The sequence below is a fragment of the Stenotrophomonas sp. 10N36 genome, from assembly GCF_056395005.1.
Window position 1 is genome coordinate 1 of sequence record NZ_JBFTIS010000007.1, and the last position, 56,544, is coordinate 56,544.

Sequence of the window (56,544 nt, forward strand, 5' to 3'; positions counted from 1 at the left end):
CACTTCTCCGGACACAGGCCGTCCGATAGAAGACAAATTCGGTTTAACGCGTCCCCATCGTCTAGAGGCCTAGGACATCACCCTTTCACGGTGGCGACCGGGGTTCGAATCCCCGTGGGGACGCCAGCTACAAACAACAGCCCCCGGCATTGCCGGGGGTTTTTGTTTGTGTGCCCTCAACACGCGCACCGACCCACGGTCGGCATCCACGCCCTTTCGTACCGACCAACGGTCGGTACCTACCGCACCACCTTGGCCATGCCCACCGATCGCGGCGCGGTCAACGCAAAGCCGAACTGCGCATACAAGCTGTGCGCGTCGCCATCGGCGATCAGGCTCACGTACGCGCCCACCGCATTGGCCTGCAGCCACGCGTCCAGTTCGCGCATCACCGCCTTGCCCAGCCCCTGGCCCTGCCGCTCGGGCACCACCGCGATATCCACCACCTGCAGGAAGCAGCCGCGGTCGCCCACCAGCCGGCCCATCGCCAGCAGCTGTTCGCCCTCGCGGATGCTGACCCCGAACACCGTATGGGGCAGACCCAGCGTGGCCGCCTCCCGTGTTTTCGGGCTGAGCCCGGCGCGCACCCGCAGGTCGCAGTACTCGGCCACGCTGGGCGGATGGGGAATGCACTTCAGACCAGCAGGCAGGGTCATGGAACGGCTCGCACACGTGAACAGGTTGCCAGCATGCCGCATCGGTTTCTCATCCGTTGATACCAACCGGCCTATGCTGTCCCCTGCCCCTTTCGCCCGTCCCTGCCCCATGTGTTATTCCGCCCAGATCCGCGCCGATTACACCAAGCTGGTGCGGGAATACGGCGCCATGATGTCGCTGGACGAATTCGCCCAGCTCTACGCCCACGATGCCGGCAAGCAGCGCCCGAAAACGCCCAAAGCAATGGACGACGGCTTTGCCGGCGCGCGCACCGCGCAGGGCCAGGACATCGTGGCAAAGATCCAGCAGTGGCATGCCGAGGAAATGCAGGCATTGGACGCGGAGATCCGCGTGCAGGGCGAACGCCGCGACGCCGCTCACGCCAGCCTGGCCGCGCGCCCCACGCAGAAGGCACGCAATGAGGCGCGCATCGCCACCAACCGGGTCGAACGCGCGCAGGCGCGGCTGGACGACCTGCGTCGCACCGGGCTGCTGCCGCGCGACAGCCGCATCTTTCCCGGCGTGTATGCACCGGTGATCGTGTCCGAGCGCGGCCAGCGCGTGATCAAGCCGATGCGCTATCAGTGCCGCCTGCCGGACACGCCGGCACGCCACGACACGCTGTACCCCGGCACGTACAACGCGCGCCGCGACAGCCTGGGCGGATACTGGAAGCCCGCGTTCGGGCATTGCCATGGCGTGGTGGTGGTGCAGTCGTTCTACGAACACGTGCCGCGGCATGCGCTGGAGCAACGCACCCTCGCACCCGGCGAGAAGGCCAGCAACGTGGTGTTGGAGTTCCATCCGCAGCCACCGCGTGACCTGCTCATTGCCTGCCTGTGGTCGGAATGGGACGGCCCGGAGGGGCGGCTGCTGTCCTTTGCGGCCATCACCGACGAACCGCCACGCGATATCGCCGCGGCTGGCCATGACCGCTGCATCATTCCGATCCGGCCGGACAACCTGGATGCCTGGCTGAACCCGGATCCCAGCGATCTGGATGCGCTGTATCGCATCCTGGACGACCGTGAGCCGGTCAGCTACGCCCACACCGAAGCGGCGTGAGCAAAGGCGTCAGCTGGCGACCGATGCGGCCTGCAGCGCGCGTTCCAATGCCGCGTTGAGTTCCGCGGTGAGGTATGGCTTGGTCAGCATCACGCCGGCGCGGAATACCGCTGGCAGGTGGTCCGGCGCCATGCCGGTGGCCAGCACGAACGGAATGCCACGGGCGCTCAAGGCGGCCGCGACCGGTTCACTGGTTTCGTTGTTGGCCAGCCGGTAATCCAGCAGGGCCACCTGGGGTTCGGAGTCGCCCAGCAGGCGCAGCGCGTCGGCAACCGACGCCGCCGGGCCGACGACGACCGCGCCGGCCTGGACCAGCTGCATCTGCAGCAGGGCCGCACTCATTTCGTCGTTCTCGACCACGAGTACCCGAAGATCCTGCAATGCGCTCATCCCGGCTCTCTGTATGGTTCAGCCCGGTGAGTATAGCGTCCCGCCCCGATGAAGATCGACCCTCAGATGAAGCGTTCAGGGCTGCACAGATCTCCACAATTTGTATACACTACGCGGCCAGCCAGCCGAAGTGGCGGAATCGGTAGACGCAGCGGACTCAAAATCCGCCGCCCTTAAAAGCGTGTGGGTTCGAGTCCCACCTTCGGCACCATGGAATTGCACAGGCCAGATCTTCGGATCTGGCCTTTTGCATTTCAGGGGCTGCCGAAAGGCAGCCCCTTCCGTGAACTCACTCGGTGGATTTCGAGGCAGCAGCTGCTTTGGCAGCGGCTTCGGCAGCAGCATTGGCCGCAGCCTCCGCCGCGGCGGCAGACGCAGCCCGTTGCTGCAGCACGGCGACGTGCGCCGGCACGTCCGTCGTCGGCGGCGGGGTCTCGCGCCACACCAGCGCCAGAACGCAATCCTGGGCCTTGCGCCGGCACATCGCTTCGGCCTTGCGCTGGGCAGCACCATCCTCTTTTTCAGACAGCGCAAAGCCCAGGGCGCGGGTGCCGGTGTACACCGCGGAGAATCCCGGCGCGGCGGTACTGACATGGCTCGCACAGTTCGGTGAACGCTGCACGCAGTAGCTCAACGCCTGCTGCACTGCCGCGCTGACGGTGCGCTGGTTCATCGAATAACCGTAAACACCGGTAGTGGTGTCGTAAAACACGGCCGACGCCGCGTTGGCGGCGCCCGCCGCGGCTAGTGCGACGAGAAGTACTGCGCTGCGTCCTGCTGTCATTGACATGGGGGTGGTCTCGACCTTCCGTTGGAAGGCCGAGTATCCCAAAGCCCACTACCAATGGCACGCAGGTAGCGCTCCGATACGGTGTCAGGCAAAGGCGACGTTCACACCAGCCGCAGCGCCGGTTGGCCATGTCCCGCTGCTGCGATGGCCTGCCGCGCGATGCCCGCACTGGCCTCCACCCGGAACGCCGCCACTGTGTGCAGCAACTGGGTGGCCTGCTCTTCCATGCTGCGCGCGGCGGCGGACGCCTCTTCCACCAGCGCGGCATTCTGCTGGGTGCCTTCGTCGATGTGGTCGACCGCCTGGTGAATCTGCCCGATGCTTTCGCTCTGCTGCTGGGCCACCGCACTGATCTCGCTGATCAACGCACTGACCCGCTTCACGTTGACCACGATCTCATCCATGGTGCGGCCGGCACTCTCGACCTGGCCGGTGCCAGCGCCGACTTTCTCCACCGAATCGGCGATCAACTGCTTGATCTCCTTGGCCGCGCCCGCCGAGCGCTGCGACAGCGACCGGATCTCCGAGGCGACCACCGCAAAGCCGCGGCCATGCTCGCCGGCGCGCGCGGCTTCCACCGCCGCGTTGAGCGCCAGAATGTTGGTCTGGAAGGCGATGCCGTCGATGACACCGATGATGTCGACGATCCGACGCGACGATTCGTTGATCAGTGCCATCGTGTGCACCACTTCATGCACGACATGGCCGCCCTGCGCAGCCACGTCGACCGCGCCGCTGGCCAGCTCGCTGGCCTGGCGGGCGTTGGTGGCGGTCTGCTGCACGGTGGCGGTGAGGCCCTTCATCGAGACCGCGGTTTCCTCCAGCGATGCGGCCTGCTGTTCGGTACGCACCGACAGGTCGCTGTTGCCTTCGGCGATCTCGCTGGCACCCACCGCGATGGTGTCGGCGGCGAACTTGATCTGCGCGATGATCGAGGCCATCGCCTCCACCAGCGCATTGATGCCTTCGCACAGCTCGGCGATCGGGCCGTTCTTGTCTTCGGTGGCGATATGCCCGGTAAGGTCACCGCCCTTGGCCGCAGCCACCACCTCGCGGGTCTGCGCCACGGCGTGCTGCATGGCCAGGCTGTCGCGCACCTGGGCGGTGATGTCGGTGGCGTACTTGACCACCTTGAACGGGCGGCCGTTCATGTCCAGGATCGGGTTGTACGACGCCTGGATCCACACCTCGCGGCCGCCCTTGCCGAAGCGCCGGTACTGGCCGGCGTCGTACTCGCCCCGGCCCAGTTTTTCCCAGAACCGGGCGTAGTCCGGGCTCTGCCGGTGCTCGGGTTCGACAAACATGGCGTGGTGCTGGCCGCGCACTTCCTCCAGCGTGTAGCCGGTGGTGGCCAGGAAGTTCTCGTTGGCCGACAGGATGCGGCCGTCCAGGCCGAATTCGATGACCGCCTGCGACTTGTTGATCGCCGCCAGCTGACCGGACACATCGGCGGCCTGCTGCATCTGCGCGGTGATGTCGGTGGCGAATTTGACCACCTTGTAGGGACGCCCGTTGCCATCCAGCACCGGGTTGTAGGAGGCCTGGATCCAGATCTCGCGGCCGCCCTTGCCCAGCCGCCGGTACTGCCCGGCGTCGAATTCCCCGCGCCCGAGCCGCGCCCAGAAGTCGCGGTACTCCTGGCTCTGCGCCAGGGCCGGTTCGACGAACATGGCGTGGTGCCGGCCCTGGATTTCATCCAGCCCATAGCCCACGGCCTGCAGGAAGTTGTCGTTGGCCTGCAGGATGGTGCCGTCCAGATCGAATTCGATCACCGCCTGCACCCGGTGCAATGCGGCCACCTGGGCTTCCAGCTCGCACTGGCGGCGCTGCGCGGCCACGTTGGCGGCCTGGCGTGCGTGGCCCATGGCGGTGACGCTGGCTTTCAGGGCCTGCCACAACGAGTGGCTGGCAGCGGCGTCGGTACGTCCTTGCACATGCGCGTGCATACCTGAAGTAAGCATCATCTGATCCTCGGTCCCTGGCGTGCTGGAATCCGACGGGCACCATGCCCGTCGGCACTTCGTCTGGCGTGGGAGGTGCGGCGACGTCATGGCTCACGTCGCTTCTGCGGCTTTGTACAACTGCAGTACTGCATCCGGCAGACAGCCTGTTGCAAAGTCACGCGAGCCCGGGCCGACGAGAGGTGGCGGGGCACCAGCGCGGAGCGACGGAGGCTCCAGATTAAATATCGACTGCCGTGCAGGAAGCTTTAGGGTGGGTTCAGAAAAAAGTTCACCCGGTGTCAGCAGAGCTCCGGGGCCACCCGTCAGCCTTCCCCGCCCTCGGTGGTCTCGACGTCCAGGGGGTCCAGCCCCTCCATGGTCGGCGTCTCCACCTGCACGTTGTTCTTGCCCGCCGCCTTGGCCAAGTAGCACTGCGCATCGGCCGCGGCCACCGCGTCGTCCACGCTCATGCTGCCGCCGATCGCGGCGATGCCGATGCTGGCACCGACGCTGAGCCGCTGCAGGTCCCAGGGAATGGTCAGCGTACGAACCCCGTCCAGCAGGTCGCTGGCGATGCGCCGGGCACGCTTGAGCGAGCAACCGGCCAGGATCACCGCGAACTCGTCGCCGCCCAGCCGCGCCACGATGTCCGAATCGCGCACGCCGTGGCGCAGCACGTTGGCCACCGCCCAGAGCATGGCATCGCCGGCCAGGTGGCCATGGCTGTCGTTGACCGGCTTGAAGTTGTCCAGGTCGATGAACATCAGCGAGGCCGACTGCCCGGTCCGGGCGACCCGGGTGATGGCCTGCTGCAGATGGGCTTCGAACCCGCGGCGGTTGCTCAGCTCGGTCAGCGGGTCGACCTCGGCCAGGTGGCGCGCTTCGCGCTGGCGGGCACGTTGCTGGGTCACATCGCGGATCACCCAGACCGCGCCACTGACCTGGCCGTCCTCGGCGCGCAGCCAGGCACGGGTGAGATCCACCGGCAGCAGCTGCGCGCCCACCGACAGCAGCAGGTCCGAATGCAGGTCCACCGCGTTGCTCTCCGGGTCGAGCAGCACGGCGATGTCCAGCGGCGAGCGCGGCGCGTATTCGGTGGTCAGCTCCATCACGTCCTGGATCTGGCCGCCGGTAAGGGGCGCGGCGCCCTCCCCGGCCAGCGCGCGGGTGGCCGCGGCGTTGGCGTACTGGATCAGCCCGTGCAGGTCGAGGGTGAGCACCATGTCGGCCACCGCATCCAGGGTGACGCGGGTGCGCTGCTCGGATTCGCGCAGTTGCAGGCTGCTCTGGCGCTGGGCGGTGACGTCCTGGATCTGCGACACGAAGTGCAGCGGCTCGCCGTGTTCGGAACGCACCAGCGACACCGACAGCCGGCCCCACACGATGTTGCCGCGCTTGCCCAGGTAGCGTTTGTCCATGTGGTAGTGGTCGCGCCGCCCGTTGAGCAGGTCGGCGACCAGGGCCAGGTCGGTATTGAGATCGTCTGCATGGGTGACGGTCTGGAAGTCGACTGCGAGTAGTTCGGCGCGGGTGTAGCCCAGGATGCCGCACAGCGCATCGTTGACGTCTAGCCAGCGCCCTTCCAGCGAGACCAGGGCCATGCCGAGCGCGGCCGAGGAAAACGCGCCGGCGAATTTCTCGGCCGCCAGATACGCCTGCTCGCGGACTTCCAGCAGCGGGGTGATGTCCACCGCCATGCCGACGTAGCCGATCCGATGGCCGTCGTTGCCATCCAGCGGGCTGATCGACAGCCGCACCTGGCGGCGCTCGCCGTCCTTGCGCACGTACGTCCACTGGTGCGACCAGGTGCCCTGTGTGGCGTGCGCGGTGAGCGCTTCGAACACGGTCGGCACGCGCCCATCGGCATCGGCCTGCGGGCGCAGGTACTCCATCATTTCGTCCGGGTCATGGAACAGGCCCGGGTTGACCCGCCCGATCACCTCGGCGGGCGTGTAGCCCAGCAGTTTCTGCGCACCGGTGTTGAACAGGTTGACGACGCCATCGATGTCGGTGGCGATCACCGCCACTTCGTCGGACGCATCCACCACCGCCTGCAGGCGCTGGCGCATGTTGGCCGCGTCCTGCCGCGCAGTCTGCAGGTCGGTGACGTCGGCGTGTGCCCCGGCCATCCACTGCGGCTGGCCGTGCGCGTCCCATTCGTAGACGCGGCCGCGGTCCTGCACCCAGATCCAGTGGCCGTCCTTGTGACGCATGCGGCACAGGCTGTCGTAGTGCGGCGAGCGCCCTTCTAGGTGTTCGCGCAGCCGCGCGTTGGACTGGGCCAGGTCGTCGGGGTGGACCAGCCGGAAAAACGTGTCGGGGGTGATTGGCGCCAGTTCGTCGCGGGTGTAGCCCACGATCTGCGCCCAGCGTTCGTTGACCCACATCCGGCCGTCCTGGACATTCCATTCCCAGGTGCCGGCACCGGTGCCGTCGATGATCATCTGCAGGCGCCGGTGGCGCTCGGTGATGTCACGCAACGCCGCGCCGGTGCCGTGCGCGTTGCCGGCCGGATCGTGGCTCATGCGCACGGCCACGCGCGCGGACGGACGCCGTGCCGTACGGCATCTGGCCCCGCCCGACCTTCCGGCCCTGCCTGGTGCGTTGTCATATGGCCTCCCCGGCGCCTGCCCAGCCTACGGGCATTTGAGGGGAAGTGTGACCAACACGGAGTGAAACCAGAAGTGCCGTGCCCGCCAGAGACGCCAAGGGCCGCACGCGGCGGCCCCTGGCGGGTGGATCCAGGCCGGTTCAGCCGCCGCGTTTGGCGCGGGCGAAGGCGTCGGCCAGGGCGTTGTTGGCCGGCGGCGCCGCACTGCCCGGGCGCGGGCCGGGAGCGGCGCCACGGCCACCATTGCGCTGCCCCCCGCCGCCGCCATCACGGCGACCGCCACCGGCAGGCCGGGCATCGCGCTCGCCCGGGGCCTTGGCCGGCGCCGGGGTGTCGTCCAGGCGCCGGGTCAGGGCGATGCGCTTGCGCGCCACGTCCACCTCCAGCACCTTCACCTTGACGATGTCGCCGGCCTTGACCACATCACGCGGGTCTTTGACGTAGGTGTCCGACAGCGCCGAGATGTGGATCAGGCCATCCTGGTGCACACCGATGTCCACGAAGGCACCGAACGCGGCCACGTTGCTGACCACGCCCTCCAGGATCATGCCCGGCTGCAGGTGCTTGAGTTCTTCCACGCCCTCAGCGAAACGCGCTGCCTTGAACTCCGGGCGCGGGTCGCGGCCGGGCTTTTCCAGTTCCTTCAGGATGTCGCGCACGGTCGGCACACCGAAGGTGGCGTCGGTGAACTGTTCGGCCTTGAGCCCGCGCAGGAAGCTGCCATCGCCGATCAACGCCTTGATCGGGCGTGCGGTGGCGGCCACGATGCGCTCCACCACCGGATAGGCTTCCGGGTGCACCGAGGAGGCATCCAGCGGCTGGTCGCCATCGGCGATGCGCAGGAAGCCGGCGCACTGTTCGAAGGTCTTGTCGCCCAGGCGCGGCACCTTGAGCAGGTCCTTGCGGCGCTTGAACGGACCGTTGTCGTCGCGGTGGCGCACGATGTTCTCGGCCACCGTGGCCGACAGCCCGGACACGCGCGACAGCAGCGCTGCCGAGGCGGTGTTGACCTCCACGCCAACCGCGTTGACGCAGTCTTCGACACGCGCATCCAGCGCACGCGCCAAGCGGTACTGGTCCACGTCGTGCTGGTACTGGCCCACGCCGATCGCCTTGGGTTCGATCTTGACCAGCTCGGCCAGCGGATCCTGCAGGCGACGGGCAATGGAAACTGCGCCGCGGATCGACACGTCCAGGTCCGGGAACTCCTTGGCGGCGAATTCGGAGGCCGAGTACACCGACGCGCCGGCTTCGCTGACCACGATCTTCTGCAGCTTGCCGTCGCCCAGTGCCTTGATGACCTCGCCGGCCAGCTTGTCGGTTTCGCGGCTGGCCGTGCCGTTGCCGATCGCGATCAGTTCCACGTTGTGCTTGAGGCACAGCTGCTTGATCGTCTGCAGCGACTGGTCCCACTGCCGGCGCGGTTCGTGCGGGTAGATGGTGTCGGTGGCCACCAGCTTGCCGGTGGCATCGACCACGGCGATCTTGCAGCCGGTGCGGATGCCCGGGTCCAGCCCGAGCACGCTCTTGGGGCCGGCCGGGGCGGCCAGCAGCAGATCCTTGAGGTTGTCGCCGAACACGGCGATCGCCTCGGCTTCGGCCTTCTCGCGGGCCTGGTTGAACAGGTCCAGCAGCAGGTGCATGTGCAGCTTGGCGCGCCAGGTCAGGCGGCACGCGTCGAGCAGCCAGCGGTCGCCGGGGCGGCCGGCGTCGGCGATGCCGGCCTTGTAGGCCACCCGGCCTTCGGCATACACATGGCCGGCTTCGGCCTCGGTGCCCGGGTCCAGTTCCAGGAACAGGATTTCCTCGCGGCGCGCGCGGAACAGCGCCAGCAGCCGGTGCGAGGGAATCTTCGCCAGCGATTCGGCGTGTTCGAAGTAGTCGCGGTACTTGGCGCCCTGCTCTTCCTTGCCTTCGGCGACACGCGCACGGATGACCCCGTTTTCGCCAAGCCAGCTGCGCAGCTCGCCGACCAGCGCGGCGTCTTCACCCCAACGCTCCATCAGGATCGCGCGCGCGCCTTCCAGCGCGGCCTTGGTGTCGGCCACGCCCTTGTCGGCATCGACGAAGGTGGCACCGAACACCTGCGGGTCCAGGCTTGGATCGGCGAGCAGGCCATCGGCGAGCGGTTCCAGCCCGGCTTCGCGCGCGATCTGGGCGCGGGTGCGGCGCTTGGGCTTGTACGGCAGGTACAGATCTTCCAGGCGCGACTTGGTATCGGCGCCGAGGATCTCGTTGCGGAGTTCGTCGGTGAGCTTGCCCTGTTCGTCGATGCTGGACAGCACGGAGGCGCGGCGGTCTTCCAGCTCGCGCAGGTAGGTCAGGCGGGTTTCCAGGTTGCGCAGCTGGGTGTCGTCCAGGCCGCCGGTGACTTCCTTGCGGTAGCGGGCAATGAACGGGACGCTGGCGCCTTCGTCCAACAGGGCGATGGCGGCACGCGCCTGGGCAGGCTGGGCACCGATTTCATCGGCGATGGTCTGGGCGATCTGCTGGGCGAGCTTGATGTCAGGCATTGCTTCCGGCCGGAGCCGCAGTACGGAAAGTCCCGATTGTGGCAACGCACGGCGGCGGGGGGAAGGCGTTGACAGCGGGGGGCGAACCTGTCGCCCGCGGGTGTCCTGCGTAGAGCCGGGCTCTGCCGGGCTTCTCACGACAATCGACTCGCCCACCGTAGAGCCGGGCTCTGCCCGGCTGCTCATGACGATCGAATCGCCCACGGTAGTGCCGGCCGCTGGCCGGCTCCTCGTTACGGTCGGGGTAGACGGACAGCCGGGCAGAGCCCGGCTCTACATCGGGGAGGCTGGAAGTGCAGCCGGGCAGAGCCCGGCTCTACGGGGTTCGGGTGTGCGTGGAGCCGGCCAGCGGCCGGCACTACCCTGCGTTGGGGAGCCGGCCAGCGGCCGGCACTACGGTTCGGGAGCCGGGCAGAGGCCGGCGCTACGGCCGCGTCAGCGGTAATGCTGGGCGGTGCGCTGGTGGACGATTTCGTCGCGCAGGGATTCCAGCGCCATTACCCGGATCTTGCCGATGCCCGGCAGTTCCATGAAACGCTCGGTGTAGATCTCCGGCCCGGCGTCAGTATCGGCCCGGGACTTGCTGAAACCGTGGGGTACTACGCCTTTGTCGCCATCCTTGCTACCACCGACATAAAGAACGATTGCCATGTGATGTGTTCCTCCTGTGACGCATCATGCAATTACAACAGGCGCCAGTTTAACGTGCCGAACCTGACTGATCCGTCATGCAGGCTAATAACCTTTGTTTGCATGCAGATGACGTCGCGTTGCGCGACGTTTTATTTACACCGATTTAACGCCGCACTAACGCCAGGCGCAGCGGGTCACGGCACACCCGGCCACCAGCCGCGGCCGGTCATGGCGTACACATCGGCGGCGCGTTCGAACGGGTTGCGCGCGCTTACCCCGCCACACACCAGGTACACCGGCAGGTACAGCGGGCCCAGCACCAGATACTGGTACACGTGCGCGCGCTCGTGGTCGTGCAGGCCGATCACCGGCTCGGTGCAGTGCCCGGCCTGGTGGGCATAAGTGCGGCAGGCCACGTCCAGCACCGGGCCGGTGTGCAGGATGACGTTGCCCAGCGTGATCGCCCCGCCCGGCCCCCACGGCCAGTCACGGAACACGATGGCCAGATCGCGGCGGTTCCAGGACGGGCGCGCGCCGGCCACCATCCCGGCCAGGCCGCCGATCAGACCGATCAGGGTGTTGGGCGCGGTCCACAGCGCGCCCAGCCCCTGCAGGACGCGCAGCGCCAGCGGTGGCAGGCTCAATCGGCCTCGTTGGGGATCAGCAGCCACAGGATCAGGTAGACCAGGATGCCCGGGAAGGCCGCCGACAGCACCGAGACCAGCACGAACAGCACCCGCACCAGCGTGGAACCCCAGCCGAAGCGGTGCGCGATGCCGCCCATCACCCCGGCGATCATGCGGTCGTTGAGCGAGCGCGACAGCGTGCGCGGCGTGGCGTTCATGACAGCGGTCTCCGGGACGGGAGGGCGGACTGTACCGCGGGCGATGTCTACAAGGTGCGTTGGCGCAAGGCCTTCAGGCGCGCACCGAACCACACCGCGGCGGTCTGTTCGGGCTGGCCCGGGCAGGCAATGCGGTAAGGCTTGCCGCTCATGCTGCTCTGGCTGGCGGCCCGCTCGATGAACTGCTCGGCGGTGTCCACCTTGTCCTTCTTGAGCAGGTAGTCGTACTTGCGCTGCAGGTGAGCACGCGCCTCGGCGGCGTCATGCCAGCTGCCATTGCGCTGGAAGCGGCAGCTGGAACCATCCAGCGCGCCGATCAGGCCGGCGATCTCGCGGCGGGCGGTGTCGCTCGGGGCGGCCAGCGCCACGCCGGGGGCGATGAGGGCCAGTGCAAGCACTGCGCGGAGGCGATGGGTCATGCGGAACGTTCCTTCAACCAATCGGTGATCGTACCGGGCACCTCGCGCTGGGCGCGGCCGGACACGTAGATGCCGATATGGCCGCCACGGAAACTGCTTTCGGTGTAGTCGCTGCTGCCGATCCGGCCGCGCATCGCGCGTGACGCATCCGGCGGTACCAGGTGGTCCTGCTCGGCATAGATGTTCAGCACCGGCAGGGTGACCTGCGACAGCTGGACCATGTCTTCGCCGATCTTGATGCCGTCGTGCATCAGGCCGTTGCCCTGGTAGAACTGCTTGATGAAATCACGGAAGGTCTCGCCGGCAAGGTCGGGCGAATCGAAGATCCACTTTTCCATGCGCAGGAAATCCTGCAGCGCGGCCTTGTCGTCCAGGATGTCGAGCAGGCCGACGTATTTCTGCACGTTGAGCCGGAACGGCTTGAGCATCAGGTAGCTGGCATTCATCAGGTCGGCCGGGATGTTGCCCAGCGTGTCCACCAGCAGGTCCACGTCCACCTGCCGCGCCCAGTGCGACAGCATGTTGTCGGGGGTCTGGAAGTCGACCGGGGTGACCATCGTGATCAGGTTGGCCAGCTTGTGCTGGCGCAGCGCGGCGTAGCACAGCGCGAACACCCCGCCCTGGCAGATGCCGAGCATGTTGATCGGGGCGCCCGACTGCGCCCGCAGGTGGTCCACCGCGCCGTCCACGAAGCGCAGCAGGTAGTCCTCGAGCGTCTGGTAGCGCTCGGAGCGGTCCGGGTAACCCCAGTCCAGCACGTACACATCGTGGCCGAGCGCGAGCAGGCGCTGGACCAGCGAGCGGTCGGCCTGCAGGTCCACCATGTACGGGCGGTTGACCAGCGCGTAGACGATCAGCAGCGGGGTGCGCTGGACCGGGGCATCGTCGCCGACGAAGCGGTACAGCACGACCTTGCCGTCGCGCCACACTTCCTCGCGCGCGGTGGCGCCGTAGTCCACGTCCTCCACCGACGGCAGTAGGGTCAACCCGTCCAGCAGCTTGCGCTGCATGGCCAGGGTCTCCTGCAGCAGGTCCTCGGCGTTGAAGCCCAACGGCCCTTTCATGGCGTGCGCTTCCGCGGCTTGGCGGCGGCCGGTTTCGCCGACGCCTGGGGGGCGGTCTTTTTCACGCGGGCCGACGACGCCTTTTTCGCAGCGGGCTTGGCCGCCTTGGCCGCCTTCTTGACCGGGCCGGGCGTGGGCGCTGCGTCGCGGCGGGCCGCGCGCGGGCGCGACGCAGCTTTTGGTGCTTCAGCCGCTGCCGGCTGGGGCGCGACGCCGGCCGCCATGCGCCGTACCAGCCGCTCCAGGTCGGTGATGCGACGGTGCGCGGCATCCATTTCGGTGCGGGTGGGCATGCCGATCGCCTCGCACACCCGTTCGATCTCGTGCTGGGTGGCCGCGCGCAGGCGCATCTGCGCGTTGCCCAGTTCGGCATACACCTGCTGGAACGGCTCGGACATCGCCACCTTGGCGTACGCCTCCTCGGCCGCCTCGATCCACAGGTCGAACATCGCCCGCGCGCTGGTCAGCTGGTTGCCCGGCTGCTCGTGCTCGGCCAGGCGCTGCTCGAACAGTTTGAACGCATCGTCCAGCGCCTGCTTGATCTGGTCCACGTAGTCGCGCGAGTGCGCCTGGTAGTCCTGCTGGGCGCGCAGCAGCGCCTGCCAGCGGGCCTGGTGCTCACGACCGGGGCCGAACGCCGGGGTCTGCAGCCACGGGCCCAGGTCGCGCTGCAGGGTTTCCAGCAGCTTCAACAGGTCCGGGCCGCCGGCCTGGGTGTGGCCTCGCGCGCCCTGCAACATCCACTGCAGCAGCCCGTCGCCCTGGCCCTCGACGGCCTGTTTCCAAGCCTGGGCCACATCGGCGCTGCTGGCATCGCGGCCGGCGAACTGCGCGGCCACCTGCTGCATCGTGCCGTACCAGCCACCGGCCTGTTCGCGGAAACGGTGCACCGCGTCGTCGGCAGGGCTGCTGCTGGCGTTGGGCATCATCTGCGCCCACCAGTCGATGGCCTGCTGCCAACTGCCCTGCCCCGCGCCTAGTGCGCCGGGCGCGCCGGGAGGCACGGCAGCATGCCGCAGGGCATCGCCCCAGGCGCTGAAATACTGGCGTGCCAGGGCTTCGATGTCGCCCGCGTTGCCACCGCTGCCGGCCGTGCTCATCGGCGCGCTCCAGGCTGCAGGACGGTCAGGATCGGGGGCAATGACAGGGGCAGGTTCATGGCTTGGGAATACGCAGGGTCTTGCTGATCATCAGCGAGCCGGACAACGCGAACAACAGCACCATCGGGTGCAGCTGCCACGGACCCAGCTGCCACTGGCCCAACCACAGGTTGTGGCCGATGGCGCCCATGCTGGCGGCCACCGCCAGCACCACCACCAGCGCCAGGCTGGTGGGAATCGGCGTGCCTTCGAAGTACGGCACCTTGTCGCCCTCGCCCGCCAATGCCTCGGCCGTCACGTTGTAGCGCGCCAGGCGGCTGACCCCGCAGCACACGAAATAGCTCAGCACCAACCAGTCCCAGCCGCCCTGCATGCCGCAGGCGTAGGCCAGCGCGGCCGGGGCCACGCCAAAGGAGATGATGTCCGACAGCGAATCCAGCTCCCGGCCCAGCGTCGAGCTGGACTTGCGCCAGCGCGCGATGCGCCCGTCGAGCGCATCGAAGATGAAGGCCAGCGGGATCAATGCCATGCCGAACAACAGGTAGCTGCGCTGCCCGTCCTGCAGGAAGCGCATGGCGGCAAACACCGCGCCGGTGCCGCAGAACGCGTTGGCCAGGGTGAACCAGTCCGCCAGGTGGAACTCGCGCAGCATCGAGAAGTGACGTTTCATGGGTGATCTGTAGACGGCAATCGCAAGAGAGTACCGCGAGCAGCCCAAACCGTGACAGAGCGGCTCGGCCGACGCCTTGGCGACGCCTTCACGGGACAACGACATGCGGTGAATTTTTGGCCACCCATCTTGACAGCGAGAACTGGCGGGGGCTGCCATGGCTTATCCACAAACTTGCGCACCAGTCATCCACACCCCCTGTGGACAACTCCGTCTCAGCCGCCGCGACGCTGGTTATTTATTGATCACCGATGGCCGGTTGACAGCTGCCGCCCGTTCCAGGGCCGGCGCCGGGCAGTGTCCCAAGCGCTCCGTCCACGGGTATGCTGGTGGGTGGACACGCCGCCGCTACGTCCTGCCCGCCCCTTGCGACAGGAGTTGCCTGCGTGCTTTCACCCGAACATCTTGCCGCCCAGTTGCGGCACCCGCATGGGGACCATGCGCTGGCCGTGGCCGAGTCCATGAACCGCAGCAACGGCGCGCTGAACCAGGCGGCCATCGCCCTGCTGGCCGTCGCCGCGCGCGAACAGGTACTGGAGATCGGCCCGGGCAACGCGGCCTTCGCCGCTGACCTGCTGCGCGCGCCCGGCAGCCGCTATCTGGGCGTTGAGGTGTCGGCGGACATGGTCGATGCCGCGCAGGACCGCCTGACCGCCGCCGACCTGCACGACCGCGCCGCCGTCCGCCTGGGCGATGTGCATGCGCTGGAGCTGGAGGACGCCTGCATCGATGCGGCGTTGGCGGTCAACACCGTGTACTTCTGGGAACAGCCCGCGCTGGCGCTGGCCGAACTGGCCCGCGTCCTGCGCCCCGGCGGCCGGCTGTGCCTGGCCTTCGGCGATGCGGCGTTCATGCGCACCCTGCCCTTTACCGCGCATGGGTTCCACCTGCATGAGCTGGCCGAGGTGGAGCTGGCCATGCGCAGCAGTGGGCTGCGGGTCTGCGGCTGGCGGGCGCACCGGGAAACCGGCACCAGCAATGACGGGCGCCAGGTGGAAAAGCACTTCCATCTGTTGCTGGCGCGGCGGTGATGCCGGGCGGTGTTGGGTTGGTTGGTTGGGTTGCCGGCCAGCGGCCGGCACTACCCGGTTACAGGCGGGTGTAGGTCCAGGACTGCATGGCGCCGTCGCGGTACGGCATCACCCCGTGGAAGGCGCGCGGGTCGTCGCCGAACACCAGCGGCAGGAAGCTGCGGTCCCCTTCCCACAGCGGCAGGGTGTCCAGCTTGTCCAGGTCCACCCACTCCAGGGTGCCCTCGGGGTTGGAGGTGAGCGGCGTGCCGGTGAAATCGTCGATCACGAACACGAACCCGAACCAGTCTTCGCCGTGCTTGCCGAAGCCCGGCCAGCTGATGGTGCCGCGCAGGCGCATGGTGCCGCATTCGATCCCGGCTTCCTCGCGGATCTCGCGGCGCATGCAGGCCGCAGCGTCTTCGTCGCGCTCCATCTTGCCGCCCAGGCCGTTGTACTTGCCCAGGTGCAGATCGCCCGGGCGGGCGTTGCGGTGGATCATCAGGGCTTGCTTGCCGTCGGGCGAAATCACGTAGCCGAGGGTGGCCATGATCGGGGTATAGGGCATGAGGCAGGGGCTCAACAGGCACAAACCCCGATTATGCGCGATCGGCGCGGCGCGGTTGGCTCAGCTGGCCACGCGGCTGCGCTGGGTGTCGGCCGGGGCCGGCAGCGCATCGCCATCACGGCGCAGGGTGGCCACGCCGTGACCGCGCTCGGCCAGGTATTCCAGCCATTTGCCAAGGAAGGTGTTCATGCGCATGCGGTGGCTGATCAACTCGGCCGGCGGCGGGTACATGCCCACCACGTCCTGCCAGCGCCGCCCCACGTAACAGTGGGTGGTCTCGGCCTGGCGCGCGTCACGGTACAGCCGCACATAGGCCGACGGATCCGGCTGCCCGGTGACCGGGTCGGCGAAGTCGTAGGTCAGGCGCAGTTCGACCGTGTAGCGGTGGCACTCGATGACGTCCAGGCGGACGTCCAGCCCATCGCCCACCGACGACACGTAGCTGCCGGCCACCAGTTCGGCCGGTGCGAACAGCCGCACCAGGTGCTGGTAGTTTTCCGCGTACAGGCCCATCAGCCAGCTCAGACGGCTGAGCCTGGGGATGCGTTCGATGCGGGGCGTTGCCTGGGCCATGGGGTCGATCCTACACGTTGATCCTTCAACGTGGGGGCGGCCAGGCCCCGGCCAAAGGGGTCAATACAACTCGCGCTGCAGCCCCAGGGTGGTCAGCACCTTGCTGGAAATCTCCTCGATCGAGGTGTGCGTGGTGCTCAGGGTCGGGATGCGCTCCATGCGGAACATGGTCTCGGCCGCGGCCACCTCGCGCTTGCAGGTCTCCAGGTTGGCGTAGCGCGAGTTCGGGCGGCGCTCCTGGCGGATCTGCTGCAGGCGGTCCGGGTCGATGGTCAGGCCGAACAGCTTCTTGCGGTACGGGCGCAGCCGGGGCGGCAGGCGATCCTGCTCCAGGTCTTCGTCGGTGAGCGGGTAATTGGCCGCGCGCACCCCGTAATGCAGGGCCAGGTAGATGCAGGTGGGGGTCTTGCCGGCCCGCGACACCGCCACCAGGATCACGTCGGCGTCGTCGTAGTTGATGGCAATGCCGTCATCGTGGGTCAGCGCGAAGTTCATCGCGTTGATGCGCCGGTGGTAGGTCTCGAAGTCCACCATGCCGTGCGCCTGGCCCACCCGGGAGTGGCGGTTGACCGCCAGTTCGCGCTCCAGGGGCTCGATGAAGGGGGCGAATACGTCCAGCATCAACCCGCCGCTTTCGGCCAGGATGATGCTCAGCCCGCTGTCCACGCAGGAACTGACCACGATCGGCCGGACCTGGTAGCGCTCCCCGGCTGCACGGATCCTTTCACACGCTTCGCGGGCCTTTTCCGGATCATCGATGAACGACATCCGGTCGGTAATGAAGCTGAACCCGGAGAACTGGGTCAACAGGCTATGCCCAATGGTTTCAGCGGTGATACCGGTTCCATCGGACACGTAGAACACCGGACGGATCGTCGACATACGGCTTTTACCCCCTACGAAGCTTAAAAAGGCTGTCGATACAAGCTTGTGCCGACAGCGGTCTGCCCGGCATCATATCGGCTTCTTCCTACGGACGTGGCCATCCAAGCCCGCCTCGGGCGATGGCCAAACGGAGCATCGCGCTTGAACGAGAATATCCTGTGGTTGCACGAACTGCGCTTGGCCGATCTGGCCCGCGTAGGCGGCAAGAATTCGTCGCTGGGCGAAATGATCGGCAATCTTGCCGGCCTGGGGGTTTCTGTCCCCGGCGGTTATGCAACCACCGCTGAAGCCTTCAAGGACTTCATCGCGCACAACGATCTGTCCAAGCGCATCTTCGACAAGCTGGCCACGCTGGACGTGGAAGATGTCGCCGCGCTCACCGTAGCGGGCAAGGAAATCCGCGGCTGGGTCATCGACGCCCCGCTGCAGCCGCAGCTGGACCAGGACATCCGCAGCGCCTACAAAAAGCTGTGCGACGAGAACGGCGGCGGTGACGTGGCCGTGGCAGTGCGCTCCTCGGCCACCGCCGAAGATCTGCCCGATGCGTCGTTTGCCGGCCAGCAGGAAACCTTCCTCAACGTCACCGGTGCCGACGATGTCGTGCTCAAGGTCAAGGAAGTGTTCGCCTCGCTGTACAACGACCGCGCCATCGCCTACCGCGTCCACCACGGTTTCAAGCACGAAGACGTGTTCCTGTCCTCGGGCGTGCAGCTGATGGTGCGTTCGGGCGTGGGTTCGTCCGGCGTGCTGTTCACCCTGGACACCGAGTCCGGCTTCCGCGACGTGGTGTTTGTCACCTCCTCGTTCGGCCTGGGCGAAATGGTCGTGCAGGGTGCGGTCAACCCCGACGAGTTCTACGTCTACAAGCCCACCCTGAGCGCCGGCAAGCCGGCGATCCTGCGCCGTTCGCTGGGCAGCAAGGCCATCCGCATGGTGTATTCGGATGTCCCCGGTGAGCGCGTGCGCATCGAAGACACCCCCGCCGAGCAGCGCAACGTCTTCTCGATCAGCGACGAGGACGTGCAGGAACTGTCCAAGCAGGCGCTGGTCATCGAGAAGCACTACGGCCGCCCGATGGATATCGAGTGGGCCAAGGACGGCGTAAGCGGCAAGCTGTTCATCGTGCAGGCGCGCCCGGAAACGGTGAAGTCGCGTGGCCATGCCACCCAGATCGAGCGCTTCGCGCTGAGCCAGAAGGACGGCAAGGTGCTGGCCGAAGGCCGCGCCGTCGGCGCCAAGATCGGTGCCGGTACCGCCCGCGTGGTGAAGTCGCTGGAAGACATGGCCCGCGTGCAGCCCGGCGACGTGCTGATTGCCGACATGACCGACCCCGACTGGGAGCCGGTGATGAAGCGTGCCTCGGCCATCGTGACCAACCGCGGTGGCCGTACCTGCCACGCGGCGATCATCGCCCGTGAGCTGGGCGTGCCGGCCGTGGTCGGCTCGGGCAACGCCACCCAGCTGATCCAGGATGGCCAGCAGGTCACCGTGAGCTGCGCCGAGGGTGACACCGGCTTCATCTACGACGGCATCCTCGAGTTCGAGCGCACCACCACGGACCTGGGCAACATGCCGCCGGCGCCGCTGAAGATCATGATGAACGTGGCCAACCCGGAACGTGCCTTCGACTTCGGCCAGCTGCCGAACGCCGGCATCGGCCTGGCCCGCCTGGAGATGATCATTGCCAGCCACATCGGCATCCATCCCAACGCGCTGCTGGAATACGACCGCCAGGACGCGGCGACCAAGAAGAAGATCGACGAGAAGATCGCCGGTTACGCTGATCCGGTCAGCTTCTACGTCGGTCGCCTTGCCGAAGGCATCGCCACGCTGACCGCCTCGGTCGCGCCGAACCCGGTGATCGTGCGCCTGTCGGACTTCAAGTCCAACGAGTACGCCAACCTGATCGGCGGCAGCAATTACGAACCGCACGAAGAGAACCCGATGATCGGCTTCCGCGGCGCCAGCCGTTACGTCGACCCGAGCTTCTCGGCCGCCTTCGCCCTGGAATGCCAAGCCGTGCTGCGCGTGCGCAACGAGATGGGCCTGGACAACCTGTGGGTCATGATTCCGTTCGTGCGCACCCTGGAAGAAGGCCGCAAGGTCGTCGAGGTGCTTGAACAGAATGGCCTCAAGCAGGGCGAGAACGGCCTGAAGATCATCATGATGTGCGAAGTGCCGTCCAACGCACTGCTCGCCGATGAGTTCCTGGAGATCTTCGACGGCTTCTCGATCGGCTCCAACGACCTGACCCAGCTGACCCTGGGCCTGGACCGCGATTCGTCGATCGTGGCGCACCTGTTCGACGAGCGGAACCCGGCGGTGAAGAAGCTGCTGTCGATGGCGATCAAGTCGGCGCGCGCCAAGGGCAAGTACGTGGGCATCTGCGGGCAGGGCCCGTCCGATCACCCGGACCTGGCCGAATGGCTGATGCAGGAAGGGATCGAGTCGGTGTCGCTGAACCCGGACACCGTGGTCGACACCTGGCTGCGCCTGGCCAAGCTGAAAGCCAAGGGCTGATCCAGCAAGACCGGCAGCAAACAGAACCCCGCGCAAGCGGGGTTTTGTCTTGTGTGGCCCCGGTAGAGCCGACCGTTGGTCGGCTGCCGCGCAGGGCGCGGCGGATCGTGCCGAATGGTCGCCCCCGGTAGAGCCGACCGTTGGTCGGCTGCCGTGCACGGCGCGACGGATCGTGCCGAATGGTCGACCCCGGTAGAGCCGACCGTTGGTCGGCTGCCGCGCACGGCGCGGCGGATCGTGCCGAATGGTCGACCCCGGTAGAGCCGACCGTTGGTCGGCTGCCGCGCACGGCGCGGCGGAGCCTGCCGATATGCGCGGTGTCGGATCGGAGGGCAGCTGACCAACGGTCAGCTCTACCCACCGACGGCCGTGGACGATTTGTCCATCTGGGCCGTGTCATCGCGAACCCGGGCGGCTACGCCCGCCCGGTGGATCGCGGGCGGCGTCCATCCGCCCCGCTGACACATCCCGGGTAGAGCCGACCGTTGGTCGGCTGCTCCGGAAGGTCGGCTGCTCCGGAAGGTCGGCTGCTCCGGAAGGTCGGCTGCTCCGGTCGGTCGGCTACTCCGGCTGCATCCCCCCGTCACCCCACACCCAAAAGGGACATCGCCCGATAGCCACCCCATGCACCCAACGGCCACCCTGCAGGCATGCCCAGCCCACGCCTCCACTACGGCCGCCACTCGTGCATCGGCATCGTGTACGCGCTGACGACCATCACCCATGCGCGTATACGCCACTTCCACCAGCCCGACCTGGCCGGGCACGTCATGCAGGTGCTGCACGCACTGGAGCATGAGCACCGGGTCTGCAACCTCGCGTGGGTGGTCATGCCGGACCACCTGCACTGGCTGATGCAGCTGCGGCAGGGCACCTTGGGTGCCTGCCTGCAACGTTTCAAATCACGCAGCAGCCTGCATATCAACCGGCACCTGGGCCGCAGCGGGCCGGTCTGGCAACCCGGCTATTTCGATCACGCCCTACGCAAGGACGACGACCTGCGCCGCCAAGCCACCTACATCCTCGCCAACCCGGTCCGTGCCGGTCTGGCAGAGGCGATTGGTGAGTACCCCTACTCGTGGTGCCGCTGGCCCACCGACGACCCACCCCGGTAGAGCCGACCGTTGGTCGGCTGCGGCGCATCCAGCCGAGCCCCGTGGTCTCACCCCAGGTAGAGCCGACCGTTGGTCGGCTGCCGCGCATCGCGTGGCGGATCGTGCCGATATACGTGGCGTCGGACCGGAGAGCAGCTGACCAACGGTCAGCTCTACCCCCATGGACCGCGGGTGATTCGTCCATCCGAGTGGATCGTGGGCGACGTCCATCCACGCCGCATGGACCCATCCGGGTAGAGCCGACCGTTGGTCGGCTGCCGCGCATCGCGCGGCAGATCATGCCGATTTGCATGGCGCCGGATGGGAAGGCAGCTGACCAACGGTCAGCTCTACCCCCATGGACCACGGGTGATTCGTCCATCCGTGGGGATCGTGGACGGTCTCCATCCGCGCCCCATAGACACATCCCGGGTAGAGCCGACCGTTGGTCGGCTGCCGCGCATCGCGCGGCGGATCCTGCCGGTATGCATGCACCGGGATGGAGAGCAGCTGACCAACGGTCAGCTCTACCGCCATGGACCGCGGGTGATTCGTCCATCCGAGGGGATCGTGGGCCGTGTCCATCCACGCCGCATGGACACATCCCGGGTAGAGCCGACCGTTGGTCGGCTGCCGTGCATCGCGCGGCGCATGCTGCGGATGTGCATGGCGTCGGATTGGAGAGCAGCTGACCAACGGTCAGCTCTACGCAACGGGCAGCTGACCAACGGTCAGCTCTACCCCCCTCTGGGTGCGCGCCTTCAGGCTTCGGCGGTTTCTGCCACCGGGTAATCGGTGAAGCCTTCCGCGCCGCCGCCGAAGAACGTGGCCTTGTCCGGGGCATTCAATGGCAGGCCCTGGCGCAGGCGATCGGGCAGGTCGGGGTTGGCGATGAACGGTCGGCCGAAGGCGATCAGGTCGGCCCAGCCCTTGGTCAGCGCCTCTTCGGCGCGTTCAACGGTGTACTTGCCGGCATAGATCAAGGTGCCACGGTAGAGCATGCGCAGGGCTTCCTTGAAGGCCACCGGCATCACCGGTGCGTCGTCCCAGTCGGCCTCGGCGATGTGCAGGTAACCCACGCCGATACTGTCCAACAGGTGTGCGGCCGCCAGGTAGGTCGCCTGCGGGGTGTCGTCCACCGCGCCCTGCAGCGTGGTCAGCGGGGCCAGGCGCACGCCGACGCGCTCGGCGCCGATCGCCTCGGACACCGCTTCGACCACCTCGCGCAGGAAGCGCAGCCGGTTCTGCAGCGGGCCACCGTAGGCGTCGGTGCGCTGGTTGGCCTGCGAGTCGATGAACTGGTTGATCAGGTAGCCGTTGGCGCCATGCAGTTCGATGCCGTCGAACCCGGCGGCGATCGCGTTGCGTGCCGCCTGCGCGTAGTCGCGGACGATGCCGGGGATTTCCTCGATCGCCAGCGCGCGCGGCATCGAGTGCTGCACCATCTCGCCCACGCCGCCCTGCGGGCCCCTGCCCTGCGGATCGACGAACACCTTGACGCCTTCGGCCTGCAACGCCGAGGAGGACACCGGCGCGCCGCCGTCGGGCTGCAGCGCGGTATGCGACACCCGGCCGACGTGCCAAAGCTGGGCCACGATGCGGCCGCCGGCGGCGTGCACCGCGTCGGTCACGTCGCGCCAGCCGGCGATCTGCGCGTCATCGTGGATGCCCGGGGTCCAGGCGTAGCCCTGGCCCTGCTGGCTGATCTGGGTGCCTTCGCTGACGATCAGGCCGGCCGAGGCGCGCTGCGCGTAGTAGGCGGCCATCAACGGGGTGGCGACATTGCCATCGGCCGCGCGCGAGCGGGTCATCGGCGGCATCACGATACGGTTGGGCAGCGTCAGCGCGCCCAGGCGGTAGGGGGTGAACAACATGGAACAGCATCCTTCGAAACAGGTATGCCCGAAGGATGGGGGCTGGCAGGCAGCTGCAACAGCGCGACCACGGCAAAACAGTTGTGCCCCCAGCGCAACGATCCTGCCGTGGCCCGGCGCAGCGGGCTCAGCCGCGCTGGCCGGCCAGCATCGAATAGGCCGTACGCACCGTTTCATAGCCGTAGGTGCGCTCCAGCCGGCGCACGATGAAGTGGCCGCGCGCCATGTCCTGGTAGTAGTCGGTGAACATGGTGTTGAGCGTGGCGCCGGTGACCGCGCCGATGATCGGCACCGCCTGCGCGGCGAACTTCTCAGTGACCACCACGCCAAAGCGCGCAGCCACCTTCTCCACGATCTTGGCCAACCACTTCCCGGCCTCTTTCGGGGTCAGGCCGATCATCACCCCGCCCCCGCTGGCGGCGCGCCCGGCCAGTTCGGCCGACAGGTGCCGCATCACTTCGGCGGTGAAGCCACGGGTGATGTAGTAGCCGGTCTCGCTGGCATCGTCGCCGGTGGCATTGCCACCCAGTGCGAACACCTCCAGGCAGGCGTGCCGGGTGCTGAGGTCGCGCAGGTCGAAGCCTTCGCTGCGTGCCACGTCGGCCACCGACCGCATCATGATGGTGGTGGAGACCGGCAGTTCGATGAACAACGAGGTGAAGCCGAACGCCCCGCCGACCGCGCCGCTGGTGGCAGCCGCCAGCTTGTGCCAGCGCGTGGACGCCGCCTTGCCGGGGGTGTTGTCCATGCTCCACAACGCCGCCTGGGCGGATTTGAACAGGGCGGCCTCGACCGCCCCGTGGATCCGCCTGGACACCACGTTCGGCAGCTTCTTCACCGCGAACTCCAGCGGCGAGCCGATCAGGTTGGCCATCTTGGCGGTAATCGTCGGCGACTCCAGCAGCGTGACGGCACGCTGCAGGTCGGCCCAGTCCTGCGAGGTGGGCAGGATCTGCGTGTCCAGCGGGGGTGGCATGCGGGAGATGGCGCTCATGGCCCGGATCATAGCGCCGGGCGGTTGAACGGAATGTGCGTCCCGCGTCAGGCCGTTGCGATCAGCCCGGCAGGCCCGACAGCGCGCCCATGAACTGGCGGTAATGGCGCAGTTCGGCGATCGAATCGTGCACGTCGCTCAGTGCGGTATGGCTGGCGGTCTTGGTCAGCCCGGCCGCCACGCTCGGCGCCCAACGCTTGGCCAGTTCCTTCACCGTGGACACGTCCAGGTTACGGTAATGGAAGTACTTCTCCAGCCGCGGCATCTCGCGGTGGAGGAAGCGGCGGTCCTGGCAGATCGAGTTGCCGCACATCGGCGAGGCACCGGCCTTGATCCACTGCGCCAGGAAATTCACCGTCTGCGCTTCGGCCTGGCCAAGGGTGACCTGGCTGTCGACCACGCGCTGCCACAGGCCGGAACGGCGGTGCTGGGTGCGGTTCCATTCGTCCATCGCTTCCAGGCGCTCGACCGGATGGTGGATGGCGAACTCGGGGCCTTCGGCAAGGACGTTCAACTGCGCATCGGTGACCACGGTGGCGATCTCGATGATCGCGTCGTTGTCGGTATCCAGACCGGTCATTTCCAGGTCGATCCAGATCAATCGTTCGCCTTCTGCGCCGTTGTCAGCCATGTCTACGCCTTGTGCAGGGGACGGCGCCGCAGCGCCGGCCGGGATGAGAATGGCCGATATGATACCGCCCCGGCGTCATCACCCCGTCGTGGACAGTGCCGGTTATTCCAGCAGCAGCGGTGGCTTGCCGCGTTTGGCGCGGAAGTAGTTGGTCAACCGGGTGCTGGCGTCCTTGGCCAGCACGCCGCCATGGATTTCCACGCGGTGGTTGTGGCGCGCATCGCCCAGCAGGTCGAACACGCTACCGCAGGCGCCGGTCTTGGGATCGCTGGCGGCATACACCACGCGTGCCACGCGCGCATGCACGATCGCCATGGCGCACATCGCGCACGGCTCCAAGGTTACATACAGGGTGCTGCCCACCAAACGGTGGTTGCTGATCGCCCTGCCCGCCTTGCGCATTGCCACGATTTCGGCATGCGCGCTGGGGTCGTGGTCGGCGATGTTGAGGTTCCAGCCTTCGCCCAGCAGCTGGCCGTCCGCGCCGACCAGCAGCGCACCCACCGGAATCTCGTTGAACTCGCGTTCGGCCCGCTCGGCCAGGGCCAGTGCGTGGCGCATCCAGTGCTCGTCCTGGTCGTGCACCGGCACGCCCAGCGGCGGCGGCGCGGGCAGGTACTCAACCATGGCCGTTGGCCTTGCGCACGAACGCCTCGAACGCGGCCAGGGTCGCTTCGCTCACATGATGCTCGATGCCTTCGGCATCGCGTCGCGCCGAATCGGCGTCCACGCCCAGTGCCAGCAGAAACTTCTCCACGGTCTGGTGGCGCGCGCGCATCTCCACCGCCAGCGCCTCGCCGGCCGGGGTGAGGAACACGCCCCGATACGGCCGCTGCACCGCCCAGCCTTCCTTGACCAACCGCTTCAGCGCCTTGGCCACGGTCGGCTGCGCCACGCCCAGGCGGGTGGCGATATCCACCTGGCGGGCCTCGCGGCCGTCGGCGATCAGGTCGGCGATGAGCTCCACGTAGTCTTCCACCAGCTCCGAGCGGCGCGCTTCGCGCACCTGCACGAAGCCCTCCGCGTGCGCTTCGGCGGCAAGCAACGGGGATTTCCTGGACAGGGAGGCTGGCGGCATGGGCGCGCGGATCCAAGGCGGCCGACAACGGCAATGGGGCCTATTCTACGCGTTGGGCCGTCATCGGGCAGCCGCGCCGGGCGGGCGGCGCGACACCGCGACCGAACGTGCACGGTGCGATACTTCGCGGCCATCGGTTGACCTGCCCCCGCCACCATGTCCGATCTTGCGCCCCTGCCCAGCCTGCCCCTTGGCCACTATCGCCATTTCAAGGGCGGCAACTACGACGTGATCGGCGTGGTGCGCCACAGCGAAACGCTGGAGCCGCTGGTGCTGTACCGCCCGCGCGATGCGGACGTGGGCCTGTGGGTACGTCCGTTCGCGATGTTCTGCGCGGAGGTGGAGGTGGACGGCGTGCGTCGCCCGCGCTTTGCCCGGGTCGACGCTGAGAGCTGAGCCCGCGTGGCCTCAGCGCTCGACCTGACTCAACGCTTCGATGCGCTTGGCGGTGTCGTGCAGCGCCGAGGTTGGCGCCGCGCTGGCAGCAATCCGTGCCGCCTGTTCGGCGACCGCCGCCAACGCGGCACGTACCGTCTGTTGCGCCTGGCCGTCGATATTGCCCTGCGTATCCTCCAGCTCCAGCTGCGCGCCGATCCATGCGGCCAGCACCTCGAAGCACCGCACGCTTACCGCATCCAGCTGCGAGGGGTTGGGGTCCAGCGCACACAGGGTCCCGAACAGGCTGCCGTCACGCCGGAACATCGGCACCGACAGATAGCTTTCGAAGCCGTACATCGCCGGCGTGGGATGGGTGGAGAACACCGGGTCGGCACTGGCGTGGTCGAACTGCACCGTGTGGTGGTGCTGGCGGATCTCGTCGCAGATGGTGGTTTCCAGCACCAGGTCCTGACCCGGTTGCAGCCCGAAGCCCAACAGATCGTGCACGGCGCACGCCGTCCAGCGCTCGGCGGTGACCCGCGCGACCGCGACAAAGCGCATGCCGGTCAGGCGGCTGGCCAGTTCCAGCAGGGCCGGCAGCGCCGGTAGTTCCAACAACGCGGCGACATCGGTCAGGCGCGGATCATGCGAGACCAGCATCGGCGCCAACGGCGGGGCCGTCAGTGCGAGGTCGTCCACCGGATTTTCGAGCGCGGCCATGCGCGCAGAGAGCACCTTGGCCGTGACCAGGTCGAACAGTTCGCGCACGGCGGCCGACAACCCACGCCCATCCCGGATATCCCCGACGAAGTGGATGCCCTGCCCTACCAGCCGCAGCTGTTCAACGCCGTGGTCCAGCCGCAATGCCGGCCAGGCCAAGCGATCCAAGACCCGCATCCAGTCATCGCCGGGCGTGGTGTCGAGCAACGCACTGACGATCACCCGCGACGGCCCCGGCCCGTCCTGCAGGCCAGGCAGGTCGAAGCCGACCACACTGGGGAAGCCGGAGCCTGTATGCATTGCGTACCTCGATGGGGCGGCGTGGGCCCCGTGCAGTCGTACCCGCCACATCGGGGATACAGGGGATGGATTGTCGCACGATCCTGCGAGACAGCCCGCGCGGCGCTTCACATTTGTGCTTCGAGCGCCTGTGTTGCCCGGCGGCGCATCACAGCATCCTACCCGGCAGCACGACAGAACCGGGAATTGCTGCGCCGCAGCAGTACAATGCCCCGCTCCCCGTTGCAACGCATCCGCCAACGCACCCGCATGAGCCTTTCGATTGCCCCCCTGGCCGCGCGCCTGTCCCCGCGCGAGCGCACCTTCATCCTGCTGGCCCTGTCGCTGGGTGGCTTCGCCATCGGCACCAGTGAGTTCGCCAGCATGGGCCTGATGCTGGAAATCAGCCGCGGCCTGTCGATCAGCGAAACCCAGGTGGGCCACCTGATCAGCGCCTACGCCATCGGCGTGGTGGTGGGTGCACCGGTCCTGGCCTTCGCCGGCGCCGGCTATGCCCGGCGCACGTTGCTGCTGGGGCTGATGGGCTTTTACGCGGTGGGCAACCTGGCCAGCGCGCTGGCCCCCAACTACAGCACCATGCTGGTGGCCCGGTTCGTGGCCGGCCTGCCGCACGGCGCGTACTTCGGCGTGGCGATGCTGGTGGCCGCGGCCATCAGCCCGCCCGCACAGCGCGGCGCGGCCATGTCCAAGGTGCTGCTGGGCCTGTCGGTGGCGATCCTGGTGGGCAACCCGCTCACCACCTGGCTGGGCCAGCAGTTCAGCTGGCGCACCGCCTTCGCGCTGGTCAGCGTGCTGGCCATCGCCACCGTGGTCATGATTGCGCGCTACCTGCTGCCCGACCCCGATGAAGTGCGCACCTCGCCGATGCGCGAACTGCGCGCATTCAACCGCACCCAGGTGTGGCTGGCGCTGGCGATCGGTTCGGTGGGGTTTGCCGGCATGTTCTGCGTGTTCACCTACCTGGCACCCACGCTGGTCCAGGTAACCGGCCTGGCCGAATCGTGGATGCCGCTGGCAGTGGGCATCTTCGGCATCGGCGCGATCATCGGCAACGTGGCCGGTGGCTGGCTGGTGGACCGCTTCCACTTCCGTGCCGCCGCGCTGGTGCTGGTGTGGTCGATCGTGGTGCTGCTGGCGTACCCGTTGGCGGCGCAGTCGGTGTGGAGCATCTTCCCGATGATCATTGCCGTGGGCACCATGGGCGCGCTGGCCGCGGTGCTGCAGACCCGCCTGATGGACGTGGCCGGCGAAGCACAGACGCTGGCCGCCGCGTCCAACCATGCCGCGTTCAATACCGCCAATGCACTGGGTCCGTGGTTCGGTGGCATGGCCATCGGCGCCGGTTTCAGCCCGGCCACTACCGGCTACGTCGGTGCGGCAACGGCACTGGGCGGCCTGCTGTTGTGGGGCGTTGCGGTGCTGGTGGACCGGCGCTCGCGCAGCGCGGTGGCCTGCGAGGGGTGAGCGCCGGGCTGCGCAACCGCAAGGCGCCCGGGTAAACTCCCGGGCCCTTCGAACATGGATGGTGCAATGAACACGGCTACGCCACCGGCCACCGCGCCCAAGGACCACATGGCGCTCGCGGTGATCAGCATCATCTGCGGGTTTCCGCCGTTCGGCATCGTCGCCACGATCCACGCCAACCGCGTGGCCCCGCATCGTCTGGCCGGCAACATGGCCTTGGCCACCACCGCATCGCGCAAGGCACTGCGCTGGTCGATCGCCTCGCTGGTCGCCATTCCCCTGCTGGGCGTGGTGCTGATCGGGTATGGTCTGCTGCTTCGCGTAGTGGGTTGAGGCGTTGGCGGCATGACGCAGTACTGGGGTCCCTCGGCGCAGGGCCAACGCATCACACAGTCGCCCGCGTGGCGACTGCAGCTGGGCGCAGCACAGATCACGCTGGACGTTGACGGGCACCTGCACCGGGCGCCGCTGCGTGCCACGTCGATAACGTTCAAGCGCGGCCTGTTCTGGACCGGGCTCACCCTGTTTGCCGACGATGCAACGGTGCACGTGGACGGGCTGCCCAATGCGCAGCTGGGCCCGCTGCAGGCCGCGTTGGCGCAGCGCCTGGACCCCGATGCTGCCGACCACCCGGTGCAGGCCATGCGCGAGGCGCTGGTGGTGATTGGCGAGTGGCTCGACGAGGCCGATGCCGCGTTGGCGCAGGCCGACCGCCAGCAGCGCTGGTTCACCACCGAGCACCAACACGCGCTGCTGCAGCGACGCCCGGCGCTGGCGCTGGATGACGAGGGGTTGTGGGCGGTGTTCGATGATCCGGACCTGCGCAGCCAGTTGCCTGGCGATGCATCGCAGATCGAAGACGACCTCAACCGCTGGTGCAGCGACTGGCCTGCCGCCTGGAAAGCCCGCAACGCAACGCACATGCAACGCGAACGCGAAGCGGCGGCATCCCTGCTGGACCGGGTGGAACAGCGCCCGCTGACCGACGAGCAGCTGCAGGCGGTGCTGTGCTTCGACAGCCGCGTGCTGGTGGTGGCCGCCGCAGGCTCGGGCAAGACCGCCACGATGGTGGCCAAGGCCGCCTATGCGGTGGACCGTGGGCTGGTGGCCGCCGAGCAGATCGTGATGCTGGCCTTCAACAAGGATGCCGCCAGCGAGCTGCAGCAGCGCGCCGACCACGCCTTCCAGCGGCTGGGGCTGGACGCCGAGGGCGTGCAGGCGCGCACGTTCCACGCGCTGGGCCGGCAGATCATCGGCCAGGCCACCGGGCGTTTCCCGACCGTGCCGGAGTGGGCGGTGGACGCCGGCCAGGGGTTGGAGCGGCTGGCCGATCTGGTGGACCAGCTCAAGGACCGCTCGCATGCGTTCCGGACCCAGTGGGACCTGTTCCGGCTGGTGTTCGGGCGCGACCTGGTTACGCAGGGCAGCGCGCCTATCGCCGATGGGTGGGAGGCCGACGGACGCGGCTACGTGCACACCCTCAACGGCGAGCGGGTGCAGGACATCGAGGCCTGCCTGATTGCCGACTGGCTGTTCTACAACGGGGTGGGCTACCGCTACGAACGCGGCGACCACTTCGACCCCGGCACCGAACGCCACGTGGCCGGTGCCGCGAGCTTCCACTACACCGGCACGCCGCTGCGGCACGAACACCGCAGCGGCGCGCCTGACACCACCGCGTGCGACCGCGCCGACACGCTGCACACCGATTCGGCCGCATTGCGCAGTGGCGCGCTGTTCGACCTGCTCGGCCAGGCGCTGGCCAGGCACGGGGTACTGCTTGACCCCAACCCCGACCGCGCACTGCCCGAGAGTGGCGCGCGGCCGATGCCCGACGCCGAACTGATCGCGCTGGTGCGCACCTTCATCAGCCACGCCAAGAGCAACGGGCTGACGGTGGAGGACATGGCGCAGCGCCTGCGTGCCCTGCCCGAGGACCAGTTCAAGCACCGCCATCGCCTGTTCCTGGCGCTGGCCGCGCCGATCCTGCAGGGCTGGGACGACGCACTGGCCGCTGAGCACGCGATCGACTTCGAGGACATGCTCAACCAGGCCGCCGAGCTGCTCGAGCAGGGCCGCTATGCCTCGCCCTACCAACTGGTGATGGCCGATGAATTCCAGGACGCCTCGCGCGCCCGTGCGCGCCTGTGCCGCGCACTGGTGCAGGCGCCGGGCCGGCACCTGTTCGCGGTGGGCGACGACTGGCAGTCGATCAACCGCTTCGCCGGCGCCGATGTGTCGGTGATGACCGGTTTCGTGGACTGGTTCGGACACGGCCAGGTGCTGAAGCTGGAGCAGACCTTCCGCTGCCCGCAGGCGCTGTGCGATGTGTCCAGCCGCTTCATCAGCCGGAACCCGGCGCAGATCAGCAAGCAGGTGCGGTCGCAGACCGCCGCGCAGGGGCCGGCGCTGATGGCCTTCCAGGTGGCCAACCGCGACCAGCTGCGCGATGCCGTGGGCCAGTACCTGCAGCAACTGCAGCGCCAGCTGCTCAATGGCGAGCGCGCACCGGGGCGCAGCGGCAAGTTGTCGGTGTTCGTGCTGGGCCGGTACAACGCCGACCGCGCGTTCGTGCCGCCCGATTGGCAGGCACGGTTCGGCCAGCAGCTGGAGGTTCGCTTCCTGACCGCGCACCGTGCCAAGGGCGCCGAGGCGGACGTGGTGATCCTGCCGGCCATGCTGGAGCGCAGCTTCCCCAACACCCGCGCCGACGACCCGGTGCTGGCGCTGGCCATGCCCCACGCCGACACCTGGCCGCTGGGCGAAGAGCGCCGCCTGTTCTACGTGGCGCTGACCCGCGCGCGGCGCACGGTGGCGATGTTCAGCGTGCGTGGCAGGCGCTCGGCGTTCCTCACCGAACTGGTGCAGTACGGCGCGGTGCAGGTGACATCGCTCGATGGCAAGCGCATCCAGGAACAGCCCTGCCCGGCCTGCGACGGCGGGGTGATCGTGCAGCGCACAGGGGCCTACGGCAGCTTCCAGTCGTGCTCGGGCTACCCGCGGTGCCAGTACAAGCCGCGCCAGCCGGCGGTGCACGCCACGCCTTGATGGGCCTCCGGCCGGATGCGGCGCCGCCACACCGCGCGGCCGGCTCGCTGAACTAGCGCAGGCCGTCGGTTGCGGTGTCGGAGGGCGCGCGCACCGGGGCGTACGTGCGCTCGATGCTGGCTTCACGATCCCGGCGCTGCTCGGCACAGCGCTGCTGCGCCGAGGTGAGGGTGCTGTCCGCGCTGCGGCGCTCGGCGCTGATCGACTGCTCCAGGCTGGCGATCTGCGCACGCACGCCCGCGTCGCGCGTGGCGGCGGCCAGTGCGTCTTCATCGGTGCGGCCCAATTGCTGGTTCAGTGCGGCTACCTGACGCTGATAGGTCTCGATGCGCCGGTCAATCGGCCCCTGGATGTTCGACCGCGCCGCGTTCATGCAGTTGCGCTCGGCGATGGACGCATCGGACAGATCGGTGGAGCGGAACACCGCCGACTGCGTGGCGGCCTCGCCCGGGGTCCGGGTTGCCGCCCGGCTCGCGCGGACGGTGACTTCCTTGGCGCCCGCGCCACACGGCTGCTGCGCGTACACGGTTTCACCCTTGGCGCCGGTGCATTTATAGACCTGCGCCTGGGCCGATGGCGCTGCGGCCAGCGCCCCTGCCGCGCACACCAGCGCCATGCCCCACCACTGCCTTCCGTCCATGAATGCACTCCGCCGTGTTCGTTGTAGGGCCATTCTTGACCGCTGGCATGGGAGCGCACCAGTACCGTCGTCCCGATTCCTGTTGTGCGGTTATGCTCCAGCCAGACGGCCCTGGCCTCCGGACACCCACGATGCGTAGATCGATCTTGCTGGAACTTGTCATCGCCCTGGCCACACCGCTGCCGGGTTGGGCAACCGCCATCCCTGGCGACGCACCGCCGCCCACACAGAGTGGCCAGCTGCAGGGTGCGCCATGGCGCATCGACCTGCCGGCGCGCTGGAACGGTGAACTGGTGATGCTTGCGCACGGCTTCGAGCCGGCCGGCACCCCGCGCGACGCGGTGTGGCCGGCCAACGATGCCACCCCCGCCCTGTTGAAGGCCGGGTACGCCGTGGCGCAGAGCGGGTACGCCAGCCAAGGCTGGGCGGTGAGCGATGCCATCGCCGACACCGAACGCCTGCGGCAGCACTTCCTGGACGCACATCCGCGCACGCAGCGCAGTTGGATTCTGGGCTTTTCGATGGGGGGCGCCGTGGCCATTGCCACGCTGGAACGCTACCCGCAGCACTACGCCGGCGGTGTGTCGTTGTGCGGGGCCAACCTGCCCGGGGAGGTGCTGGCCCGCGAAATGCTGACCACCCTGCTCGCGTTCGACACCCTGTTCCCTGCGCCCCCGGGGCTGCCGGTGGACGGGCTGGCCTCGACGGCCGCGGCCACGCTGCCACAACAGGCGCTGTATCCGGCCATCGACGCCGCCGTGCAATCGCAGCCGGCGCTGGCCGCCACCCTGGCCACGCGCCTGCAGGTGCCGGCCAACCAGTTGGCCGGCACCATCAGCCTGCACGCGCTGGTCTGGCACGACCTGGTCAGGCGCAGTGGCGGCGTTCCGGTGGGGAACCACGACACCGTGTATGCAGGGTTCGGCGATGACGCCGCCTTCAACGCTGCGGTGCGCCGCGTGGATGCCGACCCCGCCGCACAGGCCAATCTGCGTCGCCAGCTGGGGTTGAACGGCGCGCTGCAACGCCCGCTGGTGATCCAGTACAACCGCGACGACCCCACCATCAGCGCGCGCTTCGAAGAGGTGTACACCGCCCTGGCCGCCCACGCCGGTGCCCTCCGCCCGCCTACCTTGCTGCCGCGCACCGGGGAAGGCCATTGCGGCTTCGTCGATACCGACGTGGTAGGTGCCCTGCAGGCTGCCGCCCGCTGACGGGGTGTTGTAACCGCAACGTGGCCGCGCGGCCTCGGCGATGCCCCCGGGTAGTGCCGGCCGGCGACCGGCGTTTCCGGTGTGCCGCCACTGGTCGCCGGTCTGACGCGCACGGGGGCTGCCCCACCAATACCGCTACCATGTAGGCCCCCGGTCGGTGCAGTTGGTTCCAGATGAGTCGCGCAATCACGATGTACACCGCCGTCGGGGCGCATGGCACCGCGCATGGCATCGCCGGTCTTCAGCAGCGCGTGGACGCAGCGCAGACGTTGCCGGCGCTGTTCTGCGACGGCGAAGGCTGCACCGCGCAGGTCCGCTTCGTGCCCGAGCACACCCGCACCGGTGCGGATCGCGTGCCCGTCACGATTCCCGCCGGGATCCAGCTGGAAAAGGACGCCGAGCATGCGCCCACCTGCCGTTACAACGTGCCCGGCCGCCTGGACGCGCTGCTGGCCAGCACCCTCGATCCGGCGCTGGTGCATCGGCTGGAGGACGGCCGCCACGAGCTGCGGCTGCTGCCCCTGCACCAGGACCTGAAGCGTGGCGGCGGTCCGGCGCTGGATGCCCACCTGCGCACCGTGAACGCGCTGCTGGTGCTGCGCGCGATGTGCGACGACGACGCGCTGTTGGACGCCCGGGTGGTGTTGCGGCTGGGCAAGAAGCGGATGGCGTGGGATGCGTTCTTCTACGCACTGGACCGCTACGATGCGGCATGGGAGCGGGTGGACGCGGCCAGCAATGAGATTCCGCTGGCCCTGTCAGGCACCGTGCGCTCGCACCGGGCCGCGCAACCCGGCGCGGATTTCAGCACCACGTTCCTGAACTGCGCACCGAAGTACCAGCACACCGGCATCGTGGACGAGCGCGTGTTTGTCGAGGTCAGCGTGGGCCATGACGATGCGGCGTGGCTGCAGTCGTTCCCGGTGGGCGCGCAGGTGGTCATGCTGGGGCTGTGGCGGCTGGGCAGGACCAGCACCGCCAGCCGTCCGCACCCCACCGACCCGCGCCGCACCATCACCAATGTCACCTACAAACTCGCGCTGCGCCCGGTATCGAAGCAGCAACTGGTGGCGGTCAGCTAGACCGCGTCTGGATCACCCTTCCCAGTCCAGGCCACGGGGCGCACCGCGGAATCCGGCGGCACGCAGCGCGTCGGTCAGTGCATCGCGACCGACCGGTGCATCGTTGACCAGCTCCAGGGTGAAGCGCCCCCGTCGGCCACGCCCCAACGCCGCCGCCAATGCCTGGCACGCGGCGCGGGTGAGATCCGCGCTTGCCTGCGTCGCATCGAACCACGTGAGCAACTGGCGCCCGCCTTGTGCCAGGTACATCAGGGGGCGCCCGGCGCCGATGACCACCAGCGCGCCGGCGCGTCGCACCGGGCGCAAAGTGGCCGTATGCGCTGGCCACGGCAGCACGCTGCCAAACGGGTTGGCCGGGTCCAGCGCGGACAGCCCCACCACCACCAGCGACGGCGCTGCCTGCAGGGTGTCGGCGATGGCGCGCAGCCGGTCCACCGTGGCGCGCTCGGCGAACTGCGCCCCGCCCAGGCCCGTCACGAAGCGGCCGCGCAGTACGCGGCCGGCATCTTCCATGCCGCGATACACCTGCTGCAACGCTGGGAATCCCCCTGCGATGCCCTCGGCCACCGCCGCGCCACGGGTGACGATGGCATGCCGGTCGAGCAGGCCGTCGGCGAGCGCCACCGCACGCACCGTGTCGCTGGTGGTCTCGCGCGGCAGCAATGACCAGCGCCCGGCCAGGCTGGGTGCGGCGAAGCTCGCGGCCGCGGTCGGCGACGTGTCGGTGTGCTCGCGCGGCCCGGCCATGTCGATCCAGCGCGGATCGCGCTGCCGGCGGGTTAGCCGGACCATCCGCGGACGCGGCGTGCGCGTGCCGGCCAGCCCGCGCAGCGGCGACCAGATGTCGGTGGTGACATGGCCGGCCCAGACCAGGTCCCAGAGGGCCGCATGCAGCGTGTCCGGAGTGATCGCCGGCACCGTGTCCGGATCCGTCGCCGTGTTGGCCACCCGCCCCTGCACGGCCATCGCCAAGGCGCGCGCAAAATAGGCACCGCCCTCGCCCAGCACCGCCACGATGGCCTGCTGCAACGGCGAAAGGTCGGTCACGGTGGGTATCGGCAGGGTCTCGAACGCGACCTCCTGCAGGTGCAGTGAGACCAGCCCATCATCGTCGCCGATGCGCGCATGACCGGCCCACAGCACGCTGCCGGTGGCGAGCAGTTCATCCAGCATGCCCGGTGCGTAGTCGCCCACCCGTGCGGGCAGAATCTGGCTCTCCCAGACCGATGCGGGCGCGCTCACGCCGGCCAGCAGTTCCACCACCCTCGTCACGCCATCAATGCCGTGCAACGCGGCGGTGGACGCGTGGGCCACGCGCACCGGCGGCGCCGCGTCGGGCACCAGGCCCTGCCGCTCCAGCAGCAGCAGCGCGTAGGCATCCTGCGCGACAGGCCGGGTGGCCGCGCGCGCCGCCTGCAGCGAGCGCGAGCGCAGCCGACGCAGCACGTCGTCGGCCACCCATTCGTGATGGGCCAGCGCCAGCGGTGCGGGCACGCCAGCCGCCGCCTCCTGCCCCTGGCGGACGACCCCGAAGCTGCCGCGCAGCACCTTGCCCTGCGCCTGCAACTGCTCCAGCGCTGCGTCGGCCACCACCACACCCACGCCGAATGCCGTTGCCACCTGCGCGGTGGTAAAGGGCGCGTGGGTACGCGCGTAACGGGCCAGCAGTTCCCCAAGCGGATCGGTGGATGGCGGCAACACGGCATGCGGTGGCAACGCTGGCAACGCGATGCCCAGCGCATCGCGCAGCCGCGTGGCATCTTCCACCGCGGCCCAGTGTTCGCTGCCAGCCAAGGGGATGCGCAGGGCGCGGTGGTCGCGTTCGAGGGCGTGCAGGTGCTCGATGGCCGCCTCGTCCACCAGCCGTCGCGCCACCTCGGTCAGTGACAGCGGGCCCAGCTCGCGCAGCAGGTCAGCCACGCCTTCCCTGCCCTTCGCGCGCCGCGCCGGCGCAAGACGCTGCAGCTCCGCACCGACCTGGTCGACCACGGCCGCGTCCAGCAGCTCGCCCATGTCCACCTGTCCGAGCAGGTCGGCCAGCAGGCCGTCATCCAGCGACAGGACCGACGCGCGTCGCTCGGCCAGCGGCACGTCGGTGCCATACATGAACTCGGCCACGTAGCCGAACAACAGGTTCGCCGCGAACGGCGATGGCACCTCGGTGGTGACCTCGGCGATGGCCACGCTGCCCTCGGCCAGGCGCTGCATCAGCGCGCCCAGCGCCTGCAGGTCGTACACGTCCTGCAGGCACTCGCGCGCGGCCTCGATCAGGATCGGGAAGTCGGGGTAGCGCTGTGCGATGGCCAGCAGTTCGGCCGCCCGCAGGCGTTGCTGCCACAGCGGCGAACGCCGCCCCGGGCTGCGTCGCGGCAGCAACAGCGCACGCGCCGCGCATTCGCGGAAACGGGCCGCGAACAGCGCCGATGTTCCCACCGCACGCGCCACCTCGCGCCGCACCTGCTCCGGGTCGAACAGGAACAGGTCTGCGCCGGGCAGGCGGCCAGCCGTATCGGGAATCCGCGCGATGATGCCATCGTCGCTGGCCACCACCGCCGGGTCCACGCCCCAGCGTTCGCGGATGCGCGCGGCCATCGCCAGGGCCCACGGGTCGTGCACGCGCCGCCCGTAAGGCGAATGCAGCATCAGCCGCCAATCGCCGTTCTCGTCGCGGCAACGCTCCACGACCAGCCTGCGGTCGGTGGGCAGCACGCCGGTGGCCTGGCGCTGCTCGTCCAGCAGCCCGTAAATGTTGTCGATGGCATTGCTGGCCAGCCCGCAGGCCTGCAGGCGTTCGGTCATCGCGGCGGGCCGCTCGCCTTCATCGGCAGCGCGTTCCAGCGCCGCTATGAAGGCCCCGACCGCCTCGCCCAGTTCCGCCGGCCGTCCCACGCCTTCGCCGCGCCAGAACGGCAACCGCGCCGAGCGCCCGGGCGCCGGCGTCACCACCACCTGGTCGTGGGTGATCTGTTCGATGCGCCACGACGTGGCGCCCAGCGTGATCACATCGTTGACCCGCGACTCGTGCACCATTTCTTCGTCCAGCTCGCCCACGCGCCGTGACCCGGCACGCTCCTCGCCTTCGGGCAGCACCACGCCGAACATGCCGCGGTCGGGGATGGTGCCGCCGCTGGTCACGGCCAGCTGCTTCGCGCCCGGCCGCGCCTCCAGCGTGCCGGTCTGCCGGTTCCAGACCAGGCGCGGGCGGAAGCCGGCGAAGTCGTCGGACGGATAGCGCCCCGTAAGCATGTCCAGGGTTGCATCGAACGCACTGCGTGGCAGCGTGCGATACGGCGCGGCGCGGCGCACGCGGGCATACCACGCATCCACATCCAGGGTATCCATGGCGGCGGCCGCCACCGTCTGCTGGGCCAGGACGTCCAACGGGTTCTGCGGTGGATCCACCGCTTCGATACCTCCGGCCAGCATGCGCTCGATGGCCACGGTGGCGTCGATGAGGTCGCGCCGCGTGCGCGGGTACACCAGCCCCGTGGACGTGCCACCGACCTGGTGACTGGCCCGCCCCACCCGTTGCAGCGCGCTGGCCACCGACGGCGGCGCCGCGACCTGGATCACCAGATCGACGCGCCCCATGTCGATGCCCAGCTCCAGGCTGGAGGTAGCCACCACGCAGCGCAGTTGGCCGGATTTCAACGCCTGTTCGATCTCGCGGCGCTGCTCCTTGGACACCGACCCATGGTGCGAACGCGCAATCAGCGTCGCCGCGCCGCTCACCCGCCCGCTGGTGCCGCCGTTGAAGGAGGCGTAATGGCCGTCGGCAGGCACGGCATGCGGCGCGGCGGCTGGCGGTGCGTGCAGGCCGGGATCGCGCGCCAGGCGGTCGGCATACAGCTCGTTGAGCCGCGCGGTGAGTTTTTCGGCCACGCCGCGTGAGTTGGCAAAGACGATGGTGGCGCGTCGCGACAGCACCTGGTCCAGGATGCTGGCTTCCACGTGCGGCCAGATCGAACCGACCCGGCCCGCCAGCGCAGTGCCGCCCTCGCCCAGCGGCGAGGGAATATCGGCCATGTCCTCCACCGGCACCACGATGCGCACGTCCAGCTGCCGGTCCGACGGCGGGTTGACCACGGTGACGGGCCGGTCGCCGCCCAGGAAGCCAGCCACCTCCTCCACAGGACGCACCGTGGCCGACAGGCCGATCCGCTGCACCGGTTGCTGCGCCAGTGCGTCCAGGCGCTCCAGGCTCAGCGCGAGGTGGGTGCCGCGTTTGCTGCCGGCTACCGCGTGGATCTCGTCGATGATCACCGTATGCACGTCGCGCAGGCTGTCGCGCGCCTTGGAGGTGAGCATCAGGAACAGCGATTCGGGCGTGGTGATCAGGATGTCCGGCGGCCGCCGCAGCAACCGGGCGCGTTCGGCGCTGGTGGTGTCGCCGCTGCGGATCGCCACCGACAACGCCAGCGCCGGGTCGCCGAGCAGTGCGCGCTGCGCGTTGACCCCCTCCAACGGCACCTGCAGGTTGCGGTGCACGTCCGCGCCCAGTGCCTTGATCGGCGAGATGTACAGCACGCCGGTGCCGTCACCGGGCACGCGCGGCTGCCGCGCACGCACCCGGAACAGGCGGTCGATGGCATGCAGGAACGCGGCCAGGGTCTTGCCCGATCCGGTCGGCGCGATCACCAGCGTGTGGTCACCGGCACCAATGGCCGCCCACGCGGCGACCTGCACCGGCGTGGCAGCGTCGAACGCGGACGTGAACCAGGCTCGGGTGGCCGGTTCGAAGGCGGCCAGTGATGGCGTGGTGTGGGGCGTGGAAGTGGGCATGGGCGGAACAGATGATCGCCTCAAGGCGCGTTCACCACCACCCACGTGGGCGCATGGTCGCTCGCCTTGTCCTGCAGGCGCACCCAGCGGTCCACGCCGGCGTCCTTGAGACGGTCGGCCAGCGCGGGATTGAGCAGCAGGTGGTCGATGCGCAGCCCACGGTCGCGCTCGGCATGCTGGCGGAAATAGTCCCAGAACGTATAGATCACGTCGTCGGGGTTGCGCGCACGCAGCGCATCGGTCCAGCCCTGCGCCAACAAGCGCGCGTAGGCATCGCGCACGTCCGGCTGCAGCAGGGCATCCTTGCGCCAGGCCTTGGGGTCGTACACGTCCGCGTCGGTGGGAATGACGTTGAAGTCGCCCATGATCACCACAGGGTGCGGCAACGCCACCAGGCTGCGGGCGTGTTTGATCAGGCGCTCCATCCAGCGCAGCTTGTAGTCGAACTTCGGGCCCGGTTGCGGATTGCCGTTGGGCAGGTAGATGCCCGCCACCACGATGCCGTGGATGGCCGCTTCCAGGTAGCGGCTCTGGGTGTCGGCCGGTTCGCCCGGCAAGCGCCGGCGGCTTTCAACCGGCGTCACCCCGCGCCCCAGCAAGGCCACGCCGTTCCAGCGCGCTTCACCCAGCCATAGCGCGCCATAGCCGGCCTGTTCCAGTTCGGCGGCCGGAAAAGCCGCGTCGGTTGCCTTCAGCTCCTGCAGCGCCACCACGTCGGGCTTCTCGGCCGCCAGCCACGCCAGCAGGTGCGGCAACCGCGTGCCGATGCCGTTGACGTTGTAGGTAGCCAGCGTGAGGGTCTTGCGCCGCGTCATCGGCCTGGCCTCGCCAGCGAAGGGAAGGTACAACGACAGCGCGCGGGTGCGCGTGCGTGCAGTGAGTTCGGCAAGGAAGCGTTGACCATGCGCCGATTAGACGCCGGTGCATGTCATCGGCGCGTCACCCTGACCGGCGGCTCACAACCGCCCCCGTACCCTGCGGGCATGCGCCGCTTCGCCCAAGCCATCGCCGACCCTTCCTCACTGCCCGTTGGACTGCCCGCCTCGCTGGCCGACGCACTTGCCACCGCCCCGGACCGCTACAACATCGGCAAGAACGGCAGCGCCACCGTGCTCGCCCGCGACGGCGATGGCAGCCTGGTGGCAGCGGACATGCGCTGGGGGCTGATTCCGCGCTGGTCCAAACAACCGTCCACGCCCTACACCACCGTGACCGCGCGGCTGGAGCGCGCCGCCAAAAGCCGCATCTTCGCCCAGGCCTGGCAGCAGCGACCCTGCGTGGTTGCCCTGACCGGCTATTACAAATGGGATCGGCAGCGTCGCCCGCCGTGGCCGTTGTTCGTGCAACGCACCGACGGCCTGGCGCTGCTGGCGGCCGGCCTGTGGGAACACTGGGCCGGCGAAGATGGCGAGGAGATCGACAGCTTCACCGTGCTGACCGCGCCGAACCCCGGCATCCCTGCCCCGCTCACGCCCGATGGACCGGTGTTCATCGATGCGCCGGTGGCGATGGCGTGGCTGTCCGGTGCCCTGCATACGCCCGCCGCACTTCAGGCGCAGGCCTATACGCCAGCGCTGGAGGCCTATCCGGTGAGCCGCGCCTTCCGTGATCCCGCGCGCGACGACTACACCCTGCTGGAACCGGTGGACCCGGCCGCGGAAGGCGCCGACAGCGGCCCCGCGGCGTGGGATGGCGATGGTCTGGACGATGAAGACGGCGCGGACTAGCGCACGCGTTGGCCGCATGCCTCTGTCAACGGCGACGTAACACAACTTGGCGCTGCGTTGACATCGGCAGGCACAGGATCAACTACCCCCTCAGTAAAAACCCCATGAACGGTAGTGTGCGCATTCCCCCCTCGCGTGGCGTTGTTCTGGTCGTGGAAGACGAGATCGACGTGTCCCGGTTGTTCGTCGAAGTGCTCAGCCAGGCCGGTTATGACGTGGTACCGGCATACTCGGTCACTGACGCGCTCGGCACCCTGGTTTACCAGCGCTTTGACGCCGCCGTGCTGGACATCGAGCTGGGCGACGGGCCCGTGTTTCCGGTAGCTGATCGCCTCGCCCGCACCGGCACGCCGTTCCTGTTCGCCTCGGCGGTCTACATCCAGATGGTTCCGAAGCAGCATCAGGGCGTTCCCTTCATCGGCAAGCCCTTCAACATCAACGAACTGGTGGCACGCGTCGAGGACGCCGTCGAACGCGGCCGCAACGGCCCACCGTCCAACCGCGCCGCAGACTGAGTTTCCCCGCCATGGCCGCGCCGTCCGGTTCCCGTCTGGTCATCTACGCCGCACTGGTCGGCAATCTGTGCATCGCCATCGCCAAGTTCGTGGCCGCCGGCCTGTCGGGCAGTTCGGCGATGCTCAGCGAGGGCGTGCATTCGCTGGTGGATACCATCAACGAGGTGCTGTTGCTGTACGGCCTGCGCCGCTCGGAGAAGAAGCCCGACACCGTGCACCCGTTCGGCTATGGGCGCGAGCTGTACTTCTGGAGCTTCATCGTGGCACTGCTGGTGTTCGCCGCCGGTGCGGGCGTATCGGCGTACGAAGGCATCCAGCACATCCGCCACCCCGAGCCGGCCACCAACCACCTGATCAGCTATTCGGTGCTGGGCATCTCCATCGCGTTTGAAGGCGCGTCGTGGTGGATCGCGCTGCGCGAGTTCCGTGCCACCAAGGGCACGATGGGCTACTTCGAGGCCTTCCGCCGCAGCAAGGACCCCACCACCTTCACCGTGTTGCTGGAAGACAGTGCGGCGCTGCTGGGTCTTGGCTTTGCGCTGGTGGGCCTGTTGGCTGCACAACTGCTGGACATGCCGGTGCTCGATGGCGTCGCCTCGCTGTGCATTGCCGCCGTGCTCGCCGTCACTGCCTTCCTGCTCGCCCGCGAAACCAAGGGGCTGCTGGTGGGCGAGCCGGCTCACCCCAGCGTGGCCAACCGGATCCTGGCGGTAGCCAACACCGACCCGGACCTGCGCAAGGCCAACGGCGTCACCACCATGCAGATGGGGCCCGACCAGGTGGTGGCAATGCTGAGCGCCGAATTCGAGGACGACCGCACCACCCCGCAGATCGAGGCGTGCATCACCCGCATCGAGAAGGCAGTGAAAGCCGAGTATCCCGAGCTGGTGGCGCTGTTCGTGAAGCCGCAGACGCCGGAGGTGTTCCGCGCGCGACGGGCGGCGCTCGGCGAGCACCGCCCGTCACCGTAAGCACCGGCCCGCTCAGGCCAGCGGAAGCATCTGGCGCACGCTGCGCAGCAGTTCGTTGACGCTGAACGGCTTGGGCAACAAGGCCATCCCGGTTCCGAGGAAGTCGTTACGTACCACCGCGCTCTCGGTATAGCCGGTGATGAACAGGACCGGCAACTGCGGGCGCAATGTGCGGGCAGCGTCGCCCAGCTCACGGCCGTTCATACCGGGCAGGCCCACGTCGGACAGCAGCAGGTCGATGCCGCGCTCGGAATGCAGCTCCAGCAGCGCCTGTTGCGCGTTGATTGCCTCCACGACCTGGTAGCCCGACTCCATCAGCATCTCGCGCACCATCATGCGCACCGAGTCGGTGTCGTCCACCAGCAGGATCCGCTCGGACCGTCCACGCGGTACCTGGGTGGGCTGCGGCGCCTGCTCGGGGCTGAGCAGCTGGCCTTCGGGCAGCAGAAGTTCGATCTCGGTCCCTTCCCCGCGCTCGCTGGCGATGCGCGCACTGCCGCCGGACTGCCGGGCAAACCCGTAGGTCATCGACAAGCCCAGGCCGGTGCCCTCGCCCTGCGGCTTGGTGGTGAAGAACGGCTCGAAGACCTTGGTCAGCAGCTCAAGCGGAATGCCGCTGCCGTTGTCGAGCACCTTCACGCTGATGTAGTGCCCCGGCGCCAGCTCATGGTCGCGCTCCACATGGGTGCGGCCGGCCCGGATCCGGATCAGCCCCTGGCCGGCCAGCGCGTCGCGCGCGTTGATCACCAGATTGAGGATCACGTTCTCGAACTGGTTCGGATCGGCCACGGCCACCATGGGCTGCGCACCCAGCTCCAGTTCCAGCTCGATGTTTTCGCCAATCGACCGGCGCAGCATGTCTTCCAGCGAGCGGATCCGGGCCACCACGTCGAAGGTCTGCGGATCGAGCGGCTGCTTGCGTGCGAAGGCCAGCATGCGCTGGGTCAGCGCGGCAGCGCGGTGGGCCGAGGCGGTGGCGATGTCGACATAGCGAGAGGCCTTGTCCCAAGCGCCTCGGGCCACGGCGATCTCGATCATGTCCAGGCCGGAGATGATCGTGGTCAGCAGGTTGTTGAAGTCGTGCGCGATGCCGCCGGTGAGCTGGCCCAGCGAATCCATCTTCTGCGCCTGCAGCAGCTCGACCTCGGTGCGCTGGCGCTCTGCGATCTGGAAGGCCAGTTCCGAGGTCGCGCTTTCCAGTTCCTGGCGCTGCTCGGTCTCGCGCGCGTGGCGTTCGGTGGTGTCCTGGACCAGCACCAGGCCCTGGCCGGGCGCACGGTACGGCGTGACGCGCCATTCGGTGATGCGCGTTGCCGCGCCCGCGCGCAGGGTGAACGTGCCCTGCCAGCGCTCGCCCTCGGCCAGCGCAACCTTCAGCGCACTCAGCGGGACCACCTGGTCAGCCAGCAGCGCCTCCAGCCGGCCCGGCGCGCCGTCTTCACCGAGCAACCGCACGAAGGCGTCGTTGGCATCGTGGTAGCGCAGATCGGCATCCAGTACCGCGATCGGCGCGTTGATCTGGCGGAAGATCTCGCCAAAACGTGCTTCGGCTTCACGCAGGGCTTCTTCCGAACGCCGCGCGCGCAACAGCGTGCGCAACGTGGCCAGCAGGACGTCCGGATCGACCGGGTGGATCAGGTAGGCATCCGCACCGGCATTCAAGCCGGTGATGAGGTCGCCGGTGGCAATCGAGGCCGCCGACACGTGCACCACGGGCAGCAGACGCATGCGCGGGTCGTCGCGCAACTGCCGCACCACGTCGAACCCGCTCATGTCCGGCAGGTTGACGTCCAGCACCAGCGCACCGAAATCCTGCCGGGCCAGCTGTGCCAGGCCCTCCCCACCGGTACCGGCCTCTTCCACCTTGTAGCCGTGATGCTCGAGCACGCGCCGCACCGCATAGCGGGTTGCGGCGTTGTCATCCACCACCAGGATGCGATCAGAGTTCGGCACGGGGGGTCTCCTCGGCGAGCTTGTAGGGCAGCACCACGTAAAAGTCCGAGCCTTCGCCGACCACGCTGTCCACGCCCACATGGCCACCCAGCAGTTCGGCGAAGCGCTTGCACAGCGACAGCCCCAGGCCGGTGCCGCGCAGGCGCTTCTGCAGCGGCGTATCGACCTGGACGAAATCCTCGAACAGGGTGGACTGCAGGTCGGCCGGGATGCCGATGCCGGTGTCGCGCACGCTGAAGCGTACCGAATCCTCCCCTTGCATGCGGGCCGAGACGACCACCTGCCCGTTGGGGGTGAACTTCAGTGCGTTGGAAATGAAATTGCGCAGGATCTGCGCCAGCTTCTTGTCATCGGTGTACAGCATGGGCAACGCCGGCGGGTCCTCGAACAGGAGGTCCAGCTGGTCGCCTTCGACCAATGGGCGGAACATGCCGCGCAGCGCCGAGAACAGATCCATCAGGTCGAACCAGGCCGGCGAGATGGTGATGCGGCCGGCCTCGATCTTGGCCAGGTCCAGCAGGTCGTCCACCATCTCGCGCAGCTCGCTGGTGGAGGCGCTGATGAAGCGTACCTGGCGGCGCTGTTCGTCGGTGAGCGGGCCGTCCATGCCGTCTTCCAGCAGGCGCGTCATGCTCAGGATCGAGCCCAGCGGCGTGCGGAATTCGTGGCTCATGTAGGACAGGAACCGGCTTTTCAGCTCGGAGACCTCGCGCAGCTGCTCGGCCTGCTGGTCCAGCTCGGCATACAGCGCCAGCACGCCCTGGTTGGTTTCATCCAGCTCGGCGCGCAGCGCGTCGGCTTCCATGCGCAGCTGCTGCACCTGCTGATCGTTGGCAGTGGACATCAATGTAACTCTCCAAGTCGCAGGGCAACGATGCCGACATCGTCCCGACCGCGGTCGAAATCACGCTGCAGCACCGCCACGATCAATGCCGGGTGGCGATGGACCAGGCCGGGGTAGTCGCGCAGGCTCCAGCGCGCCTGCAGTCCGTCACTGTGCATGACCAGCAGCGTGCCTGCGTGAGTGTGGAAGTGAAAGGGTTGTGCCTTGCGGAACTGCACCCCGACGATGCCCGGGTGCGAGGCCATCCCGCGCGAACCGGTGGGCTCGCACAGCGAGGCGGAAATGTTGCCGATGCCGGCGAACTGCACGGTCTGGCCGTCCTGCCCGACACAGGCCACGGCGGCGGCGCCCCCGCGGCTGCCGGACATGCCCGCATGCATCGTGCCGATCAGCGTGGCAGCATCGAAGGCCGAGGCGGTGGCCATGGCCGCCGTGCCGGCCTGGGCGGCATCGGCCGCCGGCAGACCATGGCCCAGTCCATCGATCAGGGTCAGTGCGGTGGTGTGCCCATCGGCGCGCAGGTGCCAGCCGTCGCCACAGGCCACTTCATGGCGCATGGGAATGCGCAACGCGCCGTAGGCAAGGTCGATATCCGGCGCGCTTCGGCTCGGGTAGATGCGCGCCACGATCACCGCGCCGCGTGCATCGGACCAGGCATCGAGCACCGTTGCCTGGCGACGGATGGCGCCCAGCCCCAGCCCCTGGGTTCCGCCGGTTGAGACGCCATCGGGAAGGCACTCGGACAGCGAGAAACCGGGGCCGGCATCCTGCGTGCACAGTTCCACGCCACGACCCCTGCGGCCGCAGACCAGCGACAGGTACATGCGCCCGCCGCGACCGTGCTTGATCACGTTGGTGGCCAGTTCGGTGGCGGCCAGGGCCACGCGCCCGGCGTCCATCTCGTCAAAGCCGGCATGGTCGGCCAGGGCCAACGCTTCGCGCCGTGCCTGCCCGACCTGCGAGACTTCTTCGACCACCACCACCCGGGTCACCTGGCCGGTGAAGTTCAGGTCCATTTGGTGATGGCAATGCGCGTGCCCTCGCCGGGTGCGCTGTCCAGCTCGAAGTCGTCCACCAGCCGGCGCGACCCGGACAGGCCCAGGCCCATGCCCGAGCCGGACGACCAGCCATCGGTGAGTGCCTGGGCCAGATCGGGAATGCCGGGGCCCTGGTCGGTGAACACCAGGCGCACGCCCTTGCGCAGGCCGCTTTCCAGTATTTCCCATGCCATGGTGCCGCCGCCGCCGTAGATCACCGCGTTGCGGGCCAGCTCGCTGGCTGCGGTCACCAGTTTGGTCTGGTCGATCAGCCGCAGCTTGCACGCCACCGCCGCTTGGCGCGCGGCCTGGCGTGCCAGCACCACATCCTGTTCGACGCGGATCGGCAACACCCCGGTCGGCGCGGTCATGGCAGTTCTTCGTCGGTGCGCTGCAGCAGCTTCATGCCACGCTCGACGTTGAGCGCGGTACGCACGCCGCTGAGGGTGAGCCCCAGCTCCACCAGCGTGATCGCCACTGCCGGCTGCATGCCCACCACGACGGTGGTGGCATCCATGATCCGGGCAATGGAGGAGATGGTGGAAATCATGCGTCCGATGAAGGAATCGACGATGTCCAGGGCCGAGATGTCGATCAGCACGCCGCGCGCGGAGGTGCGGCGGATCTTCTCGCTCAGGTCGTCCTGCAGGGTCAGCGCCAGCTGGTCATGCATGTCCACCTGGATGGTCACCAGCAGCAGATCGCCCATCTGCAGAATTGGAATGCGTTCCATGTCAGCGCTCTGCCCGAACCACCGTCTGCCCGGTGCGCTTGAGCGCCAACGCCAGCGCGTCGGCCAGGTTGGCCTTGGTCACGATGCCCTGCAGGTCCAGCCCAAGGTGCACGATGGTCTGGGCGATCTGCGGCCGCACGCCACTGATGATGGCGTCGGCGCCCATCAGGCGGATGGCGGTCACCGTCTTGAGCAGATGCTGGGCCACCAGGGTGTCCACGGTGGGCACGCCGGTGATGTCGATGATGGCGATTTCCGAGCCGGTATCGACGATCCGCTGCAGCAGCGACTCCATCACCACCTGGGTGCGCTGCGAATCCAGCGTGCCGATCATCGGCAGCGCCAGCACGCCTTCCCACAGCTTCACCACCGGGGTGGACAGCTCCAGCATTTCTTCCTGCTGGCGCTGGATGACGTCTTCGCGGGTCTTCTGGAATGCCTTGACGCTGTGCAGGCCCAGCAGGTCCAGCAGTTCGGAGATCGCCCACAACTGGTCACCCAGCAACGCCGGGTCATCGGCATATCCCTGCTGGATCAGGTCGAAGAGCGGACGCTTGAGCGAGAACAGGAAGCGCGCGGTTTCGGCCGAGTCGAAGCCCTTGAGCACGCGGTCGCGCGACAGGTCTTCCAGGAACCGGCGGGTTTCCTGCCAGTCGGCGCCGGACAGGCTGCCCACGTTGGCCACCGACAGCGCCTGCAGGAACAGGCGCCAGAACTCGCGCACCTGGGCGTCCAGTTCGCGGGGTGACAAGCGCGCATCCTGGGTCTGGTTGCCGGAGGTCAGGCTGTCCGTCCACTGGGCCAGCAAAGGCTCCTGATGGCTGCGGATGAGATCGATCGTGCGCTGCTGCAAAGCCGCCATGCGGAATTCCTGCAAAGAAAGGTTGAGAACCAGACCGGCGCACCTGAATGGGCGCCGGGACGGGAGCTTAAATCAATTCAGGTAGCTGAGGAGCGTACGGTGAAGCGTCTGATGTGAAGGAATCGAGCACATAGCTGACTCGTTCATATAACGCCCATTCAAGCGTCCCGGATCCGCCCTGGCCACCTGCGTCAGCCCCCATCGGAGGGTTTGACCTGCCCCTTCCATCACCCTCTAGAATGCGCCGGCGGCGAGAGGAGTACAGCCGCATGCACCCGCGCGGGCACGGCCACGCGCGGCCGCCCTGCCAACACGGACGTACGATGGATTTCAACGCCTCACTGTCGCGCTTCTACGCGCTGCCTGTCACCGCCGCCATTGCTGCAGCAGTCGATACGGATTTCGCCGATACCCAGACCAGCGACCTGGTCCACGCGCACCTGTCACGCAACCCGCTGTATTTCGGCGGTATCGACAAGACGCTGTCCGGCTTCGTGGTGCTCGATGACGCCGGCGACAACTACACCCTGCTCGATGTGCGCGGTGCCGGCCAGGTGTGGTGGCAGGACCATGAGACCCGTCAGGTGGAGCCGCGCTTCGCCAGCCTGGACGAGTACGTGGCGTTTCGCGCCCGGCTCTCCCAGGAGCCGGATGGCGAAGCGTCGCTGCTGCAGGAGTATGCCTTCACCCCGAACGACCGCGATACCGGCACCGCCGCGCTGCTGGACCGCTACCAGTGGGTGATGCATGCGCTGGCGCTGTCAGCGCGCCTTGATGACCAGGTGCTGCTGAGTGCGGACACCCTGGTGGCGGATGCCTACCAGCGTTACATCGGCACGTTCCCGGAAGATGGCAGTGAGCAGCGTTGCTTCGACAGCGAACTGCCGCGCCTGGGCCAGGACACCCACGTGGCCCTGTACTGGCTGTTGCACGCCAGCCTGCTGGGTCAGGACGACCGCCTGGCCCAGGTGCTGGCCGCCGTCGGCCGTACCGGAATTCCGCTGCTGCAGGCATTCGTGGCCACGTTCGGTGATCTGCACAACGACGCCGCCCTCACCGTTGTGGACGACTTCGCCCACCGCCGCGCCAGACTGCTGATCATGGCCCAGGCTGACACCGGCGGCCCGGTGCAGCTGCTGATGCGTGCGCTCGCGGTGTCCCCGCGCACGGTCGGCCTGGACATGGTGGACAAGATAACCCTCGCGCTCGAGCACGATCCTGCGGCCATCGATGCGGCGTTGGCCTTGCAACTGCTGGACCGTATCCCGGACCGCGACGCGCCCGCCGTGTGGGCACTGCGCGCCTTCCTGCAGGCACAGCAGGGGCTGCCGGCCCAGGCGGCCGCCGACCAGGCCACCCGCCTGCTCGCTGCCAGCCCGCATGCGCCGCTGGACACCGTGCTGGCCCTGCACCCCATCCGCCAGTGCATCGGCGATGGCCGCGCCTTGTTGGACGTGGTCACCCCGCTGCTGGCCTGGGACGACCTGATGACCCGCGTGCTGGACCTGCTCGAGCACGCGCAGCACTTGTGTGGCGAACAGGTCATGCCAGCCGATGCACTGGCCCAGCAACGTGGCCTGGCCGAGGACGTGCTGGCCATCTGGGACGCGCCCAGCTTTGCCGAAGGCGTGGCCGCCGCCACGCCTGCCGCGCGCGAGGCGATGGCCATCCGTCTGGCCCGCACTCCACGCCTGGCTGACACCGACGCAGACCGCGCCTGGGCACTGCATTACCTGCTCGACAGCGCCCTGCCCGGGCGCTGCGCTCTGTTGCAACGCGCCCTGCCGCAATTGAGCCCACCGCTGCAGCGGCAGGCAGTGCCCGCCATCTGCAAAACCGTCACCGACGCCGGTGACCCGCTGGTGCCAATGCTGGTGACGCTGGCCGGCCAACAGCCGTTGCCCGGTGACATCGCCGCCGAGCTGGATGCTGACGCCCGCGCCGACGCCATCATCGCTGGCCTGCAGCCGTTCTGGGGCGACCCCCGCCTGTTCGACCCGCTGATGGCCATGCTCGAGCGGGCGCCGCTGAAGAGCGTGCTGGTGGACCGGCTGGGCAACGCCATCGGCGTGGTGCTGCCCGTGCTCGACACCGACCAGCGACAGCGCCTGCTGCACTGGGCGGTGCCGCGGGTGCAGGCGCACGAGGACGACCACTGGACGCCACGCATCCTGTCCCGGCTGGAATCGCCCGACCTCGCCCCGGCCCTGTGTGCGGTGCTGGAAGCCGAATCAAACGCACTGACCGCCGGTCAGCCCGCCAGCGAAACCGTGCTCAAAGCGATGTACGACAACCTGGGCGAGATCGCCAAGCACCAGCCCGACGTTGCCAGCTACCTGGTTCAGCGGCTGTGGCAGGAACACGCCTACCCGCGCGGCCTGTACTGGGCGCTGTACATCTGCCGCTCGCCCGCCGTGCATGCGCAGGTCATGCAGGCGCTGCGGGCGCGGCCGTCGGTGACCGCCGCCGCCACCTACTGCCCCAGCATCCACAGCTGGGACAGATACCCCGAACAGGTATTGGAGGTGGCCGAGCATGCGCTCGCGTGGCCGTTGCCGGACAACGGCGACGAACGTGGCTATCTCAACTACATCCTGCTGCTGGGCAGCACCGCTGCCCTGACCTGCCAGCAACCGGCCCTCGCCCGCGCGTTGTACCAGCGCGCCGCCGATATCGACGTTCCCGCGCGTGAAATCGGCAGCAGCACCGCCGTGTTTGACCCCTACCGCGATGGAGCGCTTCGCGCGCAGCTGCAGGATGCGCTGGATGGCAAGGCAGAGAAGCAACGGGCGGCGCTGCACGCACGCCTGCAGAAGGCGCGCGCCAAGGGCGTCCCCGATACCGGCATCCCCTTGGCGGCGCTGGGCCAGCTGGCCGGGGGAACAGCCACGTTCGCCTGGTTCCGCCATCCCGTCACCGGTGCCACCCTGTTCCAGGACGCGCTGGGCAACACGCATTACTTCGACGGCCATGCCATCGTCGCGCCGCCCTTCCAGTTGCAGGGCTACACCCTGGCCGACACCGGTCCGGCCCTCTTTGACGACGCCACCGAGGTATCCGAGCGCTGGATGTGCTGGAAGGGCGACACGTTCTACGACTGGGCCCGCCTTGGCGCAGCCATCAATGTCGTCCACGGCGCGAGCAATGGACACAACCAGGTCCACCTGGCACTGCGCTGTGCCACCGCGCAGGACGCCGCAGACGTGCTGGCAGGCATCCGGGCCCATCCGCTCGCCGGGTACGTTGCCTGCGACCCCTGGTACCTCGCCGGGAGCGGCGAGATTGCCCGCACCCTTTACCACCCCGAGCACGGCGGTGGGCTCAAGCTCTTCTTCAGCAACGGCACCTGGCTCGACCGCGACCGCACCCCCGTGCCCGCCGATGTAGCGCTGGCCACCTTCGACTCGCTGGAAGCGGCGGCCCGCCGCGCCGGCGGTTTCACCTACAGCATCGAATGCCTGGACAATCACAAGCGACCGCAGGACCAGCCCCTGCTGGAGTGGTTTGTGGACCTGGGGCGGCGGCACGCCAGCAACGTGCCGCAGGCGCTTGAACAGACCACCGAACCGCTGCAGCGCTACCTGGCTGCGCATGCCCTGTTGCCACCCGGTACCGCCCTTCACACGCACCGCGAGGCACCCGCGGCACAGGCCGACATCGACGCACTGGCCGCCGACCAAACCCATCCGCTGCCGGACGTGCTGGTGGCCTGCTGGCAGCACCATGCCAGCATTGGCTGGCAATTTGCCGACCAGGGTATGCGCCTGTTGCCGCCAGGCGAGTTGCTTGCCATCACTGCGATGGACGGTCGCCGCCCCCTGCTGGTGGACGCACGCGGTACGACACGCTGGGTGCTGGACGACACCGACGACAGCGACCGCCAGGTGATCCCGGCCGACCACGACGCCGACTTCGACGCCCCGGCCGATGAGGCCTTGCGCAGCGCATTGATCGACACAGTGTTGGACATCATGGAGCACGCCGTACCCAACGCAGACCTGCTCTGGTACGGCCAACGTGGTGACGCCGACGTGCAGTTCCTGCAGTTGGCCAGCGCCTCCCATGTCACGCAATTGCGGCTGGACCGCGACGCCGCCATCCTGGCGGTACGCAAGGGCAAGCGCGGCCAGGCCGGCAAGGTACGCATTGACAGGTTCCAGAGCCTGGCCAAGGCCGAGGCGGCCTTTACCAAGGCGCGCAAGGCGGCTGAGGCTGGCGGCGCTACGCCGCACCCGTAACATCAGACATTTGACGCCACCCACGGAGCGCCCCATGCAACAGACCGTCATTCCCCAGCTGCGCATGACCGATGCAACCGTCAGCGTGCCGTTCTACCAGCAGCTGGGTTTCACCATCGACTGGGAGCACCGCTTTGCGCCCGACATGCCGCTGTTCGTGCAGATCCGCCGCGAAGGCCAGCTGCTGTTCCTGACCGAACATGCCGGTGACTGCGAACCCGGCGGTGCGGTGTACTTCCATGTGCCGGACGTGGATGCCCTGCATGCCGCGTTTGTGGCCGCCGGAGCGGCCGTGTTCCGCGCGCCGGCCGATGTGCCGTGGGGCGGTCGCGAGATGATGGTGGTGGATCCGGATCACAACCGGCTGCGGTTTGCTACGCTGGGGGAGTGAACCCCAGTCTCGCAACACTCTCCACCTTGCAGGATTCCCGCCAGCAGACGCGGGCATCGTACTGGCGGCGGTGAAAAAGGCAGGCTGGACCGTCACGGGCAAGCCCGAACGCAAGCCCAAGCACTTCGACGTCCTGCGGTTGCCCATACTGCAAACGGCCAGGTCCGCTTGCTTTGGTAGGGTCGGTTCCCAAACGACCGCCGATACACGGTCCACGCCATTGCACGCATGACCATCAACGGAGACGSGCCGTTGATCGCAACCAACCTCGCCGTTCCAGCGTCATGTCGCCACCGAACGCGGGCCGTTCCACGGCAKTCGACCAAGGTTCGACCCTACCAGCCACGTCCAGCGCAGCAGGAATGCCCCGCCCGCGTGGCGTCTCAGTCACGGCCTCCGTTGCCGCAAACAGCCGCGCCGCCGCCCCGGTAGGGTCGGTTCCCAAACGACCGCCGATACACAGTCCACGCCATTGCACGCATGACCTCCAACGGAGACGGGCCGTTGATCGCAACCAACCTCGCCGTTCCAGCGTCATGTCGCCACCGAACGCGGGCCGTTCCACGGCAKTCGACCAAGGTTCGACCCTACCAGCCACATCCAGCACAGCAGGCAAGCAGAACGCCGACCACGAAAAGTGGAACGTGCCCGCCTGACCTGCCCGCACCACGCACCAACGGCGCCCCGGAGTCTTCCCGGGCGCTTCAGTTGCTAGGTCGATTGCAGCTGCCACTGCCGCAGGGCCGCGCCTCGCAGCGCCTGCTCGCCGCACCCGGTAGGGCAACGAAGGACGCGCGCCGCTGACGTGCTGACGAAACCCTGCCCCTCCTGCGCCTTGAAGATCACCTCGCACGACATGCAGCGCGCCACCATCGAATACAGGTGGACGATGCGTCCACTGCTCGGGTCCTGCAACGCGTTCACATCCAGCAGATCGAACTGGCAGCTATCGGGCATCGCGCGCCGGGGAAGCGGATGGGGAACGGAGGTCTGCAGGTTCACGAGCGCGCGCCATGGAGGGGATGGGCAAAACTGTAAGCGGCCAGATGTGGAGCGCGAGTGCAGAGATCATGCAGCGACCGCGATGCGTACCGGGCGCCATCGCGCCACCGTTGCATCGCTGAACCGTTTGGTATCGCACGGCAGAATTTCACTCGCGCCACACCCCCCGTGCAAGCAGCATGGCCACGCCCACTCCGGGGCGACATAGCGAGGCATTGAACATGGACAAGAATCGTACCGAAGGTGCAAAGAACCAGGTCAAGGGCACCGTGAAGGAAGTGGCTGGCAAGGTCACCGGCGACAAGGCCCAGGAGCTTGAAGGCAAGGCCCAGAAAACCGTTGGCAAGGTGCAGAGTGAAGTGGGCAAGGCCAAAGACAACGCCCGTCACTGACGTGAGCGCGCTGCTCCTGAGCTGTGGCGAGGGAGCAGTAGCGACCCACTGATGAATGGCCATCTGCCCCCGTCGGGGGCTGGCCGCAGGTGCGACAAACCGTCGCAATCACGCTGAAACCGGGCACCCTCGCCGCGGCGATTCCCCGATATGGCCTAGAATCCGGGCCGTGCGCTCCCCTGTTCTCCACCGCTGGCTTCACGCTTGGGCCTGCCTGGCCATGCTGCTTGTGGTGCTCGCACCGCTGGTAAGCCGGGCGCTGACGCATCCGCCCGCCGCTGTCGTGCAGCCCGCGCACGCGCATGCCGCACATTCCCAGCCGGTCGAAACTGCCGCAGCACATGCGCACCCCATGCATCACGATTCGGCCCATGGCATGGATCACGCCATGACGCATCCGCCGGGACACGCCGAATCAGCACCCGCTGCCGCACCCACGCCTGCCGATCCCCATGCACAGCACGACATGGGCGTGGACTGCGACTACTGCGTGATCGCGGCGCGGATGATCAGCCTGCTGGTCGCCCTGCTTCTGTTGATGACCGTCGGGCCGGTGCACTTCCGTGCCTTGGCCGGTCTGGTCGCTACGCGGCAATCTCCCTCACCCGGAACCCTCGGCGCACGCGGTCCACCGCACGCCCTCGCCTGCTGATCCAGCGTAGGCCTCAAGGCGCGCATCGCGCCACGCCGTCATTGCTCCGCCAGACGCGCCCGGCCCTTGCCCGGGTGCACGCGCGTGGCGCTGGATCCAGCCCGTCTCCGCCAACCACCGGCTCACACGCCGGCGCCTTTGCCTGTCTCGACCCCACGAGGGTCGCGGCATTTCGATGTTGTGCACAATGAACACACCTCCCGCTCCGCACCGGCTTTCCCACGCCCTCCTGGCCGCACTCGCCTGCGCGGCCACCGTCCCATCGATTGCCGCCGCACAGGACGGCACCGTGCTCACCCTGGGCACCGTGCAGGCCCGGACCACCGCCGAACGCGCGCTCCCGGCGCGCTCGGTATTCAGTTCGGTGGACATCATCGGCGGCGACCTGCTGCAGCAGCAGAAGGTGGACCACAGCTGGGAGCTGCTGATGAACGCCCCCGGCGTGCAGGTCACCCAGTTCAAGATGGGCACCGATGCCGGCCGCTTCTCCTTCCGCGGCTTCAACGGCGAAGGCCGCATCAACGCCGTCAAGCTGCTCATCGACGGCATTCCCAGCAACGACAACGCCGGCGGCATGCCCTATCTCGACGCCGTGTTCCCGCTGGACATCAGCGCGATCGAAATCGTGCGCGGCACCAACGATGCCCGCTATGGCCTGCACGCCATCGCCGGCGATGTGAACGTGCTCACCCGTCAGGGCGGCAACGACGGCCAGTTCGGCGTCACCGTGGGCAGCTTCGGCACCCGTGACATCCAGGTGGCCAAGGGATTCGAAAACGGCGCGTGGTCGCAGAACTACTTCATCGGCTGGCGCAGTGCCGATGGCGAGCGCGACCATGCCGACGGCACGCAACGCAGCTTCGCCGGCAAATGGTTCTACACCGATCCCGAGGGACGCTGGCGGGCCGGTCTGACCAGCCGTTACTACAAGAACGCCGCACTGGAGGCCGGCTACCTGAGTTACGCCGAGGTGCAGGCCAACCCCAACCAGTCACCCGACTACGCCCGCGATGACCGCAGCGAGCGCGAAACCACTCAGACCGCGCTGCACCTCGATGGCGCACTGGGCACCGACTGGAGCTGGAATACCAAGGCCTACCAGAATGATTACCGCAACCAGCGCTGGGTAACGTTCACCGCCGGCGGCGCGCAGCAGGAGCGCTTCAACGACGAAACGCACCGCGGGCTGATGCTCAACACCACCTGGCGCCCCGCCACGGCCCTGACCGAGTTCGTGCTGGATGCCGGCGTGGACGGACAATGGCAGGACAACACCGCGCGCCGCTTCCGCACCGTGGCGCGCGAGCGCCAGGCCACCCTGCGCGACTGGGATTTCGACCTGGACACCCGCGGCGCCTATGTGCAGGCCGTGATCCGCCCCACCCCGGCGCTGAAGATCGTGCCCGCCTACCGCGTGGACCACATCGGGGGTGACTTCCACAACATGGCCACCAACACGAGCGCGCCGGTGTACGACTACGGCCTGATCAAGCAGCCCAAGCTCAGCGTGTCCTACGACCTGGCCAGCACCACGGTGGCCTACGCCAACTGGGGCCGCACCTTCCAGATCGGCAGCGGCAACGGTGCCTACCGCACCCAGGCCGACAACCTCCTGCCCTCCATCAACGAAGGCTGGGAGACCGGCCTCAAGTGGGCGCCCACCCGCGGCCTGC

50 protein-coding genes and 2 tRNA genes (1 of these 52 only partly in view) are annotated in these 56,544 nt (G+C 68.2%); 20 read left to right on the forward strand and 32 right to left on the reverse strand.

Annotation, left to right across the window (positions count from 1 at the left end; translation table 11 throughout):
- Positions 1-50: 50 nt before the first annotated feature.
- A tRNA-Glu gene (locus AC1DCJ_RS08715) sits at positions 51-126 on the forward strand.
- Positions 127-239: 113 nt separating this feature from the next.
- On the opposite strand, the gene AC1DCJ_RS08720 is transcribed toward AC1DCJ_RS08715, so the two are convergent.
- On the reverse strand, positions 240-656 hold the full coding sequence (locus AC1DCJ_RS08720) for a GNAT family N-acetyltransferase (RefSeq protein WP_478070708.1): 417 nt from the start codon (positions 654-656) through the stop codon (positions 240-242).
- 109 nt (positions 657-765) lie between these two features.
- On the opposite strand from AC1DCJ_RS08720, the gene AC1DCJ_RS08725 reads away from it, so the two are divergent.
- The gene (locus AC1DCJ_RS08725; RefSeq protein ID WP_478070709.1) at positions 766-1,722 is read left to right on the forward strand and encodes an SOS response-associated peptidase family protein; all 957 of its coding nucleotides are present in this window, start codon (positions 766-768) and stop codon (positions 1,720-1,722) included.
- A gap of 9 nt (positions 1,723-1,731) precedes the next feature.
- Here AC1DCJ_RS08725 and AC1DCJ_RS08730 read toward each other — a convergent pair whose 3' ends face one another.
- Positions 1,732-2,112, reverse strand: a complete 381-nt coding sequence (locus tag AC1DCJ_RS08730; protein ID WP_448136019.1) for a response regulator — start codon at positions 2,110-2,112, stop codon at positions 1,732-1,734.
- Between the two features lie 124 nt (positions 2,113-2,236).
- On the opposite strand from AC1DCJ_RS08730, the gene AC1DCJ_RS08735 reads away from it, so the two are divergent.
- Positions 2,237-2,323: transfer RNA gene (locus AC1DCJ_RS08735), tRNA-Leu, on the forward strand.
- 78 nt (positions 2,324-2,401) lie between these two features.
- On the opposite strand, the gene AC1DCJ_RS08740 is transcribed toward AC1DCJ_RS08735, so the two are convergent.
- From AC1DCJ_RS08740 to AC1DCJ_RS08790, 11 genes are all read right to left on the reverse strand, one after another.
- Complete coding sequence (locus AC1DCJ_RS08740; RefSeq protein ID WP_478070710.1) at positions 2,402-2,902, reverse strand: DUF4189 domain-containing protein; 501 nt, start codon at positions 2,900-2,902, stop codon at positions 2,402-2,404.
- A 101-nt stretch (positions 2,903-3,003) separates the two neighbouring features.
- On the reverse strand, positions 3,004-4,767 hold the full coding sequence (locus AC1DCJ_RS08745) for a methyl-accepting chemotaxis protein (RefSeq protein WP_478070814.1): 1,764 nt from the start codon (positions 4,765-4,767) through the stop codon (positions 3,004-3,006).
- A 401-nt stretch (positions 4,768-5,168) separates the two neighbouring features.
- Positions 5,169-7,370 carry a PAS domain S-box protein gene (locus tag AC1DCJ_RS08750; protein WP_478070711.1) on the reverse strand — a complete coding sequence of 734 codons (2,202 nt, stop codon included), beginning with the start codon at positions 7,368-7,370 and terminating at the stop codon, positions 5,169-5,171.
- Between the two features lie 226 nt (positions 7,371-7,596).
- Positions 7,597-9,969 carry a Tex family protein gene (locus AC1DCJ_RS08755; protein ID WP_478070712.1) on the reverse strand — a complete coding sequence of 791 codons (2,373 nt, stop codon included), beginning with the start codon at positions 9,967-9,969 and terminating at the stop codon, positions 7,597-7,599.
- Positions 9,970-10,404: 435 nt separating this feature from the next.
- Positions 10,405-10,620: a hypothetical protein gene (locus AC1DCJ_RS08760; protein WP_137189720.1), complete on the reverse strand. Its 216-nt coding sequence runs from the start codon at positions 10,618-10,620 to the stop codon at positions 10,405-10,407.
- A 176-nt stretch (positions 10,621-10,796) separates the two neighbouring features.
- Positions 10,797-11,246 (reverse strand): hypothetical protein, encoded by a 450-nt coding sequence (locus AC1DCJ_RS08765; protein WP_313245484.1) that lies wholly within the window; start codon positions 11,244-11,246, stop codon positions 10,797-10,799.
- Entirely contained in the window at positions 11,243-11,446 is a 204-nt protein-coding gene (locus AC1DCJ_RS08770) for a PspC domain-containing protein (protein WP_314405108.1), read from the reverse strand. The genes AC1DCJ_RS08765 and AC1DCJ_RS08770 overlap by 4 nt, the downstream gene beginning before the upstream one ends.
- A gap of 47 nt (positions 11,447-11,493) precedes the next feature.
- Positions 11,494-11,865: a YfeK family protein gene (locus tag AC1DCJ_RS08775; RefSeq protein ID WP_038687871.1), complete on the reverse strand. Its 372-nt coding sequence runs from the start codon at positions 11,863-11,865 to the stop codon at positions 11,494-11,496.
- Positions 11,862-12,929 carry a class III poly(R)-hydroxyalkanoic acid synthase subunit PhaC gene (gene phaC / locus AC1DCJ_RS08780; protein WP_478070713.1) on the reverse strand — a complete coding sequence of 356 codons (1,068 nt, stop codon included), beginning with the start codon at positions 12,927-12,929 and terminating at the stop codon, positions 11,862-11,864. The genes AC1DCJ_RS08775 and phaC overlap by 4 nt, the downstream gene beginning before the upstream one ends.
- Positions 12,926-14,029, reverse strand: coding sequence for a class III poly(R)-hydroxyalkanoic acid synthase subunit PhaE (gene phaE, locus AC1DCJ_RS08785; protein WP_478070714.1), 1,104 nt, complete (start codon positions 14,027-14,029; stop codon positions 12,926-12,928). The genes phaC and phaE overlap by 4 nt, the downstream gene beginning before the upstream one ends.
- Positions 14,030-14,084: 55 nt before the next feature.
- Positions 14,085-14,699 carry a CDP-alcohol phosphatidyltransferase family protein gene (locus tag AC1DCJ_RS08790; RefSeq protein ID WP_038687864.1) on the reverse strand — a complete coding sequence of 205 codons (615 nt, stop codon included), beginning with the start codon at positions 14,697-14,699 and terminating at the stop codon, positions 14,085-14,087.
- Between the two features lie 386 nt (positions 14,700-15,085).
- Between AC1DCJ_RS08790 and AC1DCJ_RS08795 the strand changes: the two genes are divergently transcribed.
- The gene (locus AC1DCJ_RS08795) at positions 15,086-15,730 is read left to right on the forward strand and encodes a class I SAM-dependent methyltransferase (RefSeq protein ID WP_313422569.1); all 645 of its coding nucleotides are present in this window, start codon (positions 15,086-15,088) and stop codon (positions 15,728-15,730) included.
- 58 nt (positions 15,731-15,788) lie between these two features.
- Here the strand turns inward: AC1DCJ_RS08795 and AC1DCJ_RS08800 are convergent, their stop codons facing one another.
- Genes AC1DCJ_RS08800 through ppsR form a run of 3 tightly spaced genes read right to left on the reverse strand, consistent with a single transcriptional unit; the run spans position 15,789 to position 17,732 of the window.
- Positions 15,789-16,277 (reverse strand): NUDIX hydrolase, encoded by a 489-nt coding sequence (locus AC1DCJ_RS08800; protein ID WP_038687861.1) that lies wholly within the window; start codon positions 16,275-16,277, stop codon positions 15,789-15,791.
- 60 nt (positions 16,278-16,337) lie between these two features.
- Positions 16,338-16,850, reverse strand: coding sequence for a DUF1249 domain-containing protein (locus AC1DCJ_RS08805; protein ID WP_128096178.1), 513 nt, complete (start codon positions 16,848-16,850; stop codon positions 16,338-16,340).
- Between the two features lie 60 nt (positions 16,851-16,910).
- Positions 16,911-17,732 (reverse strand): posphoenolpyruvate synthetase regulatory kinase/phosphorylase PpsR, encoded by an 822-nt coding sequence (ppsR, locus tag AC1DCJ_RS08810; RefSeq protein WP_038687857.1) that lies wholly within the window; start codon positions 17,730-17,732, stop codon positions 16,911-16,913.
- Between the two features lie 144 nt (positions 17,733-17,876).
- Here ppsR and ppsA point away from each other — a divergent pair, with 144 nt between their 5' ends.
- Together ppsA and AC1DCJ_RS08820 are read left to right on the forward strand one after the other, a co-directional pair.
- Entirely contained in the window at positions 17,877-20,255 is a 2,379-nt protein-coding gene (ppsA, locus tag AC1DCJ_RS08815; RefSeq protein ID WP_448133903.1) for a phosphoenolpyruvate synthase, read from the forward strand.
- 650 nt (positions 20,256-20,905) lie between these two features.
- Complete coding sequence (locus AC1DCJ_RS08820; RefSeq protein ID WP_478070715.1) at positions 20,906-21,370, forward strand: REP-associated tyrosine transposase; 465 nt, start codon at positions 20,906-20,908, stop codon at positions 21,368-21,370.
- Positions 21,371-22,110: 740 nt separating this feature from the next.
- Here the strand turns inward: AC1DCJ_RS08820 and AC1DCJ_RS08825 are convergent.
- The 5 genes from AC1DCJ_RS08825 to mntR all read right to left on the reverse strand — a co-directional run bounded on the left by AC1DCJ_RS08825 (position 22,111) and on the right by mntR (position 25,926).
- Positions 22,111-23,223, reverse strand: a complete 1,113-nt coding sequence (locus tag AC1DCJ_RS08825; RefSeq protein ID WP_448136030.1) for an alkene reductase — start codon at positions 23,221-23,223, stop codon at positions 22,111-22,113.
- Between the two features lie 127 nt (positions 23,224-23,350).
- Positions 23,351-24,217 carry an EcsC family protein gene (locus AC1DCJ_RS08830; RefSeq protein ID WP_478070716.1) on the reverse strand — a complete coding sequence of 289 codons (867 nt, stop codon included), beginning with the start codon at positions 24,215-24,217 and terminating at the stop codon, positions 23,351-23,353.
- 61 nt (positions 24,218-24,278) lie between these two features.
- The gene (gene orn / locus AC1DCJ_RS08835; protein ID WP_038687851.1) at positions 24,279-24,848 is read right to left on the reverse strand and encodes an oligoribonuclease; all 570 of its coding nucleotides are present in this window, start codon (positions 24,846-24,848) and stop codon (positions 24,279-24,281) included.
- 102 nt (positions 24,849-24,950) lie between these two features.
- Complete coding sequence (tadA, locus tag AC1DCJ_RS08840) at positions 24,951-25,475, reverse strand: tRNA adenosine(34) deaminase TadA (RefSeq protein WP_038692092.1); 525 nt, start codon at positions 25,473-25,475, stop codon at positions 24,951-24,953.
- Positions 25,468-25,926 (reverse strand): manganese-binding transcriptional regulator MntR, encoded by a 459-nt coding sequence (gene mntR / locus AC1DCJ_RS08845; protein WP_038687850.1) that lies wholly within the window; start codon positions 25,924-25,926, stop codon positions 25,468-25,470. The genes tadA and mntR overlap by 8 nt, the downstream gene beginning before the upstream one ends.
- Before the next feature lie 156 nt (positions 25,927-26,082).
- Between mntR and AC1DCJ_RS08850 the strand changes: the two genes are divergently transcribed.
- Entirely contained in the window at positions 26,083-26,322 is a 240-nt protein-coding gene (locus AC1DCJ_RS08850) for a DUF1653 domain-containing protein (protein ID WP_478070717.1), read from the forward strand.
- A gap of 12 nt (positions 26,323-26,334) precedes the next feature.
- Here AC1DCJ_RS08850 and AC1DCJ_RS08855 read toward each other — a convergent pair whose 3' ends face one another.
- On the reverse strand, positions 26,335-27,324 hold the full coding sequence (locus tag AC1DCJ_RS08855; protein WP_478070718.1) for a GAF domain-containing protein: 990 nt from the start codon (positions 27,322-27,324) through the stop codon (positions 26,335-26,337).
- 249 nt (positions 27,325-27,573) lie between these two features.
- Here AC1DCJ_RS08855 and AC1DCJ_RS08860 point away from each other — a divergent pair, with 249 nt between their 5' ends.
- The 3 genes from AC1DCJ_RS08860 to AC1DCJ_RS08870 all read left to right on the forward strand — a co-directional run bounded on the left by AC1DCJ_RS08860 (position 27,574) and on the right by AC1DCJ_RS08870 (position 31,836).
- Positions 27,574-28,788 (forward strand): MFS transporter, encoded by a 1,215-nt coding sequence (locus AC1DCJ_RS08860; RefSeq protein WP_038687844.1) that lies wholly within the window; start codon positions 27,574-27,576, stop codon positions 28,786-28,788.
- 66 nt (positions 28,789-28,854) lie between these two features.
- Positions 28,855-29,121 (forward strand): CD225/dispanin family protein, encoded by a 267-nt coding sequence (locus AC1DCJ_RS08865; RefSeq protein WP_448136034.1) that lies wholly within the window; start codon positions 28,855-28,857, stop codon positions 29,119-29,121.
- 12 nt (positions 29,122-29,133) lie between these two features.
- The gene (locus AC1DCJ_RS08870) at positions 29,134-31,836 is read left to right on the forward strand and encodes a UvrD-helicase domain-containing protein (RefSeq protein ID WP_478070719.1); all 2,703 of its coding nucleotides are present in this window, start codon (positions 29,134-29,136) and stop codon (positions 31,834-31,836) included.
- Positions 31,837-31,888: 52 nt separating this feature from the next.
- On the opposite strand, the gene AC1DCJ_RS08875 is transcribed toward AC1DCJ_RS08870, so the two are convergent.
- A complete protein-coding gene (locus tag AC1DCJ_RS08875; protein ID WP_478070720.1) occupies positions 31,889-32,476 on the reverse strand; it encodes a DUF4124 domain-containing protein in 588 nt (195 codons plus the stop codon).
- Positions 32,477-32,607: 131 nt separating this feature from the next.
- Here AC1DCJ_RS08875 and AC1DCJ_RS08880 point away from each other — a divergent pair, with 131 nt between their 5' ends.
- Together AC1DCJ_RS08880 and AC1DCJ_RS08885 are read left to right on the forward strand one after the other, a co-directional pair.
- On the forward strand, positions 32,608-33,690 hold the full coding sequence (locus AC1DCJ_RS08880; protein ID WP_478070721.1) for an alpha/beta hydrolase family protein: 1,083 nt from the start codon (positions 32,608-32,610) through the stop codon (positions 33,688-33,690).
- A gap of 173 nt (positions 33,691-33,863) precedes the next feature.
- Entirely contained in the window at positions 33,864-34,772 is a 909-nt protein-coding gene (locus tag AC1DCJ_RS08885; RefSeq protein ID WP_478070722.1) for a hypothetical protein, read from the forward strand.
- 12 nt (positions 34,773-34,784) lie between these two features.
- Here AC1DCJ_RS08885 and AC1DCJ_RS08890 read toward each other — a convergent pair whose 3' ends face one another.
- A complete protein-coding gene (locus tag AC1DCJ_RS08890; protein WP_478070723.1) occupies positions 34,785-39,554 on the reverse strand; it encodes an ATP-dependent helicase in 4,770 nt (1,589 codons plus the stop codon).
- Positions 39,555-39,574: 20 nt separating this feature from the next.
- The gene (gene xth, locus AC1DCJ_RS08895) at positions 39,575-40,369 is read right to left on the reverse strand and encodes an exodeoxyribonuclease III (RefSeq protein ID WP_478070724.1); all 795 of its coding nucleotides are present in this window, start codon (positions 40,367-40,369) and stop codon (positions 39,575-39,577) included.
- Positions 40,370-40,456: 87 nt separating this feature from the next.
- Here xth and AC1DCJ_RS08900 point away from each other — a divergent pair, with 87 nt between their 5' ends.
- From AC1DCJ_RS08900 to AC1DCJ_RS08910, 3 genes are all read left to right on the forward strand, one after another.
- Positions 40,457-41,281: an SOS response-associated peptidase gene (locus AC1DCJ_RS08900; protein WP_478070725.1), complete on the forward strand. Its 825-nt coding sequence runs from the start codon at positions 40,457-40,459 to the stop codon at positions 41,279-41,281.
- A gap of 152 nt (positions 41,282-41,433) precedes the next feature.
- Positions 41,434-41,796: a response regulator gene (locus AC1DCJ_RS08905; protein WP_342342003.1), complete on the forward strand. Its 363-nt coding sequence runs from the start codon at positions 41,434-41,436 to the stop codon at positions 41,794-41,796.
- A gap of 11 nt (positions 41,797-41,807) precedes the next feature.
- Positions 41,808-42,767, forward strand: a complete 960-nt coding sequence (locus tag AC1DCJ_RS08910) for a cation diffusion facilitator family transporter (protein WP_448136041.1) — start codon at positions 41,808-41,810, stop codon at positions 42,765-42,767.
- Positions 42,768-42,779: 12 nt separating this feature from the next.
- Here AC1DCJ_RS08910 and AC1DCJ_RS08915 read toward each other — a convergent pair whose 3' ends face one another.
- Genes AC1DCJ_RS08915 through AC1DCJ_RS08940 form a run of 6 tightly spaced genes read right to left on the reverse strand, consistent with a single transcriptional unit; the run spans position 42,780 to position 48,196 of the window.
- The gene (locus AC1DCJ_RS08915; RefSeq protein ID WP_314401899.1) at positions 42,780-44,720 is read right to left on the reverse strand and encodes a response regulator; all 1,941 of its coding nucleotides are present in this window, start codon (positions 44,718-44,720) and stop codon (positions 42,780-42,782) included.
- Positions 44,707-45,564: a sensor histidine kinase gene (locus AC1DCJ_RS08920; RefSeq protein WP_141057011.1), complete on the reverse strand. Its 858-nt coding sequence runs from the start codon at positions 45,562-45,564 to the stop codon at positions 44,707-44,709. Before AC1DCJ_RS08920 ends, AC1DCJ_RS08915 begins: the two co-directional genes overlap by 14 nt.
- Positions 45,564-46,580 carry an ATP-binding protein gene (locus AC1DCJ_RS08925; RefSeq protein ID WP_478070726.1) on the reverse strand — a complete coding sequence of 339 codons (1,017 nt, stop codon included), beginning with the start codon at positions 46,578-46,580 and terminating at the stop codon, positions 45,564-45,566. The genes AC1DCJ_RS08920 and AC1DCJ_RS08925 overlap by 1 nt, the downstream gene beginning before the upstream one ends.
- Positions 46,571-46,972 carry an ATP-binding protein gene (locus AC1DCJ_RS08930; RefSeq protein ID WP_038687824.1) on the reverse strand — a complete coding sequence of 134 codons (402 nt, stop codon included), beginning with the start codon at positions 46,970-46,972 and terminating at the stop codon, positions 46,571-46,573. The genes AC1DCJ_RS08925 and AC1DCJ_RS08930 overlap by 10 nt, the downstream gene beginning before the upstream one ends.
- Positions 46,969-47,334 carry an STAS domain-containing protein gene (locus AC1DCJ_RS08935; RefSeq protein WP_038687823.1) on the reverse strand — a complete coding sequence of 122 codons (366 nt, stop codon included), beginning with the start codon at positions 47,332-47,334 and terminating at the stop codon, positions 46,969-46,971. The genes AC1DCJ_RS08930 and AC1DCJ_RS08935 overlap by 4 nt, the downstream gene beginning before the upstream one ends.
- 1 nt (position 47,335) lies before the next feature.
- Entirely contained in the window at positions 47,336-48,196 is an 861-nt protein-coding gene (locus AC1DCJ_RS08940; protein ID WP_314401893.1) for an STAS domain-containing protein, read from the reverse strand.
- A gap of 323 nt (positions 48,197-48,519) precedes the next feature.
- Here AC1DCJ_RS08940 and AC1DCJ_RS08945 point away from each other — a divergent pair, with 323 nt between their 5' ends.
- Together AC1DCJ_RS08945 and AC1DCJ_RS08950 are read left to right on the forward strand one after the other, a co-directional pair.
- A complete protein-coding gene (locus tag AC1DCJ_RS08945) occupies positions 48,520-52,434 on the forward strand; it encodes a hypothetical protein (protein ID WP_478070727.1) in 3,915 nt (1,304 codons plus the stop codon).
- Between the two features lie 34 nt (positions 52,435-52,468).
- Entirely contained in the window at positions 52,469-52,825 is a 357-nt protein-coding gene (locus AC1DCJ_RS08950; protein WP_448136044.1) for a bleomycin resistance protein, read from the forward strand.
- Between the two features lie 711 nt (positions 52,826-53,536).
- Here AC1DCJ_RS08950 and AC1DCJ_RS08955 read toward each other — a convergent pair.
- On the reverse strand, positions 53,537-53,827 hold the full coding sequence (locus tag AC1DCJ_RS08955) for a hypothetical protein (RefSeq protein WP_478070728.1): 291 nt from the start codon (positions 53,825-53,827) through the stop codon (positions 53,537-53,539).
- A 221-nt stretch (positions 53,828-54,048) separates the two neighbouring features.
- Here AC1DCJ_RS08955 and AC1DCJ_RS08960 point away from each other — a divergent pair, with 221 nt between their 5' ends.
- The 3 genes from AC1DCJ_RS08960 to AC1DCJ_RS08970 all read left to right on the forward strand — a co-directional run.
- Positions 54,049-54,219, forward strand: a complete 171-nt coding sequence (locus tag AC1DCJ_RS08960; protein WP_081797188.1) for a CsbD family protein — start codon at positions 54,049-54,051, stop codon at positions 54,217-54,219.
- A 220-nt stretch (positions 54,220-54,439) separates the two neighbouring features.
- Positions 54,440-54,871 carry a hypothetical protein gene (locus AC1DCJ_RS08965; RefSeq protein WP_478070729.1) on the forward strand — a complete coding sequence of 144 codons (432 nt, stop codon included), beginning with the start codon at positions 54,440-54,442 and terminating at the stop codon, positions 54,869-54,871.
- Between the two features lie 187 nt (positions 54,872-55,058).
- Positions 55,059-56,544, forward strand: partial view of a TonB-dependent receptor gene (locus tag AC1DCJ_RS08970; RefSeq protein WP_478070730.1) — the 5' portion only. The gene runs 554 nt beyond the window's last position; 1,486 of the gene's 2,040 nt are visible here — the first part of the coding sequence; its start codon is at positions 55,059-55,061; its stop codon lies off the right edge, out of view.

Coding starts and splice junctions, on each gene's coding strand:
- AC1DCJ_RS08750 (WP_478070711.1), bottom strand. CDS start 7,370: ATGAGCCACGATCCGGCCGGCAACGCGCACGGCACCGGCGCGGCGTTG.
- AC1DCJ_RS08945 (WP_478070727.1), top strand. CDS start 48,520: ATGGATTTCAACGCCTCACTGTCGCGCTTCTACGCGCTGCCTGTCACC.
- AC1DCJ_RS08800 (WP_038687861.1), bottom strand. CDS start 16,277: ATGCCCTATACCCCGATCATGGCCACCCTCGGCTACGTGATTTCGCCC.
- AC1DCJ_RS08890 (WP_478070723.1), bottom strand. CDS start 39,554: ATGCCCACTTCCACGCCCCACACCACGCCATCACTGGCCGCCTTCGAA.
- AC1DCJ_RS08935 (WP_038687823.1), bottom strand. CDS start 47,334: ATGGAACGCATTCCAATTCTGCAGATGGGCGATCTGCTGCTGGTGACC.
- AC1DCJ_RS08925 (WP_478070726.1), bottom strand. CDS start 46,580: ATGGACCTGAACTTCACCGGCCAGGTGACCCGGGTGGTGGTGGTCGAA.
- AC1DCJ_RS08790 (WP_038687864.1), bottom strand. CDS start 14,699: ATGAAACGTCACTTCTCGATGCTGCGCGAGTTCCACCTGGCGGACTGG.
- AC1DCJ_RS08830 (WP_478070716.1), bottom strand. CDS start 24,217: ATGAGCGCCATCTCCCGCATGCCACCCCCGCTGGACACGCAGATCCTG.
- phaC (WP_478070713.1), bottom strand. CDS start 12,929: ATGAAAGGGCCGTTGGGCTTCAACGCCGAGGACCTGCTGCAGGAGACC.
- AC1DCJ_RS08740 (WP_478070710.1), bottom strand. CDS start 2,902: ATGTCAATGACAGCAGGACGCAGCGCAGTACTTCTCGTCGCACTAGCC.
- AC1DCJ_RS08965 (WP_478070729.1), top strand. CDS start 54,440: ATGCTGCTTGTGGTGCTCGCACCGCTGGTAAGCCGGGCGCTGACGCAT.
- AC1DCJ_RS08755 (WP_478070712.1), bottom strand. CDS start 9,969: ATGCCTGACATCAAGCTCGCCCAGCAGATCGCCCAGACCATCGCCGAT.
- AC1DCJ_RS08960 (WP_081797188.1), top strand. CDS start 54,049: ATGGACAAGAATCGTACCGAAGGTGCAAAGAACCAGGTCAAGGGCACC.
- orn (WP_038687851.1), bottom strand. CDS start 24,848: ATGGCTGACAACGGCGCAGAAGGCGAACGATTGATCTGGATCGACCTG.
- AC1DCJ_RS08910 (WP_448136041.1), top strand. CDS start 41,808: ATGGCCGCGCCGTCCGGTTCCCGTCTGGTCATCTACGCCGCACTGGTC.
- AC1DCJ_RS08820 (WP_478070715.1), top strand. CDS start 20,906: ATGCCCAGCCCACGCCTCCACTACGGCCGCCACTCGTGCATCGGCATC.
- AC1DCJ_RS08775 (WP_038687871.1), bottom strand. CDS start 11,865: ATGACCCATCGCCTCCGCGCAGTGCTTGCACTGGCCCTCATCGCCCCC.
- AC1DCJ_RS08850 (WP_478070717.1), top strand. CDS start 26,083: ATGTCCGATCTTGCGCCCCTGCCCAGCCTGCCCCTTGGCCACTATCGC.
- AC1DCJ_RS08900 (WP_478070725.1), top strand. CDS start 40,457: ATGCGCCGATTAGACGCCGGTGCATGTCATCGGCGCGTCACCCTGACC.
- AC1DCJ_RS08950 (WP_448136044.1), top strand. CDS start 52,469: ATGCAACAGACCGTCATTCCCCAGCTGCGCATGACCGATGCAACCGTC.
- AC1DCJ_RS08725 (WP_478070709.1), top strand. CDS start 766: ATGTGTTATTCCGCCCAGATCCGCGCCGATTACACCAAGCTGGTGCGG.
- AC1DCJ_RS08920 (WP_141057011.1), bottom strand. CDS start 45,564: ATGTCCACTGCCAACGATCAGCAGGTGCAGCAGCTGCGCATGGAAGCC.
- AC1DCJ_RS08760 (WP_137189720.1), bottom strand. CDS start 10,620: ATGGCAATCGTTCTTTATGTCGGTGGTAGCAAGGATGGCGACAAAGGC.
- AC1DCJ_RS08745 (WP_478070814.1), bottom strand. CDS start 4,767: ATGGGCCACGCACGCCAGGCCGCCAACGTGGCCGCGCAGCGCCGCCAG.
- phaE (WP_478070714.1), bottom strand. CDS start 14,029: ATGAGCACGGCCGGCAGCGGTGGCAACGCGGGCGACATCGAAGCCCTG.
- ppsR (WP_038687857.1), bottom strand. CDS start 17,732: ATGTCGACGATCCGTCCGGTGTTCTACGTGTCCGATGGAACCGGTATC.
- AC1DCJ_RS08875 (WP_478070720.1), bottom strand. CDS start 32,476: ATGGACGGAAGGCAGTGGTGGGGCATGGCGCTGGTGTGCGCGGCAGGG.
- tadA (WP_038692092.1), bottom strand. CDS start 25,475: ATGGTTGAGTACCTGCCCGCGCCGCCGCCGCTGGGCGTGCCGGTGCAC.
- AC1DCJ_RS08865 (WP_448136034.1), top strand. CDS start 28,855: ATGAACACGGCTACGCCACCGGCCACCGCGCCCAAGGACCACATGGCG.
- AC1DCJ_RS08720 (WP_478070708.1), bottom strand. CDS start 656: ATGACCCTGCCTGCTGGTCTGAAGTGCATTCCCCATCCGCCCAGCGTG.
- AC1DCJ_RS08860 (WP_038687844.1), top strand. CDS start 27,574: ATGAGCCTTTCGATTGCCCCCCTGGCCGCGCGCCTGTCCCCGCGCGAG.
- AC1DCJ_RS08805 (WP_128096178.1), bottom strand. CDS start 16,850: ATGGCCCAGGCAACGCCCCGCATCGAACGCATCCCCAGGCTCAGCCGT.
- AC1DCJ_RS08730 (WP_448136019.1), bottom strand. CDS start 2,112: ATGAGCGCATTGCAGGATCTTCGGGTACTCGTGGTCGAGAACGACGAA.
- AC1DCJ_RS08930 (WP_038687824.1), bottom strand. CDS start 46,972: ATGACCGCGCCGACCGGGGTGTTGCCGATCCGCGTCGAACAGGATGTG.
- AC1DCJ_RS08825 (WP_448136030.1), bottom strand. CDS start 23,223: ATGTTGTTCACCCCCTACCGCCTGGGCGCGCTGACGCTGCCCAACCGT.
- AC1DCJ_RS08770 (WP_314405108.1), bottom strand. CDS start 11,446: ATGAACGCCACGCCGCGCACGCTGTCGCGCTCGCTCAACGACCGCATG.
- AC1DCJ_RS08880 (WP_478070721.1), top strand. CDS start 32,608: ATGCGTAGATCGATCTTGCTGGAACTTGTCATCGCCCTGGCCACACCG.
- AC1DCJ_RS08870 (WP_478070719.1), top strand. CDS start 29,134: ATGACGCAGTACTGGGGTCCCTCGGCGCAGGGCCAACGCATCACACAG.
- mntR (WP_038687850.1), bottom strand. CDS start 25,926: ATGCCGCCAGCCTCCCTGTCCAGGAAATCCCCGTTGCTTGCCGCCGAA.
- AC1DCJ_RS08940 (WP_314401893.1), bottom strand. CDS start 48,196: ATGGCGGCTTTGCAGCAGCGCACGATCGATCTCATCCGCAGCCATCAG.
- AC1DCJ_RS08885 (WP_478070722.1), top strand. CDS start 33,864: ATGAGTCGCGCAATCACGATGTACACCGCCGTCGGGGCGCATGGCACC.
- xth (WP_478070724.1), bottom strand. CDS start 40,369: ATGACGCGGCGCAAGACCCTCACGCTGGCTACCTACAACGTCAACGGC.
- AC1DCJ_RS08855 (WP_478070718.1), bottom strand. CDS start 27,324: ATGCATACAGGCTCCGGCTTCCCCAGTGTGGTCGGCTTCGACCTGCCT.